The 40,849-nt window shown below is 61.5% G+C and carries 38 protein-coding genes (1 of these 38 running past the window's edge); 16 read left to right on the top strand and 22 right to left on the bottom strand.

Features of this window, described 5'->3' with window-relative positions:
- The 5 genes from GX181_06600 to GX181_06580 all read left to right on the top strand — a co-directional run.
- The coding region (locus tag GX181_06600; GenBank protein NLM71611.1) for a S9 family peptidase at window positions 1-911 on the top strand (911 nt) is incomplete at its 5' end.
- Between the two features lie 59 nt (window positions 912-970).
- Window positions 971-1,888 carry a glutaminase A gene (glsA, locus tag GX181_06595; GenBank protein ID NLM71610.1) on the top strand — a complete coding sequence of 306 codons (918 nt, stop codon included), beginning with the start codon at window positions 971-973 and terminating at the stop codon, window positions 1,886-1,888.
- 149 nt (window positions 1,889-2,037) lie between these two features.
- Entirely contained in the window at window positions 2,038-2,478 is a 441-nt protein-coding gene (locus GX181_06590; GenBank protein NLM71609.1) for a response regulator, read from the top strand.
- A 104-nt stretch (window positions 2,479-2,582) separates the two neighbouring features.
- Window positions 2,583-3,179: a hypothetical protein gene (locus GX181_06585; protein ID NLM71608.1), complete on the top strand. Its 597-nt coding sequence runs from the start codon at window positions 2,583-2,585 to the stop codon at window positions 3,177-3,179.
- 448 nt (window positions 3,180-3,627) lie between these two features.
- Window positions 3,628-3,849: a hypothetical protein gene (locus GX181_06580; GenBank protein ID NLM71607.1), complete on the top strand. Its 222-nt coding sequence runs from the start codon at window positions 3,628-3,630 to the stop codon at window positions 3,847-3,849.
- A gap of 115 nt (window positions 3,850-3,964) precedes the next feature.
- Here the strand turns inward: GX181_06580 and GX181_06575 are convergent, their stop codons facing one another.
- Entirely contained in the window at window positions 3,965-5,614 is a 1,650-nt protein-coding gene (locus GX181_06575; GenBank protein NLM71606.1) for an alpha-D-glucose phosphate-specific phosphoglucomutase, read from the bottom strand.
- Between the two features lie 177 nt (window positions 5,615-5,791).
- On the opposite strand from GX181_06575, the gene GX181_06570 reads away from it, so the two are divergent.
- Entirely contained in the window at window positions 5,792-7,015 is a 1,224-nt protein-coding gene (locus GX181_06570; protein NLM71605.1) for a 4Fe-4S binding protein, read from the top strand.
- A gap of 58 nt (window positions 7,016-7,073) precedes the next feature.
- Here GX181_06570 and xth read toward each other — a convergent pair whose 3' ends face one another.
- Window positions 7,074-7,859, bottom strand: coding sequence for an exodeoxyribonuclease III (gene xth, locus GX181_06565; protein NLM71604.1), 786 nt, complete (start codon window positions 7,857-7,859; stop codon window positions 7,074-7,076).
- 14 nt (window positions 7,860-7,873) lie between these two features.
- Window positions 7,874-8,881 (bottom strand): hydroxyacid dehydrogenase, encoded by a 1,008-nt coding sequence (locus tag GX181_06560; GenBank protein ID NLM71603.1) that lies wholly within the window; start codon window positions 8,879-8,881, stop codon window positions 7,874-7,876.
- A gap of 88 nt (window positions 8,882-8,969) precedes the next feature.
- Between GX181_06560 and GX181_06555 the strand changes: the two genes are divergently transcribed.
- Complete coding sequence (locus GX181_06555; protein ID NLM71602.1) at window positions 8,970-9,587, top strand: histidine phosphatase family protein; 618 nt, start codon at window positions 8,970-8,972, stop codon at window positions 9,585-9,587.
- 76 nt (window positions 9,588-9,663) lie between these two features.
- On the opposite strand, the gene GX181_06550 is transcribed toward GX181_06555, so the two are convergent.
- A complete protein-coding gene (locus tag GX181_06550) occupies window positions 9,664-10,821 on the bottom strand; it encodes an alanine--glyoxylate aminotransferase family protein (protein ID NLM71601.1) in 1,158 nt (385 codons plus the stop codon).
- A gap of 23 nt (window positions 10,822-10,844) precedes the next feature.
- Window positions 10,845-11,666 carry a QueT transporter family protein gene (locus tag GX181_06545; protein ID NLM71600.1) on the bottom strand — a complete coding sequence of 274 codons (822 nt, stop codon included), beginning with the start codon at window positions 11,664-11,666 and terminating at the stop codon, window positions 10,845-10,847.
- 226 nt (window positions 11,667-11,892) lie between these two features.
- On the opposite strand from GX181_06545, the gene GX181_06540 reads away from it, so the two are divergent.
- Together GX181_06540 and GX181_06535 are read left to right on the top strand one after the other, a co-directional pair.
- The gene (locus GX181_06540) at window positions 11,893-14,538 is read left to right on the top strand and encodes a response regulator (protein ID NLM71599.1); all 2,646 of its coding nucleotides are present in this window, start codon (window positions 11,893-11,895) and stop codon (window positions 14,536-14,538) included.
- Window positions 14,535-15,581, top strand: coding sequence for a response regulator (locus GX181_06535; protein NLM71598.1), 1,047 nt, complete (start codon window positions 14,535-14,537; stop codon window positions 15,579-15,581). The genes GX181_06540 and GX181_06535 overlap by 4 nt, the downstream gene beginning before the upstream one ends.
- Window positions 15,582-15,594: 13 nt before the next feature.
- Here the strand turns inward: GX181_06535 and GX181_06530 are convergent, their stop codons facing one another.
- Window positions 15,595-16,110 carry a cysteine hydrolase gene (locus GX181_06530; GenBank protein NLM71597.1) on the bottom strand — a complete coding sequence of 172 codons (516 nt, stop codon included), beginning with the start codon at window positions 16,108-16,110 and terminating at the stop codon, window positions 15,595-15,597.
- A 108-nt stretch (window positions 16,111-16,218) separates the two neighbouring features.
- On the opposite strand from GX181_06530, the gene GX181_06525 reads away from it, so the two are divergent.
- Both GX181_06525 and GX181_06520 read left to right on the top strand, forming a co-directional pair.
- Window positions 16,219-17,271: an SH3 domain-containing protein gene (locus GX181_06525; protein ID NLM71596.1), complete on the top strand. Its 1,053-nt coding sequence runs from the start codon at window positions 16,219-16,221 to the stop codon at window positions 17,269-17,271.
- Between the two features lie 13 nt (window positions 17,272-17,284).
- Window positions 17,285-18,004, top strand: coding sequence for an aspartate/glutamate racemase family protein (locus GX181_06520; protein ID NLM71595.1), 720 nt, complete (start codon window positions 17,285-17,287; stop codon window positions 18,002-18,004).
- Here the strand turns inward: GX181_06520 and GX181_06515 are convergent.
- From GX181_06515 to GX181_06480, 8 genes are all read right to left on the bottom strand, one after another.
- Complete coding sequence (locus GX181_06515; GenBank protein ID NLM71594.1) at window positions 17,994-19,163, bottom strand: metallophosphoesterase; 1,170 nt, start codon at window positions 19,161-19,163, stop codon at window positions 17,994-17,996. The genes GX181_06520 and GX181_06515 overlap by 11 nt on opposite strands.
- A 116-nt stretch (window positions 19,164-19,279) precedes the next feature.
- On the bottom strand, window positions 19,280-20,473 hold the full coding sequence (rpoD, locus tag GX181_06510; protein ID NLM71593.1) for an RNA polymerase sigma factor RpoD: 1,194 nt from the start codon (window positions 20,471-20,473) through the stop codon (window positions 19,280-19,282).
- A 156-nt stretch (window positions 20,474-20,629) separates the two neighbouring features.
- Window positions 20,630-21,298 carry a hypothetical protein gene (locus tag GX181_06505; protein NLM71592.1) on the bottom strand — a complete coding sequence of 223 codons (669 nt, stop codon included), beginning with the start codon at window positions 21,296-21,298 and terminating at the stop codon, window positions 20,630-20,632.
- Between the two features lie 16 nt (window positions 21,299-21,314).
- Window positions 21,315-22,223, bottom strand: coding sequence for a chemotaxis protein CheV (locus tag GX181_06500; GenBank protein ID NLM71591.1), 909 nt, complete (start codon window positions 22,221-22,223; stop codon window positions 21,315-21,317).
- Window positions 22,224-22,320: 97 nt separating this feature from the next.
- Window positions 22,321-24,144, bottom strand: a complete 1,824-nt coding sequence (locus GX181_06495) for a thioredoxin domain-containing protein (protein ID NLM71590.1) — start codon at window positions 24,142-24,144, stop codon at window positions 22,321-22,323.
- Entirely contained in the window at window positions 24,134-24,781 is a 648-nt protein-coding gene (locus GX181_06490; GenBank protein ID NLM71589.1) for an HAD family hydrolase, read from the bottom strand. Before GX181_06490 ends, GX181_06495 begins: the two co-directional genes overlap by 11 nt.
- A gap of 139 nt (window positions 24,782-24,920) precedes the next feature.
- Complete coding sequence (locus GX181_06485; GenBank protein ID NLM71588.1) at window positions 24,921-25,100, bottom strand: hypothetical protein; 180 nt, start codon at window positions 25,098-25,100, stop codon at window positions 24,921-24,923.
- Window positions 25,101-25,124: 24 nt separating this feature from the next.
- Entirely contained in the window at window positions 25,125-25,298 is a 174-nt protein-coding gene (locus tag GX181_06480; GenBank protein ID NLM71587.1) for a hypothetical protein, read from the bottom strand.
- Between the two features lie 281 nt (window positions 25,299-25,579).
- On the opposite strand from GX181_06480, the gene GX181_06475 reads away from it, so the two are divergent.
- The 3 genes from GX181_06475 to GX181_06465 all read left to right on the top strand — a co-directional run bounded on the left by GX181_06475 (window position 25,580) and on the right by GX181_06465 (window position 32,441).
- Window positions 25,580-28,354 (top strand): hypothetical protein, encoded by a 2,775-nt coding sequence (locus tag GX181_06475; protein ID NLM71586.1) that lies wholly within the window; start codon window positions 25,580-25,582, stop codon window positions 28,352-28,354.
- Entirely contained in the window at window positions 28,351-31,842 is a 3,492-nt protein-coding gene (locus tag GX181_06470) for a UvrD-helicase domain-containing protein (GenBank protein ID NLM71585.1), read from the top strand. Before GX181_06475 ends, GX181_06470 begins: the two co-directional genes overlap by 4 nt.
- 86 nt (window positions 31,843-31,928) lie before the next feature.
- Entirely contained in the window at window positions 31,929-32,441 is a 513-nt protein-coding gene (locus tag GX181_06465; GenBank protein NLM71584.1) for a hypothetical protein, read from the top strand.
- On the opposite strand, the gene GX181_06460 is transcribed toward GX181_06465, so the two are convergent.
- Entirely contained in the window at window positions 32,419-33,321 is a 903-nt protein-coding gene (locus GX181_06460; GenBank protein NLM71583.1) for a YitT family protein, read from the bottom strand. The two genes, GX181_06465 and GX181_06460, sit on opposite strands and share 23 nt — an antisense overlap.
- Before the next feature lie 368 nt (window positions 33,322-33,689).
- Between GX181_06460 and gyrB the strand changes: the two genes are divergently transcribed.
- On the top strand, window positions 33,690-35,597 hold the full coding sequence (gene gyrB / locus GX181_06455; protein NLM71582.1) for a DNA topoisomerase (ATP-hydrolyzing) subunit B: 1,908 nt from the start codon (window positions 33,690-33,692) through the stop codon (window positions 35,595-35,597).
- A 374-nt stretch (window positions 35,598-35,971) separates the two neighbouring features.
- On the opposite strand, the gene GX181_06450 is transcribed toward gyrB, so the two are convergent.
- The 4 genes from GX181_06450 to GX181_06435 form a co-directional block, all read right to left on the bottom strand.
- Window positions 35,972-37,228: a hypothetical protein gene (locus GX181_06450; protein NLM71581.1), complete on the bottom strand. Its 1,257-nt coding sequence runs from the start codon at window positions 37,226-37,228 to the stop codon at window positions 35,972-35,974.
- A 438-nt stretch (window positions 37,229-37,666) separates the two neighbouring features.
- Complete coding sequence (locus GX181_06445) at window positions 37,667-37,771, bottom strand: type II toxin-antitoxin system HicA family toxin (protein NLM71580.1); 105 nt, start codon at window positions 37,769-37,771, stop codon at window positions 37,667-37,669.
- Window positions 37,768-37,986, bottom strand: coding sequence for a type II toxin-antitoxin system HicB family antitoxin (locus GX181_06440; GenBank protein ID NLM71579.1), 219 nt, complete (start codon window positions 37,984-37,986; stop codon window positions 37,768-37,770). Before GX181_06440 ends, GX181_06445 begins: the two co-directional genes overlap by 4 nt.
- Window positions 37,987-38,350: 364 nt before the next feature.
- Window positions 38,351-38,674, bottom strand: a complete 324-nt coding sequence (locus tag GX181_06435) for a DUF4282 domain-containing protein (GenBank protein NLM71578.1) — start codon at window positions 38,672-38,674, stop codon at window positions 38,351-38,353.
- A gap of 210 nt (window positions 38,675-38,884) precedes the next feature.
- On the opposite strand from GX181_06435, the gene GX181_06430 reads away from it, so the two are divergent.
- Window positions 38,885-39,049 carry an SYNERG-CTERM sorting domain-containing protein gene (locus tag GX181_06430; protein ID NLM71577.1) on the top strand — a complete coding sequence of 55 codons (165 nt, stop codon included), beginning with the start codon at window positions 38,885-38,887 and terminating at the stop codon, window positions 39,047-39,049.
- Window positions 39,050-39,203: 154 nt separating this feature from the next.
- On the opposite strand, the gene GX181_06425 is transcribed toward GX181_06430, so the two are convergent.
- The 3 genes in view from GX181_06425 to GX181_06415 are tightly spaced (at most 11 nt apart) and all read right to left on the bottom strand, a layout consistent with a single transcriptional unit that may run on beyond the window.
- Complete coding sequence (locus tag GX181_06425; GenBank protein ID NLM71576.1) at window positions 39,204-40,001, bottom strand: putative hydro-lyase; 798 nt, start codon at window positions 39,999-40,001, stop codon at window positions 39,204-39,206.
- Window positions 39,998-40,771: a 5-oxoprolinase subunit PxpA gene (locus GX181_06420; protein NLM71575.1), complete on the bottom strand. Its 774-nt coding sequence runs from the start codon at window positions 40,769-40,771 to the stop codon at window positions 39,998-40,000. Before GX181_06420 ends, GX181_06425 begins: the two co-directional genes overlap by 4 nt.
- A gap of 11 nt (window positions 40,772-40,782) precedes the next feature.
- Window positions 40,783-40,849, bottom strand: the end of a protein-coding gene (locus GX181_06415) for a biotin-dependent carboxyltransferase family protein (GenBank protein NLM71574.1). It continues 1,010 nt past the right edge of the window; 67 of the gene's 1,077 nt are visible here — the last part of the coding sequence; its start codon lies beyond the right edge, outside the window — the gene reads right to left on this strand; it ends in the stop codon at window positions 40,783-40,785.

Genomic DNA, 40,849 nt, shown 5'->3' with positions numbered 1-40,849 from the left:
GGGCCCTTCTGATAGCGAACAGCGACAGGACCGCCGGGACGTACTACTTCTACGACATGGCGAACAGGGAGCTGAAAAAACTTGAGGACGTGACCCCGTGGCTCCCTGAGGAGAGGATGGCGCCGATGAAGGCGATATCCTACAGGGCTCGTGACGGGCTGACGATCCACGGGTACCTCACCCTTCCTCCCGGCTCTGACGGAAAGAACCTGCCGGTGGTGATACATCCGCACGGAGGCCCGTGGGTCCGCGATGTCTGGGGCTTCAACCCAGTGGTGCAGTTTTTGGCAAGTCGCGGCCTGGCGGTGCTGCAGATGAACTTCCGCGGCTCCACCGGGTATGGGCGCGCCTTCTGGGAGGCGAGCTTCAAGGAGTGGGGCCGGGCAATGCAGGACGACATAACCGACGGCGTCCAGTGGATGATCGACTCAGGCACAGCGGACCCGAAGAGGATAGGAATATTCGGAGGTTCCTACGGCGGCTACGTTGTGCTCGCCGGACTGGCCTTCACTCCCGATCTGTACTCATGCGGTGTGGATTACGTCGGGGTCTCCAACATATTCACTCTTCTGGAGACGATTCCCCCCTACTGGGAGCTGGGAAGGAAGATGCTTTACGAGCAGATAGGGGACCCGGAGACGGAGCAGGACCTATTGAGGGCCGCTTCCCCTGTATTCCACGCGGACAAGATCAAGGCACCCCTCCTCGTGGCTCAAGGGGCCAACGATCCGAGAGTGAAAAAGGCCGAGTCAGACCAGATAGTCGAGGCTTTGAGAAAGCGCGGCATCGACGTCGAGTACATGGTCAAGGAGAACGAGGGACACGGCTTCCAGAACGAAGAGAACAGATTCGACCTCTACCGGGCTATGGAGAGCTTCTTCGCCAAGCACCTTGGAAGCTACTCGGAGTGAGGCCCGCGCCTGCGGGCGTGCACGGTCTTTGGAGGCAAGAATTCGAAGGGGGGGACGAGATGCAGAAGCTGCTTGACTCGATTGTAAATGAGTGCGGAGACGCGTGGCGGGGCGGAAGGACCGCCACCTACATCCCCGAACTGGCAAAGGCAAGGCGAGATGCCGTCGGTGTGGCCCTGTTCGATCTTTCGTCGGGGCCTGCTGCCTCGGGAGACTTGGACTACAAGTTCACCATGCAGTCGGTCTCCAAGATCATATCGCTGGCCCTGGCCCTGTCCGTCTGCGGCGAGGAGGAGGTATTCTCGCGCGTTGGCATGGACCCGTTGGCCGACTCCTTCAACTCGATCATGAGGCTCGAGATGGACGCGCCCCACCGGCCTCACAACCCGCTGATAAACTCCGGCGCCATCGTCGTGCTCTCCATGCTCCCGTGGGAGAGAAGCGAGGCGCGCTTCGCGGCCGTGGCCGACATGGCCGCCAGGATGACCGGGAATCAATCCATATCGGTGAACGAGGCGGTGTTCTCATCGGAGCGCGACACGGCGGCCAGAAATCGCTCCCTTGCCTGGTTCCTAAAGAGCGTGGACAATCTCGAGGGCGACGTGAACGATATCCTGGACACCTACTTTCGCCAGTGCAGCCTGGAGGCCGACTGTCGAGACCTCGCCGTCCTGGGGGCGACCCTCGCGGCCGACGGGCTGAATCCTTTGACCGACGAGCAGGTCGTATCGCGGCGCGTCGCGGAGATAACCAGGGCCATAATGGCGACCTGCGGCATGTACAACGGCTCCGGCGAGTTCGCGGTGTCGGTCGGGATCCCCGCGAAGAGCGGTGTCGGCGGGGGCATTTCAGCGGCGGTCAGGGGTCGAATGGGCATCGGAACCTGCGGGCCCGCCCTGGACGAGAAGGGGAACTCCGTCGCAGGGATGAGGATGCTCAAGCGCTTGAGCGACGAGCTAGGTCTGAGGGCCTACTGACCTTCTACAAGGAGATGAACCTGCGGATTTAGGCGAAATAAAAAAATTTGCATTAATCGGGCCGATAGTGTAGCATTCATAGGATGGATAAGTGATATATACGCGCTCGTACAGCTCCTTTCTCTTCCAGACAGGGGGTGTTTTGGTAATTGTGCAGGGTTTTGGTCGTTGACGACAGCTCCGTAAGCTTGAAACTTGCCCTTTTCGTCTTAAAAAGCATTGGCTGCCAGGTCACCGGGGTATCCTCCGCTTCCTCCGCTTTCGATGAACTTCAGTGTAACCAGTACGACGCCGTGCTGATGGATATTTACATGCCGGAGATGAACGGCTACGAGGCGACCGCATTTATCAAAGAGGGCGGCGCGGGAGAGTCGAACAGCAAGATCCCGATAATAGCCATGTCCAGCGCCGATCAGCCCGAGGAGCACTCAAAAAGTCGCTTGGCCGGGATGGTCGACTTTATTCCTAAGCCCTTCACGGGCGATACTGTAAAAACGACACTGCTGAAGTTTTGCCCGGTTTTTCTTGATCGCAACAGCAAGTACGATGAAATAGCACAAGGGAGGAGGGACTACGCATGCCAGGAATAGCCGCAGTTGCGCCGGTCAGTGCGACCATGATGGTCACGCCCGTCAAGAACAGCGAAGGACGGAACAGTCTGCGCCGCGCCGAACAGGAGGTCATGCGCCAGGAGATGGCGATCAGGGCGCAGGGACAGGTTACCTCGACCGTCTACCACTACGAGATCGGCCCCGACGGCAGGCGCTACATCACCGGCGCCACCGTCACGTACAGGGAAGACGAGCGCGATAGTTCCGTCGGGCGTTCTCCCTCTCGAGACCGCGAACCCCGGGGCGAAACTGAATCGTTCTTTGAAGATGGCCGAATCGAGCTCACAGAGGAGAGCAAGGCCAGGCTGAAGGCCGTGGAGCGCGAGGTGATCGCTCACGAGGCAGCTCACAAGGCCGTCGGAGGTCAGTACGCCGGCCCCGTCTCTTACACTTACGCGACCGCACCCGACGGCACCAGGTATATAGTCGGAGGAGAGGTCTCCATCTCCGCTCCCGAGGGGAGAACCCCGGAGGAGACCATCCAGATAATGGAGCAGGTCAAGCGCGCGGCCCTGGCGCCCGGCGACCCCTCCCCCCAGGACCTGCAGGTCGCTGCAGCAGCCTCGGCCGCCCAGATGAGGGCGAGGGCGGAGCTGGCAAGGCAGAATACCATCGAGGCGTACGAGAGCAGCAACAAACTGGCCCCCTCTCAGGAACTAGGCTTCGCGATCACTGCCTGATACGTCCTTTTGCAACTCATACTCCCCTTCGAGGCAGAGCAGGTAGAAAAACATACCAGAACAGGGCCAAGAGTAAATCGTCCTCTTTGCTCATTATTACTTGAATATCGATGTAAATTATGTTAGCTTTAACTCGGTTGGAGCATAAGCGCTGGTTTGGGTAAACCTCGTTTTTCCGCGCGGATTCCCGGGGTTCTGTTGCAAAGTGAGGAGGTGTTGCTCATGAACACCGCCACAACGATATGGCTTGGGATCATGGCGGTAATAGCCGTGGTTTTCGTCGTTATCAAGCTGAAAAACCGATAGGCGGCCTTTGCAGAAATGAACTGTCTTAACCCTGCGTCCGGCGCGTGCAGTGTTACAGGAGCACGCGCCGGACGTTCTTCTCTTCCGAATCTAATATACATCTCCCCTGTTGCCGATACATAGGTACAAAGGGGGGAGCGCCATGCGTGACAAACGATTTGTAGAGGCGACTCCGAGCCTTTCGGTTCTCGCGGCCCAGGGAAGGCGGGTCACTGGAAAGACGGCGAAGGAGCGCCCAAGGAAAGACCGCGGAAGAAAGAGTTTCGAACACTACCTCCTCGGCGGCGGTGCCGGGTACGACCGGCCTGACCAGGCGGAGGAGAGTGGAATTTTCAAGTCGGGTGGCGTCGACACGCTGGCCTGAAGGCTTGATAGAGATCGGACGGCGACAGGTGTCTACGAACACGGGTCATGCCGGGGAGAACAATCGGAGGCCGCGCGGAAAGAGCGTGCGGCCTCCGATTTTTTCAAGGGCTCTACTACACCCCCGACGCCGCGAAGACTTCCTCCACCATCCTGCGGGCCTCGGCCTGGATCCTGGCAAGATGCTCCTCCCCGACAAAGCTCTCGGCGTAGATCTTGTAGACGTCCTCCGTCCCGGACGGCCTGGCGGCGAACCAGCCGTTTTCGGACATCACCTTCAGACCCCCTATCGGCGCGCCGTTCCCCGGCGCCTCGGTAAGCCTCGCCGTTATCGGCTCGCCGGCCAATGTCTCGGCCTTCACGTCATCCGGCGACAGGTTCTTGAGCAGGTCTCTCCGCTCGGCCGACGCAGGGGCGTCGATTCGGGCGTAGTACGGCTCCCCCAGGCGCGACGCGATCGCGTCGTACCTCTGGCCCGGATGCTCCCCGGTGACTGCAAGCATCTCCGCAGCCAACAGGTTTAGTATTATGCCATCCTTGTCCGTGCTCCACGCCATTCCGTCCCTTCGGAGGAAGGACGCGCCTGCGCTCTCCTCACCGCCGAACCCGAGCGAACCTTTCAGCAGCCCGTCGACGAACCACTTGAACCCCACCGGGACCTCGACGCACTCTCTCCCGACCTCGCGCGCGACCCGATCGATGAGCGAGCTGGAGACGAGCGTCTTGCCCACCGCCGCATCCTCTCTCCAGCCCGGCCTGTGAGTAAACAGGTACTCCACCGCGACCGACAGGTACCCGTTGGGGGGGAGAAGCCCCCTGTCCGGCACGACTATCCCGTGGCGGTCGAAATCCGAGTCGTTCCCCCAGGCTATGTCGTACCTGTCCTTGAGCTCCACCAGGCCCGCCATCGCGTAGGCGGACGAGCAGTCCATCCTTATCTTCCCATCCCAGTCCAGCGGCATGAAGGAGAATGTCGGGTCGACCACCGGGTTGACGACCTCGAGGTTCAGCCCGTACCGCTCCGCTATCGCCCCCCAGTAGGCCACCCCGGAGCCACCCATCGGGTCGGCCCCTATCGAGACGCCGGAGCGTGCTATCGCCTCCATGTCCACCACCGAGGCCAGGTCGTCCACGTATGGACAGACGAAGTCCTCGTGACTGACGCAGTCGGCCTTGAGGGCCCTCTCGAAGGGGATCCTTGCCACGGACTCTATCCCTTCGCGTAGCAGCTCGTTGGCCCGTCTCTGCACCGCGCCCGTGATCTCCACATCCGCGGGGCCGCCCGACGGCGGGTTGTACTTGAAGCCGCCGTCCTCGGGAGGGTTGTGCGACGGAGTTATGACAACCCCGTCCGCCCTGCTCCCCCCCCGTTCGTTCCACTGGAGTATGGCGCGGGAGACGACAGGGGTCGGGGTATATCCGAAGCCGCTCTGGATCACCGTATGCACCCCGGCGGCCGCAAACACCTCGACCGCGGTCCTGAACGCGGGCTCAGACAGGGCGTGGGTGTCCTTGCCGACGTAGAGCGGGCCCGAGATCCCGGCACCCCTCCTGTGCTCGACTATTGCAGCGCTGACCGCGACTATGTGATCCTCGTTGAAGGCGCCCCTGAGCGACGAGCCCCTGTGACCCGAGGTTCCGAAGGACACCAGCTGTCCCGGATCGTCCGGGTCGGGGTTCGTGGTGTAGTACGAGGCCACCAGCGCCGGTATGTCCGCCAACATCGTGTGATCGGCCCTCTTGCCGGCCATCGGCGATACGTCCATGGAAGGTCCCTCCTTCTTTGCGTTCCGCCGCGCCTTTTACGGCGCTGCGACAATAAAGATCATTATAATGGAAAACTCGGGGGAAGACCCGGGCGACATCGTAACGGCAATTCCCCTCACTATTTAAAAGCATACCCATCCGCCATTCGGCCTGCTTCTTCACTGGAACAAACGACAATGACACGCGCCTCCCTGCATGCTATTCTTTTGCCGGTAAATTCCAAAAAAGGGGATGATCGGGTGTTCTCATGGAAGCGCATCAGGTACGGCATCATGTTCGGTTTTCTGGCGTACATATCATGGGTAGGCTATCAGCACCAGGCGCTTGGCGGGGGGAAGGGCGGAGTGCCCACGGTAGACGCCCTCTGTCCCTTCGGCGGGCTGGAAACGATCCACAGCTGGCTGACGTCGGGCGAATGGCTAAGGCGAACCGCGCCCAGCTCGCTGGTGCTATTTGTCATAGTGGCTGTCGTCACTCTGCTGCTGGGCAGGGTCTTCTGCGGGACGATCTGCCCGCTGGGGAGCATCGGCGAGTTTTCAAACCTTGCCGCGCGAAGGCTTGGAATCCGTCGCATGGAGCTTCCTCCCGCCCTCGACCGGGGGATGAGGCTGCTGAAGTACTTTACCCTGTGCATGATCCTGTACGCGACCTGGACCACCGGCACTTTGGTCTGGCGCGACCGGGCCGACCCGTGGGCCGCGTGGATGCACCTGTCCTCCGGCTGGGAGGAGATCTCCTCTTCCCCGGGCGGCTACATCGTTCTCTTTTTCATCGTGATAGGAGCAGGACTCTTCATCGAGCGCTTCTGGTGCCGCTATCTCTGCCCCCTGGGCGCAGCGCTCGGTATTCTCCAGAAGATCAGCCCGACCAAGGTGGCCCGCGACAAGGAGACCTGCATCTCGTGCGGGAAGTGCGACCGATCCTGTCCGATGGGGCTTTCGCCCATGTCGGTCGAAAGGGTGACGAGCGCGGACTGCATCGCATGCGGCCGCTGTGTGGAGGAGTGCCCCGTGCCCGGGACCCTGCGCTTCTCGACGGTCGGCGGCAGGGCGATGTCCGCCCTGTCAGTGGGGCTGCTCGGCGTGACACTCTACTTCGCCGGCTACGGGGCATCGAGGCTGGCCGGTTACTGGCAGACGTTCGCTCCAGCTCCCGTTGGCTTAACTCAGTCCGGACTGCGGACGACCGAGGTACCTCAGAACCCGGACGAGCTCAAGGGAAGTTTTTCCCTGGCCGAGATAGCATCGGGATACGAACTCGAACTCTCCTCCATCCTCGAAAAGGCCGATTGGCCCGCCGACGTCGACGCTAGCGTAAAGTTGCGCGATGCGGCCGACTCGCTTGGGCGAGAACCCAGCGACATCCGAAATGCGGTGAAGGAGCTGCTGAAAGGGCGCTGAGGGCGCGATTCGAGATAGAAAGGGGGGCGTTGTTCGCCCCCCCCCGTTACCCCTTGACCTACAGATCGAAGATAGCCACTACGGGAGTGTGGTCGGACGGCTGCTCCCAGCCCCTAGGGGTTCGGTCGATGAAGCAGTCCACGGCCTTCTCCGCCAGCGCCGGGGTGGTCAGAATGTGGTCGATCCTCCAGCCTATGTTTCTCTCGAGCGAGTTCTTCACCCGGTAGTCGAAGTAGGAGAACTCCCCCTCTTCGGGGCGATACCTGCGGAAGAGGTCGATGAAGCCCCACTCCTTTACCTGCTCGAACTTCTCCTGTATGTCCGGCGCAAAGCAAGGATGCTTGCGCTTTCTCTCCGGGCTGGTGACGTCGATGTCTGTCGGGGCAACGTTGATGTCACCCACCCACGCCAGTTTCTCGGTCGTGTCGTACTCCCTGTCGATCAGGGCGAGGGTCCTGTCGAGGAAGCGGTGCTTGAAGATGTAATCGTCGTGGTCGATCGCCTTCCCCTGGGGCACGTAGGTGTTTATGAAGAAGAAGTCTCCGATGCGCCCCCTGATTATGCGAGTGTCGCACTCCGGCTCCTCTCCGTCTCCGAAGCCTATCGCGAATCCCTCCATCGTCTCCTTCGTCAGCAGCGCTACTCCGTTATAGGACTTTTCGCCCCTAAACACGGCACGATAGCCCATCTCTTCGAAGGGTTCCACGGGAAACAGGTCGTCCACGACTTTCGTCTCCTGTAGACACAACACGTCGACATCCCGCTCCGCTAGCCATCTTTGGAGGATCGGAAGCCGCGCGCGGACCGAGTTCACGTTGAAGGTGGCTATTGAAACCCTCGGCATCGCAACTCCCCCCCTCAGTCACCGACGTAGTCTTCTCTGTTGATTATCCCGCGGATCCTCTCTCCCCTGAAGAAGGCAGCTGCGTTGGCGGCGGCGACTTTGGATGCGTTCACGATGTCGTTCTCGCAGCGGTTGGAGTTGTGGGGAGAGCCGACCATGTTGGTAAGCTCCAGGAAGGGATGGTCGAGCGCGAACGGCCCTGTCCCCCAAGTGGGCTCCTTCCACCAGACGTCGAAGCCGGCCTGGAACTCCGGATTGTCCCTAAGGTGGTTGTAGAGGTCCTCCTCGACCACCAGCGCAGCCCTGGCCACGTTGAGCAGGATCGCGTCCGGCTTCATCAGGTCGAGCTCCTTCTTGCCGACTATGCCCCTGGTGTGTTTGGTCAGGGGGAGGGACATCAGCAGGACGTCGGTCGTGGGCAGTATCTCCGGCAGGTTCTTCAGGGTGCCCATGAACTGGACCGGGTCGTCCGTCCGTCCGCTGGTGTTCAGCGCGTAGATCTTCATGCCGAAGGCCCGAAGAAGCTCTGCGGTGTTCCTGCCGATTCCTCCGTAGCCCGCCACGGTCAGCACCTTTCCTCTAAGGCTCGCTGGCGAGTAGGCGTCCCTTCCGAATACCCCTCTGGCCAGGTCGTTGTGCAACGGCACCAGCCGCCTGGTCAGCGCCAGCAGGAGGGCCACCGTGTGTTCGGCGATCTGGAGCGCCCATCCTCCCGCGTTGCATGCGAGGATCATCTTGCTCGGCAACAGGTCGAAAGGCAGGAACTCGAGCCCCGTGGAGACGGACTGCATCAGCTCGACCTCCTCCAGCAGGCCGTACTCGCTCTCTTGCACCTCCTTGTTGAAGAAGAAGGGCATTATCGCATTGGCGGATCTCAAAGCCTCCGCTCTTTTTTCCTCCGGGACGTCGTCAAGGTAGACGGCGGCCGCGGCTCCGTCGAGACCATCCTCGATGGCCGCACGAATAGCCTCGGTGGCCTTGAGGGTTACCAGTACGACCTTGTCCTCGTTTTTTTCCTTCATCTCTACATGGCTCCTTTCGGGGAATCTCATACTCTGGTATTGTACCTTAAAGACGTCAAAATGAGACTTCGATGGAGGGAGATTTTGCATGGAATCCACGATATATCTTGTTCGCCACGGAAAACCCGAGCTTCCGGACGACCAGATGCGCTTTCTGGGCTGGAGTGATCTGCCCCTGTCCACGGAGGGGAGGCGTCAGGCCGAGAGAGCAGCTCGCTCCCTGTCGGGACTCTCGTTCGACAGGGTCGTTCACAGCGGCCTGAGGCGAGCGAGAGAGACGGCGGAGATAATCGCGGCGGGAAGGGATGTTCCGTTCGAGGAGCTGTCCCCGCTGCGCGAGATCTCGTTCGGCGACTGGGAGCTCCGCTCGATAAGGGAGTTCGCGAAGACCGAGCCGGAGCTGTTCGAGGCACGAGGCAAGGACTTCGCCGGGTTTCGCCCGCCCGGGGGAGAGAACTTCCTCGACCTGCGCGACAGGGTCATGCCCGCCTTTTACGGCCTCTTGGAGCAAGAGAGGGGGGATCTGCTGGTGGCGGCTCACGCAGGGGTCATCAAGACGATACTCTTCGCGCTGCTTGAGATACCCTTGCAGAGGCTCTTCTCCATCCGGGTGGACTACTGCGGAATCCAGGTGATCTCCCGAATGGACGGACACCTGGCGATCAAGCGGATCAATTGGACGGAGGGGCTGGAGGGCTGGGAGTAGCCGTGCCCCCGCCTAAAGAGGACGCCGCCCGCTGCGGATATGCGGGCGGCGTCCGTATGCTGCTCCTCTCGGAGGACTACTCCTTCACCAGCGCCTCCTGAAGGACCCCTACGGCCCTGCCGAGCTCGATCTTGTGCCCGCACTTGACGCAGGCCCTCTCGATCGCCGCGACGGCCGACACAAGGGTATGCTTGTCGATGTTGCCCATGTGCCCCATGCGGAAGCCCCTGCCGGCGAAGGCGCCGAGGCATCCCGCCGTCTGCGCTCCCTCCTCCGCCAGGATCTCGCGGAACTTGGCATCCTCTATCCCCGATCCCTCGGGGTAGAAGAAGACCGAGAGCGTGGAGGCACGGAAGGGCCTCTCGGCCGCCACTTTAAAGCCGATGGCCTCCATGGCGGAAGCCACCGCGGCCGCTATCCTTTCGTGCCTGGCGTACCTCTCCGCAAGCCCCTCCTCCTTCATTATCCTTATGGACTCCTTGAGGGCCCAGACCAGGTTGATCGCCGGCGTCCCCCAGTACTTCGACGGGTCGTGCATCACGGGAAGCCACTTGTCGAAGTCCACGTACGACTCGGGGATCGCTCCGAGGGCAGCGCGCCTCTCCATAGCCCTCCTGCTCGCCCAGAGCATCGTCAGACCGGGGGCGACGCCGAAGGCCTTCTGAGAGCAGGTGAGAAGCGCATCGATACCCATCGTGTCCATGTACTGCTCCGCGCCCCCCGAAGCGGCGACTCCGTCGACGATATAGAGCGCCTCCGGGTGTTTCTTCATCACCTCTCCGATGGCGGCGATCGGCGCCTCCACCCCGGTCGAGGTCTCCACGTGAGTCACTGTGACGGCGCTGAACGACTTGGACGAGAGCGCCTTCTCCACCATCTCCGGCGTGACGGAAGAACCCCACTCGGCCGACAGGACCTCGACCACCAGCCCCTTCCTCTCGCACATGTCGATAAACCTATCGCCAAAGTATCCGTTGGAGCATATCAGGATGCTGTCGCCGCGCTTGGTGATGTTCGCCAGCGCCATCTCCATCCCCATCGTTCCGGAGCCGGCCACGACGAACGTCTCCCCGTCGCACCTCCACATGGCCTTCAGATCCACCACGACCTCGGAGAAGTCCTTGACGAAGGCCGCGTCTCCGAACGCCACGGTCTCCCTCGCCATCTGATCCTGAATCGACCTCACCACGGGGGTGGGCCCGGGTATCATAACCAGCTTGTTCGTCTTCATCATTGGCATCCGCCTCCTTTGTTCTTTCAGTTATTATCCGGCATGGTCTGCAGGAAGGAGGACAAGACAAGACCGATGGATCCTAACCCGCCGATCGCGATGACCCAGGCCGAGCCCACGTCTCCTCCCGTTCCAAACCCCTCGTAGAGGAAGCCCTGTCCCGCCTTGAAGGCGGCGATGAAACCTCCGAACAGCCCCGCGACAATGCATATCGTCATCAGAAACGACCCGAGGCTGGTCCTGCCGCCGGGGACAGGGACATCCTCCGGGTCCATGATGTCGGTCCAGAGCAGGTCCCATTTTTTGATCCTGGGGTAGATGCCCATCACCAGGGGAATGCCCAGGACCACCGACGGAAGAGAGTTGTTAAGCGATATTATGCTGCCCAGGGCGGCGAACGGCACCAGCCTTAGGATCTCGAGCCCCCATGCTATGACCAGGGCGCACGCAAAGGATCCGAGGATGGCGACCACGCTGAATGCGATCACCTTTCTCCTGGACTTCAGGTCGGGCTCCATGTCTTCCCCGGGGACGAGCCCCAGCCCCAGCCATAGCTTGTAAGGGACGTAGGCGAACATGAAGTTACCGATGAAGCCGAACAGGCTTCCAACTCCCAACGATCCGAAGAAATCCCCGATCAGGTTGCCTATGGCGGCCCCCCACGCTCCCGCCGGACCGAACAGTAGCCCTAGGACGGGGGGAAGCACGCTCGCAGGGCGGATCTCGGTGATGCTCGGGATGAGCACGAACCCCTTGAAGGGTACGAGCAGCGTGGCGTATAGACCGGCGCTAAACGCGACGAGAACCACCATCCTCGTCTTCTTCCACATCGCAAAGACCTCGTTCAAAAGTGATCACTCCCTCTGTTAAAGAAATACCCGTCTCTATCCTCGGCTCCACCGTTGTCACCATATACGGATTATACCAAAGAGATCCAGCAAGCGATTAGGCGAGGGGGAATCGGCGTGCAATGAGACGGTATATCGGGGCTGCGCCCCTTCCATATTCCCTCCCATTGCTGTAACATATTGTATGTAGTTATAAATTTTAATAGGTTAAGGAGGAGAGTCTCGGATGCTGCGGAGCGAAACTCTCAGAAACGTGCTGTTCATGGGCCTGAGCCTGTTGTTCTTCGCCTCTGCCCTGGCCTTTCTGGCGCACACTGGACTTGAGGAGCTCTCCTTTTCAGTGGAGCAATCCATAGACAAGGTCTTCAAGGACAGCGCTCAGATCGACGCCATGAACCTGACAAAGCTCACGGATTCGCTTGGTCAGAACATGTCCGAGTTCCTGGCGAAAATGTCCCTCGAACACCTGCTCGAAGAGGATTACGCCCCCCTCTCCCCCCTTGTCAACGGAGTCCTGCAGTTCCCCGACATCCTCTCCATCGTGATAAAGAGGTCAGACGGCCTTATCGTCGCGGGAGAGGCGTGGCTGGGCTCGCTCGACGGCGCCGGCAGGATCAAGGGCTTCAGGTCTGCGGTACTGCACGAGGGCAAGATGGTAGGCTCCGTGGAGATAGTCACCACCACCGCGTACATGGACAGCATACACACCGGCGTCGAGGGAACTCAGAGGGCCCTCGTCTCCTCCTTCAAGTCGGGCGCCGAGACAGTCAAGACCAACGTGAGACAGAGGATGGCGATGCTCGCCGCTACTCTTCTTGTCTTCTTTTTGATAATCAACGCATCGGCGATACTCGGATTTTTCGCCCCGCTGCGCAGGATGACCGACATTATCAAGAGCTTTGCCTACGCCAGCCTGTCGGACAGTCCGGGAACACACCCATTCACGAATGCCGGCTCCGGTGGCCCCGCCCACATGCTTGGCGAGGCGCTGGAGAACTTCAAAACCGACATCGAGCAAGCCTCTCCCACCAACACCAGCGACGAGTTCGCCGTTCTCTCCTCTGCCCTCATCTCCATGGCCGACCTGCTGAAATCGCGGATCAAGATCCAGGAGGCCATAGCCTCCATCATGAACACGGCCGCCGTCTCCGCGACCAAGGAGGAGCTGGCGTGGAACCTCCTCGAGCTCGTCACAAAGGAGACAGGCTCCTGCATGGGCGCCTTCTACATCCGCGACGAGCTGGACCCGGACACGATGCTGCTGCTCGCCTCCGCGGGGCTGCCCTCTGGCACCCCGACTTCCATTGACGCATCCGCCCTTGAGGGGCAGTTCGGCACCCCCATCCTGGACAACGAGGTGCACATACTGGATATCCCCCCCGCCTCCTCCCCTCCTCTCACGACCATCGCCGGCGACATCCTTCCGGCGCAGGTGCTGACTCTGCCGATCACCGTGCGCGATAAACCCGCCGCCTTCCTGACAATGGCCTCTCTCAAGCCCTATCGGGAGGAGATGGGCACGGCCCTCTCCATAATCAAAAAAGGACTGAACGCCGTCATAGCCAATCTCCTGGCCGGAGAACGAGAGAGGACCCTGGTCCAGGATCTGCAGGCGGCCAACCAGGAGCTAGCCGCCCAGTCCGAGGAGCTTGAGTTCCAGGCCAGGGAGCTCGAGGCCCAGAACGTGGAACTATGCATACAGAGGAGCAACTCCGAGAAGGTCAGCCAGCTCAAGTCCGAGTTCATGTCGAACATGAGCCATGAGCTGAGGACCCCGCTCAACTCCATCCTCGCCCTGTCGAGGGTGCTAAGCTCCGAGGGCAAGGACAGGCTCACGGAGGAAGAGCAGGAATACCTGGCGATAATCGAGCGAAACGGAAAGGACCTGCTCTCCCTGATAAACGGGATCCTGGACCTCTCCCGCATAGAGGCCGGGCGAGAGGAGCTCCGGCTGAAAAAGACCCGGGTGGAGAACCTCCTGACCGAGACGATGGAGAGTGTCCGCCCCCTCGCCATGGAAAAGGGCATCTACATCGAGGGCGACATCGAACGGAACCTGCCGCCCGTCGTCACGGACGAGGAGAAGCTCAGACGCCTGATCCTCAACATCGTAGGGAACGCGATGAAGTTCACGGACGAGGGAGGCGTGCGCCTGAGCGCCTCGGCCGAGGGATCCTCCGTGAGGGTCGTCATCGAGGACACGGGAATCGGAATAGAGGAGAGCGAACTTCCCTTCATATTCGACGAGTTCCGCCAGAGCGACGGCTCGGCGGCCCGGAAGTTCGAGGGCACGGGGCTGGGGCTGGCCATAGCGAAGAAGCTCTCGGAGATACTTGACATAGACATGTCCGTCAAAAGCGTGGTGAACGAGGGGACCGCCTTCACCCTCCTGATCAACGAGAGGCCGGGTGCAGAGGACAGAATCCCCTCGGAGGCATACGTCGAAGGCCCGAGGCGCCGAGCCCGGCCGGAGACCGCCCCGCATATTCATGTGATCGACGACAACCCGGTCGAGGCGATGCAACTTCGCAGCACGCTGGAGCATAACGGCATCAGGGTGTCCGTCTTCCATGGGGTTGATCAATCTCTCCGCGCCATGGCCGAGGAGACGCCCGACGGATTGATAGTTGACCTGTTCGCACAGGATATGGACGGAATGTCCTTCCTGAACGAGCTTCGGCGGAAAGACTGTGGAGTTCCCATCCTCCTGCTCACCAGCAGGGTGCTCAAGCCGGGCGACACCGGGGCTCTGCGGGAATACGGGGTGCGATTCCTGGCACTGAGGGGAGAGGTCGGCCCGGAGGAGCTTATCACCAAGGTTCGCATGATGATCTCCGAAGGCCGCGGCCGCGGGGAGGTAATCGGGACATGAGCAAGATACTCGCCGTAGACGACAGGCACGACAACTTGGTGGTCCTGAGGGCCATGCTCAGGATGCTCTTTCCTGACTGCGTCTTTCTGGAGGCGCACTCGGGAGAGGAGGGCATCAGGATAGCGAGAGAGATCAACCCGGACACCATCCTGATGGACATCCTGATGCCGGGCATGGACGGATTCGAGGCGACCAGGCGACTGAAGTCCGACCCGTCCACGGCGTCGATACCGGTCATACTGCTGACCGCGGTGGAGAACACGGCGGAGAACAGGACTCTCGGTCTCAAGGCGGGGGCCGACGCCTTCTTGTCCAAGCCCATCGAGGAGGCCGAGCTGGCGGCCCAGATCAGGGCCATGCTGCGCGCGAGGGCATCCGACACGAAGCGCAAGGTGAGGATGGGCGAGCTGGAGGAGCTGGTGGCCCTTCGGACAAAGGAGCTCAAGGAGAGCGCCGACCGTTTGGCGGTCACCCTGGACCAGACCATCTCAGTGCTGGCGAACACCGTGGAGACTAAGGACCCCTACACGGCCGGGCACCAGATTCGGTGCGCAGCCCTGACGCTCAGGATATGCGAGGAGATGCGGCTGCCCGAGGAGCAGACTATGGGCATTCACACCGCTGCGCGGATTCACGACATAGGCAAGATAAAAATCCCCTCGGAGATCCTGAGCAAACCCGGCAAGATCACTAGCCTCGAGTTCTCTCTGATCAAGGAACACCCAGCGGTGGGAAAGGGCATAGTCTCTCCCATAGATTTTCCCTGGCCCGTGGCCAGCATCATCGCTCAGCACCACGAGCGCCTCGACGGCACCGGTTATCCCAACGGGCTGACCGGGGACGCCATAATGCTGGAAGCGAGGATACTGGCGGTTGCCGACGTAGTGGAGGCGATCTCCTCCTACAGGCCGTACCGCCCTGCGCTCGGGATAGACGTTGCCCTGGACGAGATTGAGAGGAACATCGGCGTCAAGTACGACCCCGAGGTCGTCAAGGCCTGCGCGGCCCTCTTCAGGGAGGACCGCTTCCGCTTCGACGACTGACCGGTGGGCAGGGCTAAATTATGGCGCAGCCCAGAGTGTTCTTGGCCTCCTTGAGGGCGAACGAGTGTGCCTCCGGGTCGAACGAGGCGACGCCCCGCTCGAATATGTTCACCTTGTAGCCCAGGTTTCGCGCGTCGGCGGCGGTGTAGAGCACGCAGATGTTCGTGCAGACGCCCGCCAGGAACAGTTCGTCGACCTTCTTCTCCCTCAGATGGAGATCCAGGTCTGTGCCGAAGAACGCGCTGTACCGCCTCTTCTTTATGACCTTGTCCCCCTTGCGAACCTCCAGCTCGGGGATTATCTCGCAACCTCCTGTGCCTGCGACACAGTGTGGGGGAAACATGTCGAACTCCTTGTCGTCCTCTTCGTGGTTGTCGCAGATGTAGATCACGGGATATCCGCTCTCCCTGAACTCGTCCGTCCTCTGTTTAATGAAATCCACTATGCCGCGACCGGCCTCCCCGGTGGTCAGGAGGCCGTCCTTGTCTATGAAATCCTTGAGCATGTCTATCACCAAAAGAGCTTTCATCATTCGTCCTCCATCTCAAATTATCGTTCGACGCGGGGAAACCGCCCCCGCATGGACATCCGCCGAGCCGTATTGTACACTAACGGCAGGAGAAAGGGGATAGACAGCATGAGAATCACCGCAAGATATTCAAGGACACCGTGCGTCCTCCTGGCCCTGTTAGTGCTGTTCTGCGCGAGGGCCGCAGGAGGCGAGGCCTTTTTTGGCTACGTGGACGCGACCAGGGTCAACATGCGCACCGGCCCATCCACCTCGTCGTCCGTGGAGATGCGATTCGAGGGGGGAGAGCTCGTCGAGATACTGGAGGAGTCCGATCTGAAACCGGGCGAGAGTCACGCCTGGTTCCGTGTCTCCACGACGGGCGGAACGGAGGGGTGGGTGTTCGGCAAGTACCTTGCGAGGGGAGTCCTGCCACCGAGGTTCGCCCTGGCGGAACCGGAGGGAGAGAGAGTGATCCTGCTGCACTGCGGCGAGAGGAGCCGCCTGATCGAGGAGGCCTTGCCTCGCTACTCCACCTGCGTGATGAACGGCGTCCATCCGATCGCGTGCGAGGGCATGAGGGAGCAAAGCCCCGAATGGAACCACAGGGAGACCGCGATGCAGTTCGAGAGAATCGGCGGCCTCGTCTTCCGAGTGGAGGACGACCCTATCTCCGAGCCCTTGGACGACATCGTCGGCGACGACGTGCTCCTCGTGGACGAATCGTACATGAAAGGGGCGGAGGTCATCCCTCTGACCAGGCTGAAGAGCCGCAAGGTCGGGGACGACGTGAAAAAGACTTTCGAGCGCCTCTACGACCGCAAGCTCAAATCGATAGTGCGCATCGCAAACGCCGGTGGACTCTCCATATACGCGATGGAGTTCAGGCCGAAGGGACGGGATGCGCTAGGGGTCGTCGCCCTTGCGACCCCGGAGGGAGTGCTCCGCCTGGACTTTCCCGCCGAGTGGGACGAGGGATCTACCTGGCACGTGGACGACGGAGGCGACTTCCACCCGGACCTCTACTCTGCCGGATCCCTGGTGCGTCGCGAAGAGGACTACTTGTTCACCCTGCACAACTCGGCGGCGGAGAGCTTCACGTCCCGCCTGGTCTTCTCCGGGGAGGGCAGGCTCGTCGCTCCGGCGGGCTATATCTCGTCCAGGTATATATCCCCCGAATAGGGAGGTGTGAAATTTGCAGGCTCTGCGCAGGCCCGAAAAGGTGCTGGGAGTGCTCGGAGGCATGGGACCCGCCGCGACGGCGGAGTTCCTGCGGCTTTTGGCGGAGAGGGCCCCTGCTGCGCGCGACCAGGAGCACGGCATAGTCTACGTCCTCTCGGACCCGCAGATCCCGGACAGGAGCAGCGCGATCCTCGGCGAGGGGGAGGACCCGACCGATCGACTTAGGAGGGGCCTTATGGCCCTGGCCGACTGGGGAGCCGACCTGCTGGCCGTCCCCTGCAACACGGCTCATTACTTCATCGACCGGTTTCGCGACGAACTTCCGGTGCCGCTGGTGCACATAGTGGAGGAGACGGTGAGAGAGGCCGGCGAGATAGGGCCGCGGGGCTCATGGCTCCTGTCCACCCTGGGAACCATGCAGAGCGGCCTGTTCCAGTCGGAGGCCGAGAGGAGCGGGTACTCCCTGCTCGCCCCTCCGAAGGAGGATCAGCTCGCGGTGCAGAGGTGCATCCAACTGGTCAAGGAAGGCAGGACCGGGGACGCGGGGGTCATTCTGAAAGAAGTCGTGGAAAGGCTCTGGAACGAGCGGGACATCCCCGTGTGCGTGGCTTGCACGGAGCTTCCGCTGGCGTACGAAGCGTCCGGTCTCCCGGCCGAGAGGGCCGTGTCCAGCCTCAAGGCCCTGTGCGACGCGTGCCTTCGCTCCGTCTACGACCAGGGCTCTATCTCCTGACCAGGTCGACTATCACCACCTCGGGCGGCGCCAGGAAGCGTATCGGCGGCCCCCAGGTACCGGCACCGTTGCTTACTATGACCAGCCCCTCCCTCGCCTCGCCGGACGCGTGAGCCTCGCCTCCGTGCGGCTCGGACAGGGCCCGCAGGCCGGGACGGTAGTCGTAGGCGGCTCGGGTCGCCCAGTAGAACGGCCAGATCTGCCCCCTGTGGGTATGCCCAGAGAGTTGCAGGTCGAACAGACCCTGCGAATCCCGGTCCACTACTGGCTGATGCTTGAGCAGCAGTACGAAGCGGTTCGACGGCAGAGGACGCAGCACGCTCGCCTCCGGCTCCGGCCTCTCCCCGTAGCGCACGGCGGATGAGTCGTCCACACCGGCGACGACTATTCCACCGGCAAGCACCGCCTCGTTCCTGAGCACCCTCATGCCGGCCCTCCTCATGAAGTCGACTGCCTGGTCGACCCCGGCGTGGTACTCGTGGTTTCCGGTTACCGCCAGCATCCCGAACGGAAGGTCCATCTCCCTGAACAGGGATATCTCCGCCTCCCGCCGCTCCATGTTTCCATCCACCAGGTCCCCGGTGCAGACGAGCATGTCCGGCGCCGCATCCCTCACCACTCTCAGAATGCGCTCAAGCCGCTCCTCCTGGACGATGCATCCCAGGTGAACATCCGTGATATGGGCAATCCTCAGGCGATCGACTCCGCGAACGAGCTTGTCCGTGCCTATGGTGACGTAGACGGGACGCACTGAAAGCGCCTCCATCCAGCCGTAGCTGCAGGCGGCCAGGGCGAAGAGAGTGGCCAGCACGGCCCTTGTGCGAGGTGACGGGAGGATGACCGCAAAACGGGTGGAAAGAATCAGGTCGAGGACGAAGACGGCCAACCGTACCAGGTCAAGCGCCAGAAAGGCCGTGAACATGAGGAAGAAGAAGGCTATTCCCATGTAGACGACGTAAGACAGGACTCTTCTTGCACGGGGGATGGCCTCGAGGTCCGCCGTCCACAGAAAGCTTGATCCCCATATCAGAAAGGCCGCCAGCAGAAAGTACGAGAGGGTCCATAAAAGCCCCGGCCCCACGGCGGCCCTGAGCTTAAAATACATATACAACGAAATGATGATCGGGGACAGGCCCAAGACCAAGTGCAGAAGCCTCATCGCGGGGACCCCCTTCCGTGTACGGCGCTCTGCGAACCGGATTATTATACCAGCAAAGGGAGGGCTTGAAAAAAACCGGGCCCCGTAGTCGGCGCCCGGTCTGGTCCTCCGAATCCTCAGTCGAGGAAGTCCTTGAGCTTCTTCCCCCTGCTCGGGTGGCGAAGCTTTCTCAGCGCCTTCGCCTCTATCTGCCTTATGCGCTCGCGGGTGACGCCGAAGCGTCTTCCCACCTCCTCGAGCGTGTAGGAGTGTCCGTCCTCCAGGCCGAAGCGGTAGTGCAGCACTTCGCGCTCACGCTCCGAGAGGGCGCTCAGCATCTCCTCTATCTGCTCGTGCAGGAGGTGCCCCGCGGCGGCCTCCTCCGGGCTGGGCATCTCCCTGTCCTCGATGAAGTCACCGAGCTGGCTGTCCTCCTCCTCGCCAATGGGGGTCTCAAGCGAGACAGGAAGCTGGGCGATACGGCGTATCTCCTCCACCTTCAACGGCTCTATCCCCATCTCGGCGGCGATCTCCTCGTCCGTCGGCTCCCTGCCGAGGCGCTGAACGAGCTGGCGCGAGATGCGCACCATCTTGTTGATCGTCTCGACCATGTGAACCGGGACGCGGATCGTGCGCGCCTGGTCGGCTATCGCCCTTGTGATGGCCTGTCTTATCCACCAGGTGGCATAGGTGCTGAACTTGAAGCCCTTCCGGTAGTCGAACTTCTCCACCGCCCTGATCAGCCCGAGGTTGCCCTCCTGTATCAGGTCCAGAAAGAGCATCCCGCGGCCTATGTACTTCTTCGCTATGCTGACTACAAGGCGCAGGTTCGCGTCCACGATCTTCTTTTTGGCAGTCTCGTCCCCCGCCTCGACGAGCTTTGCCAGCGCCACCTCCTCCGCCGCGTCCAGGAGAGGCACCTTGCCGATCTCCCGAAGGTACATTCGCACCGGATCGGTCAAAGGGATGTCATCCAGCTTTCCGAGCTCCATGTCGGACGACTGGGCGGAGGGGTCCTCCGGGATGGTCGCCCCTTTCCCGTCCGAATCTGAATCTGAATCAGAATCTTGTTCATCTGCTTGCTCCTTCACCTCGTCGAGGACCTCTATGCCCAGCTCCATCAAGTGCGACACCAGGTTGTCGAGGATCTCCGAGTTCCAGTTCTCCAGCGGAACATGGCCCTCAATATCCTTCTGGGTGACGAATCCCTTCGCGTGCCCTTTCAAGATGAGCTCGCGCATTCCGCTCAGGTGATCGCTCAGATCGTCGCCGACATGGCCTTCCTTGTCGGAGGAGTCCTTCCCCTCTATGACGACCTTGCCCTCGAGCATGTCCTTTTTATCCAGAATTTCGCTCTGCATAGAACAACCAGTCCCCTCTTCAATGCAACATGGACGTACCCATGTACTCTCGCGATTTTTTCTCGCGAATGGGCCCGGGCTCGTCCGGAAAACCATATTCTCTTTTGCCGGAATGATATTGTACCACTAGAAATGCAGTTCTATGCCGAAAAACGGCGGGAAAGGCACCTCCGGAGATGGTCCGACCCATTTCCTGGTCTCCTCGAACTCCATCTCGAACAGAAGGCGGCTGATCTCCAGATGCGTCAGATCATCCGTTTCGTACGGGATGAAGAAGCGCCTGTACCCGAACTTCTCTGCGAAGAAAGGCAGGCTGGCCTGAGTCGATGCCTTCGCCTCCAGGGCCGAGCCCAGCCTGTCCAGAAACGTATCCTCGTCGAACAGCGGATTCCCGCTGACGAGCACGATGGTCTTTATGCTCTCGATCATTATGTCCCTGTCCCACAGGCAGCAGAGAGACACCCCGGCCTCGATGTCCTGCTCTTCGTCGAGCATGGACGAGACCAGCTCCTCCATCGGAGCCGAGTACCCGAAGAGCATCGCAAAGCCCAAGCCGATGCGGACGGGACGACCCGGCACTATCATGCTGTCGCGCAGAAGCGTGCCGATGTAACCGCTCCTGAGGCTTGTGAGGCAGAAAAACTCGCTGTTCATCCTCAGAGACAGAGCCGCGATCCTGCTCAGCAACACGCTGTGGTGCGCGTTGATGGACACAGGTTCATAGTCCATCCTCAGAGGGAACCACGACGCCACCTCCATGTCGACGTTGGAGTCCCAGTACGGAAGAGGAGGCATTCGGGATTGTCCCGGGTTATTTGCCGGCCGGCAGAAGTCGGATGATGTGCTCCAGCATATCCGGTATTTCCGGCTTTGTGATCTGGGCCTCGGCGCCGACGCTCGCGGCCTTCACCTTGATGTCCTGCGCCATGATCGACGAGAACACCACTATCGGGACCTTTTTCAGGTCCGGGTGCTCCTTGACGCGCCTGGTGAGGGCGAGCCCGTCCATCATCGGCATCTCCACGTCGGTTATCAGCAGGTCGAAGTGCTCCCCCGGGGTGTTCAACTGATCCCAGGCCTCTTTGCCGTCGCCGGTGAGCACCAGGTTGTGGAAGCCGCCCTGCTCCAGCACGTCGGATATCTGCTTGCGAATCAGGGGCGAGTCCTCGGCGACCAGTATCCTGAATCTGTTCAGGTCGCCCAGGTGAGCGGTCATCTCCATGGTCTTCTCGACGTCGATCTGGTAGCGCTGCGACAGAACCGGGTTGACCATCTGAACTATGGCCTCGTAATCCAGCAACAGGACGTTGCGTTCGTCGCGCTTGATGACGTAGAGCACGTGCTCTCCTAAGAAGGTGCCGGTCAGGGTCGAGTCCAGCTCCTCGGAGTTGATCCGGTAGATCCTCTCCACGGCGTCCACCACGAACCCGAGCTTTATCTCGTTGAACTCGGCTATCACCACGTTGCTGGACTCGAGCTCTGACTTCGGCTCGATCCCGAGGTGCAGCCTCAGGTCCAGCAGGGGTAGCACCTCTCCCCTTACGGAGGTTATGCCGATCATTGACGGATGAGACTCGGGGATTGTTCGGCAGCCCGGCCAGCGAAGAATCTCGCGCGTTTTATCCACGTTGATAGCGAACGTCTGATCCCCCAGAAAGAAGACCACAACCTGCCACTCGTTGGTTCCCACCTCGGTGATCACTTTTTTAACTTCCTGCATTGACGCTCCCTCCTCCGTATGAACGGGTTCTCTAGGAAGTTACTATATCCTATGCCGACCGTGACAACAAGCCCCGCGCCTCGATTATGCGCTACTGTTAAAGCATTGTCGCCGCGGCCAGCAGCCAAGTGTGCGCCAAGGGATACTTCGCAGCCCTGCCGGAGAATGCCGACGCCGTACGCCTGGCCATCGAGAGAAGCTCCCTCCGCCCGGTCAAAGCCGACAGACGGATATACACATCCGTCATCACCGAGTTGCCCGACGGAGAGGCCCCGTCGTAGGCCTCCTTCCTCCTGAGAAAGAGGAAGGGGTCGTCGCCCGACGAGGTGAAGAATCCCCCTCTTTTCTCGTCGGCGAACGCCTTGTCCGCCGCATCGAGAAGCTTCAGCGCCTCGTCCGCGTAAGAGTTCCTCCCCGTTGCGACAGCGAGTTCAGTCAGACCCCACGAGAAGAAGGCGTAGTCGTCGAGCAGCCCCGAAACGGCGCTCTCTCCATCCCTGTAACGGTGCAGCAGCCCGCCCGTCCTGTCGCGCAGCCTCTGATCGATGAACCTGGCCGCCTTCTCAGCTGCGTTCAGCCACTCGGGCCTCTTGAAGACCTCCGATGCCCTCGCGAGGGACGCGATCATCAGGCCGTTCCAGTCGGTCAGTATCTTGTCGTCCTTCAGGGGAGGAACGCGTCCCTTCCTCTCGGCGAGGAGCTTCCCCCTGCACCTGGCAAGCAGCGCGTCCAGCTCCGCGGCCGACAGGCCGAACCTCGGGGCCGTCTTTTTCGCCGGTTCGGCGATGTGCAGCACGTTGTCCCCGAGGATCCGCCCGGTTCGCTCGTTCTTCACGTTGCCCCCCTTGCGGATTCCGTAGGCGCAGATGAACACCCCCGCCTCCTCGGGCGAGAGAACCGAGCGAATCTCCTCCTCGGTCCACAGGTAGTACTTGCCCTCTTCGCCGTCGCTCTCGGCCCCTATCGCCGAGTAGAAGCCCCCCTCTGGGGAGGTCATCTCCCCCAGGACGAACCCCGTGATATCGTCGGCGAAGGCGCCGAACAGGGCACTGTCGCTCTCGCCGGCGCACTCCGACAGCACGTAGAGCATGAGGGCCTGGTCGTTCAGCATCTTCTCGAAGTGAGGAAGCAGCCAGCGCCGGTCCGTCGAATACCGGGCGATGCCGCCCGCGAGGTGATCGTGAATACCGCCCTGCCAAATTCTCTCGATCGTCCGTTCGACCATCGACCAGGCGCTCTTCACGCCGAACTTCCTCCAGTAGCGTATCAAAAAAACGAGGTGCGATGGCATGGAAAACTTCGGTGCCTTTGAGAACCCGCCCCACTCCCTGTCGAAGACGCCAGCCAGCTCGTCAAACGTCCTCTTGAACGCTGCCGTGCCGGGGAGGGATCCGGAACGAGCGGCTTCCTCCTCGGCAACGAGGGATTCTCGGATGCTCCTCGCCGAGCTCTCCACCTGCGACCTCTGCGTGGCGAAGAGCCACTTCATCCTCGGCACCACGTCCACCATTCCCGGTATCGCGCCGCCGCTCCTCTTCGGAAGGTACGTGGCAGCGAAGAAGGGCAGCCCGTCCGGCGTCAGGAAGACGTTCAGAGGCCAGCCTCCGCTGCCGTTCAACATCTCGCAGACAGCCATGAAGGCACCATCTATGTCGGGACGCTCCTCCCGATCGACCTTCACCGGAATGCACGCTCCGTTCAGCAGGTTCGCAACCTCTTCGTCGCAGAAGGACTCCCTCTCCATCACCCGGCACCAGTGGCACGCAGCATAACCTATCGACAGGAAGATCGGCTTGTCCTGCCTCTTCGCCTTTTCAAACGCATCGCTCCCCCAGGGGTGCCAGTCGACGGGGTTGTCCGCGTGCAGCAGAAGATAGGGCGATTTCTCCCCCGAGAGAAGATTTACTCCTCTACTCGTCAAAGCCCCTGTCCTCTCCGAACAAGGATAGAACCTCATCCACCGAATCGAAGACCCTCCAAGCTCCGGCGCCGTAGAGGGCATCCGGGGTGAAGAAGCCGGTAGTCATACCCACGGGGCGAACCCCCGCATCCCTTGCCGCGGACATGTCGTCCGCCGTATCGCCAACGTAAAGAGTCGACTCGGGCGCCCCTCCCAGGTTCGCCATGCTTTTCAGGATCATGTCCGGCGCCGGCTTTCCCCTCTCCACGTCGTCCATGCCCACCACCGACGAGAAGTAGCCTGCGAGCCCCACGGCCTTCAGCGGCGGCCCGGGCTTCTGGCGATTGGAGGCTAGTCCCAGTGAGACGCCTCGGGCGGACAGGACCTCGAGCACCCGCCTTGTTCCCGGGTAGGGATTGATCTCGGCGTACTCGCCCTCCGAGAAGGAGGCCCTGAAATCAGTCAGCCAGTCCTCCTCGAAACGTCCCCAGATCTTAAGCCAAGACTCTCTTATGGGAATGCCTATAACGGAGAGAAGGTCCTCCCTCTTCACCCTGGGCAGACCCACTTTTTCGGCCAGCTTGTTCATCGAATTCACTATCGCGTAGCTGCTGTCCGCGAGTGTCATGTCAAAGTCGAAAATCACGCAGGAAAACATCAAATCCGCTCCTTTTCTCGATTCACTCGACGATATGGTACACCAAGAGACGGGAAACACAAAGGCCGCCCCCTGTCCCGAAGGGCCGAGACGGGGGGACGGCCGCCAATATCGCCTGTGAGCCGATGCGCCCTTCGCGTCAATCGCCCTCGTACACCGCGGACCTGCAGATAAAGATCACCTTTCCGCGATAGGTGATGCGCTCCACTGTCGCCTTGCCGTCCGCGAACTTCATGTCGCTCGGCACAAGAATCGTAAACTGTCCGGTTTCGTCCGTCACCGGGACGAGCTCCACCGGGTCGAGGGGTTCGCCGCTCACAACGAGAGCGGAGGGCCTCTCCCCTCAGGTGTTTTTATACAAACCCCACTCGATGCGCAGCGGGCCTTCAAGGGCCGACAGCCCCTCCAGCGCCTCCTCGTCGATAGTCAGGCTCGGCGCCTCGGCGGCGGCGCACACCGACATCGCCGACACCAGCAGGACGGACGCGCAAAACAGCAGAAACAGCTTTCTTCCCATGGGCCTAACACTTCCCTCCTTGTTTTCATGACTACTTTTATATTTTATCACACTACACCTCCCGTCGGCGCAAAGGATCGGCAAAATACCGATGCTTATAGCCTCTCCTCCTTGTGCTAAACTGAGACTATCACGACCTTGAAGCCATCCCTTTCGAGGAGGGGTTTAGACTGAAGCTGCACACCTATCGCACACCGGGGAGCCTTGCCGCGCCCCTTCGGGAGGAGTCCGGGAGGGAGGGAGTCGTCTTCCTGGTTCCGTCCAACAGGGACAGGCCCGCGTTGCTTGAGATGCTCCTGCACCGGGAGAAGAGCCCCGCCGTCTTCTTTCCCGAGGTCAGGCCGTTGGTTTGGATCTGGGACGACCTGTATCGAGCAGCCGCAGAGGCGGTCGGCGTGGCCGCTCGTCCGCAGATAGACCCGCCCGACCACTGGCTGCTGATCAGGCGAGTCATCGGTCGCCTGCGTGAAGGACGCTCCGACAAACTGCCCGAGGGCCTTTCATCTTCCGGCTTCGTCGAGCTGGCGGGAAGCTCGATCAGGGAGCTGCTGGCGGAGGCCGTGCCCGCGGACGAGCTGGCCTCCGCGCTCACCTGCCCGGGATGCCCCCCGGATGGCGATTGTTCCAGGCTCGACGAGGAGAGCGGCATCCTGTGCAGGCTGTACAGGGACTACATAGCCCTGCTGGCGGAACTTGGCCTGGCCGACAGTTCGCAGATACCATCGCTCGGCGCGGCGCTGCTGAAGGAGAACCCGGAGGCGGCCAGGAGATGGGCAAAAGGCCTTGCGATACGGGCCGCCGGGTTCCTCAGCTTCGCATCCGGCCAGATGGCCTTTCTGCGAGCCCTGCGCGACTCGGGCGCCGACCTCGAGCTGTGGGTCCCCGAGTGTGGCGAGGGCGACTTCTACACGGCGATCCAGCAGTTCCCCGAGGCGGAGAGGATGCCGCGGATCGACTCGGATGACGCCCCGCCGTGCGTGTCGATCGCGGCGGGAGACCTGCGCCTGTCCACCGACACGTTGGCGCGCGAGCTCTTCTTCTGGGCCTCGGACGAGAAAGAGAGCCATATCCGAACATCGAGCGGACTCCCCTTCCCCGGCTGGGACGCGATCGCCCTATGTGCGGAGGGAGATGACCTGGACTCGATCGTCGAGAGTTTGGTGCGCTACGGGCTCCCCTTCTCCATCCGCGAGGGTTCGCCGATATCGGAGACCGCTCTATGGAAAAGCGCCCGCCGTTCGCTCGACCTGGCCGCGGACTCCTGGCCCTCGTCGGAGACGGCGGACTTTCTCTCGTCCCTGCCGATGGCCCCGTTCGGCTTTCCGAGGAGGGAGTTCGCCGGGGCGATCCCTTCGGGGGAGGAGGGCTGGACTGACTTTCTGAGCCGCTTCCCGAAGGAGGCGGGGGGAGATGCCTTCGCTCGGGCGACGGGCTTCGCGCGAGCCATGAGGCGGGGAGGGCGTCCGGACGAGCTGCTGCTGACGTTCGCCAAGTTCGCCCCCTCTCGCCAGGAGATGAAGCAGCTGGTGGCAAAGGCCGAGGAGGCCCCCCGCATCGACTGGGCGATCCGCGAAATGGCCCTGGTGGTGCGGGAGGCGGAGGAGAAGGCGAGGTCCCTCGCGGACCTGCGACGAGACCTCGGCCAAGCCGGGTCCTCCCCCCTGCCCTACGAGGAGGGAGTCGCCTTCCTCGGCCAGTGGGCCGAGACTGCCTCGGTCTGGATGCCCCCCCGATCATCGCCCGCCATCTCGCTCTTCCCCGGATCGCCGCCCGCGCTGGCCTGGTCCGATGTGTGGATACTGCCGGGAGCGACGGCGAACCGCTGGCCCGGCCAGATTCGCGAGTCGCCCCTGCTGAGCGACGAGCGCAAAGAGTTTCTGCACGACAGCCTCGACCTCGGACGAAGCCACCTCCCCCTCCTCCCGGAGAAGCGCAGCCAGAGGGAGGCTCTCTTCAGGAGGCTGACGGCCTGCGCGAGGAGCCTGTGCGTGCTTCTGCGCCCGACCGCGGACGGAAAGGGCCGCCCGATCGCGGCCTCCCCCTTCGCGGAGAACGCCATGAACTCCTCGAAGCTCTGGCTACGCCCGGTCGGAGCTCCCCTGGAGCGTCCCTTGGGCGACATCCTGCCGGAGGGGACACCGGTCGCAGGCGGCGTGGAGCCCCTCTGGCGCAAATGGCCCGTCTTCGGCAGAGGCGCGGATTGGGCGGATTTCACCCTGTGGACGCCGGAGGAGCATGTCTTCTCGCTCAGCGACCTGGACACCTTCGTCTCCTGTCCCTTCAGGTACTACTGCATCCGCATAGCCTCGCTGGAGGCACCGCCCGAGACCGCCTACAGGCCCGACCTGGCGGGCAGCGCGATGCACCGCCTGTGGCAGATGGCATGGGAGGGTCATCTGTCCGGGGAGGAGTCGCTTCCGCTCCTTGTGCAAAGGCTCTTCGACCAGGCCATGGCTGAAAAATACCCTCGGATGGTTGATGACGTCGGGCTCGGGCGATTCAAACGCGAGCTGCTGCGAAAGGCGATCCGCCTCGCCGAGGTGCAGGAGACGATGGAGAAGGATGGACTCCGCGACGGACGGCGGGATCAGAAACGGGAGTACAGGCTTCCGCAGATCGAGAGGGGCGCAGTGACATTCAGGGGCAGGTGCGACAGGTTGGACCTGCTCGACGACGGCACAGCCGCCCTCTTCGACTACAAGGGAGGGTCGTCCAAGTACCTCGGGGGCAGTCTGCAGCTGGCCGCCTACTCCCTCGCGCTCGCCGAGGAGGGGACGACCGTCTGCGCGACCGCCTTCCTCTGCCTGAAGGACGGGAAGCTCGTCGGGGCCGGGGCCGATGGCGCCCCTTCGGTCTTCTCGAGACTGAAGGGCGACCTGAAAGGTCTCGAGGACGCAGCCTCGACCGAGCTGGACAACGTCGCGAGGGCCTTCTCCACCGGAGTCTTCCAGCCGAAATACGAATCGCAGGACTGCGGCTGGTGCGCCTTTCATTCGCTCTGCAGAAAGCGCGACCACCGAGAGGACAGGGCGGAGAAGGAGGATAGAGCTCCATGACCGACGACACATTGCTCCGGCGACTGAAAGAGCATATCTCATCGAACGGACTTCTCCTCCCCGCGCAGGAGAGAGCCGTCTTCTCCGACGCGCCCGTGACGCTGGTGGGAGCGGGTGCGGGCACTGGCAAGACCCACACTCTCTCCTGGCGCTTCATCAGGGCCCTTATTCGAGCGGACGTGCGACCACGCGACATACTGGCCCTGACCTTCACGGAGAAGGCTGCGGAGGAGATGCGCGCGAGAATAGAGGCACTCTTCTCGGAGCTCCGCCCGATCCTGGACCCGAACGGGGAGAGGCTCTCCGGAGTCGCGTCGGAGCTCCAGGAGGCGCGGATCTCCACCATTCACTCCTTCGCCCTGGGCATCGTCAGGGAGCAGGCCCTCTTCCTGCCGTCCGGGCTGGGCGCTCGCCCCGTCACTCCACCCGAGGAGGAGCTCTTCGTCGCACGGGCAACCAGGGCGCTGGACTCCCTGGATACCGCCTGGTTCGATCGAGCCCTTCCTCCCGGCCGTGGAGCGGCTCGCTGGCTTGGCGGCGACCTTGACGTCCTCGCCGACGTGGTAAACGAGTACGGCCCGGGAGTCATCGTCTCCTTCTCCCTGGCCCTCTCCGACCTTCTCGAGAGCCGGGGCGAGTCCCCCGACTCGCTTTCGGCCCGTGCGGAGGACGGCGGCTATTTTGACGAGGTCGCGAGACGAATCAGGTCGATCTGCCTGAAGGAGGCCAGGGAGGTCGCTTCTGTCTGGACGGGGCTTCTTGCCTCTCTTCCCGCGAAACTGGAGGGGAAATCCGGCTTCAACGAACGTGTCGACGTACTGAGAAGCAGGTGGGCGGGGGCCCTTCCACCCGCGACGGACGACGGCTCCTTGGACTTCGCGCTCGAGATCTTCAACGAGGTCCTCGGGGATTTAACCGGCGCGTCCGGCTCGAAGACCGGCAAGAGGATGCAGGAACACCTGTGCAGGACTCTCAAGGACTTCCGCGACTCCTACCCGTCCCTTAAGAAAGGGCTGGGCTTCCTGGCATCGCCTCCATCGGAAACGGAGATGCGCCTTCGCTCCCTGCTGCTTCGGACCGCCGCGATGATCTGGGAGGCGGGCAGGGAGTACCGGGCCAGGAGAGGACTGCTCTCCTACGACGACATGATACGCCTGGCCGCGGAGCTCTCCTCCCGCGACGACAGGGTTCGATCCTTCAAGGAGATAATGGTGGACGAGTACCAGGACACCAATCCCCTGCAGGACAAACTCATCGAGTCCGCGGCTGCGGAGGGATGCAGACGATTCCTCGTGGGGGACCCGAAGCAGTCGATATACCGGTTTCGCCACGCGGACCCGGCCATCTTCGGCGCGAAGACGGCGAATCCCTCGGAGGGCGCGGTCTACATCCCGCTTCAGACGAGCTTCCGCGCCCGCCCCTCCCTCCTGGACGAGGTGAACCGGCTGTTCGGCCGCCTCTGGAAGGAGAGGATAGCCGAGGACATGCCGACACCGTACGAGCCGCTGCTCTTCCCCGACGATCCGGAGGCGGGGCGAGTTCGCGAGGCGGACGCCCTCCCCCCTGTGAATCATATCTTCCTGCGCATGAGGGGGGGGGAGAGGATATCGGAGGCCAGGATCAGGGTGGCGACCGCCCTGGGGGAAAAACTTCTAGAACTGCACGGAGGGCTCGTGTGGGACAAGGGCAGAGAGGAGATGCGCCCGGCGGAGTGGCGCGACATGACGATCTTGGTCCCGACACGCGCCTCTTTCGCCGCGCTGGAGGAGACTCTGCACCCCCTCTTCGGCATACCGACGGCGTTCGAGAGGGGAAAGCAGTTCTTCGACAGGGGAGAGACGGGCGACCTGGCGAACGCGATGCGAGCGCTCGTCTTCCCGGAGGACCGGGCCGCGACCCTCGGCTTTCTGCTCTCCCCCTTCTCCGGCCTTGGTGCTAACGAGGCGGCGAGGCTGCTCGCCCCGGGTGCGCCGAGCCTAGAGGAGTCACATCCCGAGATCGCCTCTCGCCTGGAAGAGCTCCGGACGGTCGCCCGCTACGAGGGGCTCTTCGGGGCCCTGGTCGTCCTGCTTAGGGACCAGTCCTTCCTCGCCCGCTACCCCCTCTGGCGGCGCAAGAGCGCGCTGGCTAACCTGTGGAGGGGGCTGGACCTTGTCAGGGAGTACGAGACCGTGTTCGGGAACGACCCGGGAGGCTGCTGCTCGTACCTCGCCCGCATGGCGGGGGGAGGGGGCTCGGTCGAGGAGACTCCTCCCCTGGGCGATGAGGAGGACGTCGTCAGGGTGATGACGGTCCACAGCGCGAAGGGACTGGAGTTTCCGATAACGGTGGTAATGGACCTGGACAACAGACCGGGCGGCGGAGGGGGCCGGACGTCGCTCGTTCCGTCGGCCGTCGTCGGGGCGGGTTTCTCCTCTCTGCCCGAGGCCTGGGAGGCCGGAGACAAGTCCAACACCGCCGGGGTCGCACGATTTCTCGAGGAGGCCTCGGAGCAGGAGGAGTGGCAGAGGCTCTTCTACGTGGCCTTCACCAGGGCGAGGGACTGCCTCGTCCTCTGCTCCACGTGCGGTGAGGAGGAGGGCGAGCCCACCCCCAAACCTGGCTCGTGGCTCTTCTTGATTGAACCGACCGTACCGGAGGACTCGACGGACATCCGCCCGGAGAGAAAGCGAGCCAAGCCTCCGGAGGACGAGGCGGCCGGACGACTAGTCGTCCCTCCGCCGATGGACCCCGCCCTGGTGGAGATGATGAGCGCCACTTCCTACTCCCTCTTCCGCTACTGTCCGGCTGCCTGGCGGATGAAGCACAGGCAGGGAATGGAGCTGACATGGGAGATGCCATCCGACGAAGAGCCGGGAGGCGCGGACCTCGGTTCGCTGGCCCACTGGATTCTTTCTCGCTGGGACCTCCGATCGTCCTCCCTGGCACGCCTGCTGGACGACCCGGGGGCGCTCCTGCCGCAGAGGCTTCGACCGGCCTGGAACAGCAAACGAGAGAGAGAGGCGCTCGGCGGTTGGCTTGAGAGATTTGCGGAGAGCCGGGTCGGAAGGAGCATGGCGCTTGCGTGCGAGCGGGGGATTCTTCGCCGGGAGATTCCTTTCAGGATAAACGCCTCCGGAGTCAGGCTCGTGGGAAGCATAGACGCCCTCTGGCACGAGGGTAACACGGTTCACATCAGGGACTACAAGATCACCGCCGGCCCGATGGACGGCACCGCCGAGTGGGAATCGCTGTACAGGGAGCAGCTGCTGTTCTACGGCCACGCGGCTTCTCTGGCCTTCCCCGGATCGAACCACGACATCAGGCTTGTCTACCTGCGCGAGGGGCGCGAGGGAGAGCCGATCGCCCCGGATCGCCCGTGGGCGGAGGTAGGGCGGATGATCCGCGAGGCGGCGTCCTCGTGCGCGACCGGACCTTATCCCCCCAGGACCGAGCGCTGCCCGAGATGCTTTTACAGGAGGGACTGCCCCTACAGGCGTGTTACATAGGGCAAATAATTGACCAAACCGGCGGTTGAGCTTACTATAGTCGCGGCTAAGCCGTCGATTCTTTCAGGAGAAAGGGATGAGATTGCATGACTCTTGACGCGACCGATAAGAGCCCGGCCGAGTGGGACAACCTGGCGGAGAAACATCTCGACCTGGCCGACGACGAGATGCGTGCAGCAGGTGTTCTGCTGAACGCAGACCCGCCGCTGCCAGTTCCCTCCATCCCTCACTCCCTGATGGGAGTCGAGTTACTGCTGATCCTGGCACTGCAGCTCCTGGACGCCCAGGTCACTAGCTACGAGACCGTTGCGGAATACGTCCAGGCAATTGCAGCCACTGCCCCGGATCTGCGCAGATCCCTCGGTCCTCTGACCGCGCTGAAGAAGGCCGAGGGGGCGGGGACGACGGACAAGGAGCTGCTCAAGACCGCAAGGGCTGCTTACAGGGCCGCAGAGAAGGCCAGGAAGACCCTCGGAGGCTTCATCGATGAGAGGATCGCCTCGATGACCCCCGAACTGCAGCAGACGCAGGCGAAGCCGAAGAAGGCAAAAAAGAAAGAGGCGCCCGCGAAGGCGGCTAAAGGCTCTTCCAGCTCTTGAACCCCTTTCCGAGAACCTCGGACGCCACCGATACCGACATGAATGCCTTCGGATCGTTCTCCGCGAGGTACTTTTTCAGCGTGACTACCTGGCGCGGCTCCAGCAGGGTCATAAGCGCCGGCCGAGGCTGCCCCGAGTAGCCCCCCACTCCCTCGAATCGCGTCGTCCCGCGGCCAAGCGAGAGGTTTATGAACTCACTGACCCTCTCCGGGACGTTCGTTATGATTAAGACCTGCTTCCTTCGGTCGAAGGACCTGATGGAGTTGTCCACTACTATCCCGTAGACGTACAGGGCCACGGCGCCGTAGATGGCGGCCTCCAGCCCCACCACGAAGAACGACAGCCCGAGAAGCCCCGTGTTGATGAAGATGGCGAACTGCCCTATCTCGATTCCGTACCGCCGTCGGAGGGCCACGCCCGGTATGTCGAGCCCGCCCGTCGAGCCTCCCACCCTGAAGATGAGCCCGGCGCCCAGGCCCCTGACGACTCCCGAGAGCACGGCCGCCATGAACCTGTCGCCGATAGCAGGCACCGGAAAGTACTCGAAGGTCTTCAGCAGTGTCGAGAAGAGAAGCACCGCCCACATCGTCCACACCACGAAGCGGGGGGAAAGCTCCCTCCAGGCCCATATCATCAGCAGGGAGTTGACCCCCAGTATCACATACGCCGGAGAGATCCCGAACACGTAGTTCGACAGCACGGCCATGCCCGACACTCCCAGATCCGGGAAGCGGTTAGGCAGCACGAACAGAGTGACCGCGACCGCCTGCACTGTCACTCCTGTCGAAATGGCGACGAAGGCCTTCCACTCGCTGCGGATCTCTCCCAAAACTCTAGACGCGACGCCGCGCGCCTTCGCTCTAAAATTCCCAAAACTCACTTGCAACACTCCTGTTCTATCAATTTAGACGACTCTCCCGTGCGGGGAGGGATAAGCCTTTCTCGGGCGCATAAAGCCCCGTATCCGGCGGCTTTCTGGTATAATATACAGTAGTTAAAGCAGCGTGAAACGGAGTGAGTAAGCATGTTCATCCCCCTGGAGGGAGGGAACCTTGTCTCCTTGAGCCAAACTATCGCCTTGGTTCGTCAAGGAAAGGAGACGACCATATATCTGCGCGACGGCTCTGTCTTGAAATCGGGGTTCAAACCCGAGACCCTCGCAAGAAGATACAACTCTTTCATGAAAGAGGCAAGGGCGAACACGCTGGAGGCCAACCGGCCACGAAACGGAGGAAGCATCTGATGACAATGAGCCCTCTGGCTCTTCAGTACACCGCCAAGGACATCCAGGTCCTGGAGGGACTGCAGGCGGTTCGAAAGCGGCCCGGGATGTACATAGGCGACACGTCCGTCCGCGGGCTTCACCACCTGGTCCAGGAGGTGGTGGACAACTCGGTCGATGAGGCCATAGGCGGTTTCTGCACAAAAATCCGCATCACCATACACGAGGACGAGAGTTTGTCGGTAAAGGACAACGGCCGCGGCATACCCACGGACCCCCACCCGTCAAACGGACGCCCCGCATCGGAGGTCGTGCTGACGACCCTGCACGCGGGAGGCAAGTTCGACGGCGCGGTCTACAAGGTCAGCGGAGGCCTTCACGGCGTGGGAGTATCCGTCGTCAACGCCCTTTCGGAGTGGCTCGAGATCACCATCTGCCGAAACGGAGAGAGCAGGACACAGCGCTTCGAGAGGGGCATTCCCGTGTCGGAACTGTCCGCCGGGGTCAAGACCGATCTCTCCGGGACTAAGATCCACTTCATGCCCGACCGTACAGTCTTCGAGGAGGTCCGCTTCTCCTTCGACATACTCGGCGCGCGATTCCGGGAGATGGCCTTCCTGAACCCGGGGCTGTCCATAACGCTCGAGGACCTGCGCGAGGACGGGCGCATCAAGGAATTCTGCTACGAGGGCGGGATCAAGTCCTTCATAGAGTACCTGAACAGGGGCAAGACTCCTCTCTTCGCCGACCCCATAGTGATATCGGGTGAGAGGGAGGGAGTCGGAGCGGACATAGGCATCCAGTACAACGACGGCTACCAGGAGAGGGTCTTCGGCTTCGCCAACCTAATACACACAATCGAGGGCGGCACACACGTGTCCGGCTTCCGCACCGCGCTCACGCGAGCGGTCAACGAGGCTGCGAGAAGGGCAAAACTCCTGAAGGAGAAGGACGAGAACCTGTCCGGAGACGACCTCAAGGAGGGGTTGACCTCCGTCATATCGGTCAAGCTGGCCAACCCCCAGTTCGAGGGACAGACCAAGACAAAGCTCGGCAACAGCGACGTAAAGGGCATTGTCGACTCCATCCTCTACGAGGAGCTGACCGCCTGGTTCGACGACCACCCGCAGATAATCAAAACCGTGGTCGAGAAGGCGATAAAGGCCAGGCAGGCACGCGAGGCGGCAAAACGCGCGAGGGAGCTGGTCCGCAAGTCGGCGATGACCGGCCTGACTTTGCCGGGGAAGCTGGCCGACTGCTCCGACAGGAACCCTGAGAACACCGAGGTCTATATAGTCGAGGGGAACAGCGCCGGAGGAAGCGCCAAGCAGGGGCGCGACAGGAGCTTCCAGGCGATACTCCCCCTTCGCGGAAAGATACTCAACGTAGAGAAGGCCCGTCTGGACAGGGCGCTCTCCAACGCGGAGATCCGCACCATGATCCAGACCCTGGGCGCAGGAGTAGGCGACGACTTCGACACGTCCAAGCTCCGCTACCACAAAGTAATAATCATGACCGACGCCGACGTGGACGGCGCGCACATCGGCACGCTGCTGCTGACCTTCTTCTACCGCTACATGCCTTCCCTCATCGAGGAGGGCTACCTCTACATGGCCCAGCCTCCGCTGTACAGGGTGCAGAGAGGAAAGACAGTAGCCTACTGCTACAACGAGAAGGAGCTGAGGGACTTCCTGGATGACGCGGGCGAGTCCGCCAAGGTCATGGTCCAGCGCTACAAGGGACTCGGCGAGATGAACCCCGATCAGCTGTGGGAGACCACCATGGACCCGAAGAGTCGAGTCCTCAAGAGGATACAGGTGGACGACGCGGTCGAGGCCGACGAGTACTTCAGCATCCTGATGGGCGACAAGGTCGAGCCGCGCAGAGAGTTCATCAACGCCCACGCCCGCGAGGTCAAAAACCTGGACATCTGACGCGGCGCAGGGCTGCCGGGGGGACAAAGATGCAGAACAACCGCTGATCGGATCCCTCCTCTCTGCGCTCGTTAGGGACGGCTCTTTCCTGTCGTCCCGACAGAGCGAAGCGACGAGGGACCTCGAGAGCCACCCCGAGATCCCTCACATTCGTTCGGGATGACAGGAAGCCATGCGTTCGGGAGGACAGAGAGCACGTTCGGGAAGACAGGAAGCCATGCATTCGGGATGACAGAAAACCCGTCCACCCTGTCGTCCCGACAGAGCGAAGCGACGAGGGACCTCGAGAGCCAAACCCCGGATTTGACGGATGTCGTGAAATCCGGGGTCGTTTGTTCTTGTGAAACGAAGTTTCGCAGCCCGGCTCGCCCTTTCTACTCTTCAAATATCTCCGGGTCGACGTTGAGGATCATGCACGCCGCATCCCACACGCTCAAATCCTTCCGCCAGTCGTAGAAATTGTTCATCGCCTGCGCGAAACTGTTCTCGTCCCAGTCGTCCGTGTCTACTCCGATGTTGCTGAAGATTCTGATCAGCTCTCCACCCAGCTCCACACGCTCGGAGTCCGTCGTGGTGCCGTACCAGTGCATCTCCCACGCGGCTTTGAACTCCCCTATCCTCTCCCCGTGAGCTGCCATGGCTTTCGCCGCTCTCGCCGTGTCGAGATCGACCTCCTCGAAGACCCCTTCGTTCTCCGCCTGTACCATGAACCACTCGAAGGCAAGGTCGACATCAGGCTCCTCTATCTGCTCGACCCTGATGGACGACGCCCAGCGGCCTCGCTCGCTGAGGTCTCCCTCGCTCTCCTCGTACTCAGCCGACTCGCCGTCGAACTGCGAGTGTTCGTAGAGAGCGACCCTGTACCCCGGGCATACGGCCAAGGAGCGCACACTGTCGTTGGGCATGTCGAACCCTTCGAACAGATCGTACTCTCCTGGCTCGGCAATCTGCCACGCAATGCCCCGGAATCCTGGCAGGGAGTAGACGACGGCCACGAAATCCACTGCTTTCTCGTCTTCCTCGTCGATTTCGTCGTCCTCATCGTCGAACAGATCGCCCCTGCCCTCTTCGCGATCGAATATTTCCATGTTCTCCAACCATTCTTTCAGCGCATCCGCATCGTAGTCATCCATGTGGTCGACGGCGAGCGAAATATGAACGCGGAAAATCCACTCCTCTGTGAATATGAAAATGTCCTGGTTGCCTCTCATATCCTCGTCTTCGCCCGTCGTATACAGAGCCGCCGAGACTGGATAGGAATAAACCTCCTCCAGCTCCTCGACGAATTCCGTGACGTCGATATCATCCGAATCCATTTCAATGAACTCGCGTAGGCTTTGCAGCATGACGACCAGACTGCCGGTATCGCTCGGGGTCAGCGCTTCGCCATCCCTGTCCTCGGAGTATATCCTGTCTATGGAAATTTTCAGTATGCCGCCGTCGAAATTCCGCTCGAAGTACGCCTCTCCCTCGCCGCCCGACTGGACGTTGAACGACGTGGAGCATGCCTCCGGGAGACCGGGTATCTCGATCCACAACCCCTTCACCCTGCCGTCGTCTGCCTGGACAGGCGCTGCGAGCAGAGCGAACGCCAGTGCAAAAACAAAAAACGCAACTATACTCCTCTTCATGAAAGCTCCTCCGTTCTCTTGGCAGATCCATCCTTCAGAAGAGTACACCGGTTTCACCGTTTATGGAATCACCCGTTCGGGTGGTATTCGCACTGAAAACGGCCGTGCAAAAGTCCCCTTTTCAGGGTAATATTGGCCCGAGTCATAAGCTCGCCTAGTCCACGAGGTTGATGTCGGTCGACCAGCCACATCATAACCGGGGATAGTGACTCAATCCGGGAGAGGAGCTGCTTCCATGTCCGCAGCAAAAAGCCAACCCCGAAAGCTGAACTTGCGGCTTTTGATCAGCTGTTTCATTGCAATGACCTGCCTGCTGGGCGCCTTCCCGCAGGCCTCGGCGGCGGGATGTCTATCCCGGACAACAGCAGTCCAACGGTGACGAACTGCACCTTCTCGGTGAACAGGGCGGACAACGACGGCGACAAGATATACATCTACTCAGGCAATCCCAATCGGATTAATCCACAGAGCATGCGACGCGCCCTCGCGTTTCAAGTAGCAGCCAGCCATACGGAGCATTCGCTCCAAATCCCTCCGCTTCATCCTACCAATACAGTTTCCAGGATGACATCATCCGGCAGACCGCGAAGAATATCCTCTTTGCGATCCAGCAGAATCAACTCTATGGCTTCTCGTAAGCTGTCCTTCGCCTCTTCCGGCGTCTCACCTTGTCCGTTGGCACCGGGAATCTCCGGGCAGATCGCCCAGTAGCCCCCCTCGGGTGCAGCTTCGATAATGGCAGTGAATTCGGCTTTCATGCTCTTCCCTCTTTCTCCGTCGGTATGCATAATTCCACATCCTTTTGAATTATAGCATCGCTGACAGAGGCTTTCAGCAAACTCCTGGTTCAGGCCGCTCCTGGGATATCTCCGAGGAACTCGCCGAGACGGCGGTCCCGTGCATTGAGAGTTCTAACTCCAAACCGCTCGCTAAGCGCCTCCTAAAGCCAGATCGAGGACGAGATACGCCTCACCCGCAGGGGAGCGTCTTCCTGACGATGCCCCTGCGTCTGGTCATAGACACGAATGTTTTAGTCTCTGCTCTGCTTTCTCTTTCGGGCCATCACCTGTCGTCCCGACAGAGCGAAGTGACGAGGAACCTCGAGAGTAAACCCGAGATCTCTCACATACCGATGAGCATCATCAGCGCCTCCCGCATCTGAAGAAAGGCCATCAGAAACTCAAAGATCACTCGCCAAGCTATCTCCATAAATACAAACATGAGGAAAAAGAGTCCGTAAATATGGCTGGTGCTCTGGTTTCCGTCAAGGGCCTGCCTCCGGGGGCGGATCACCCCGGAAAGAGATTCTTCCAACCACGATTGAAGCCGCTGTGAAAGTCGCCATGTCAGAAAAGGAATGCCGGCGGCGCCAAGAAAGTAAATGATGTGAAGGACGTTATGGCTTATAAAATATCTGAAAGTTAAAAAGTCATAGAGGACATCCATAATCAATCACTCTCCTGCTCCGTGCGGACCGTCCCCTTCCGGCGCGCCTTTTTCTCTTCGCGGATAAACGCAACCAGGTCCAGATCGCTTGAGGTTTTTGCTGTGAGCTTTACCCGTGATCCGAACGCACAAACGGCGGTAGCCGAATCAATATTACACTGGAAACGGAACTTTTGCACAGCCTTTCCACAAACCCAAATCCACGACGGTGTGGAGAACGGCTTCCTGGTCGATCCCGCCTTTATAGTGGCCGGGGAAAGAAAGAGCGAACCCGAACCGCCCAAAGGCGGCGGCGGTGGCTGCAATTCTCTGGGCTTCGCCCCCGCTCTGCTGATCCTGCTGTCCCCGCTGTCGCTGCTGACGAGAAGAAAGTAATATCCTACTAACATCGCTTTCTTTTGTCATCCCGAACGGAGCGTAGCGACGGAGGGATCCAAGCTGTTCAGCCTATCTTGCTAGATGCCATAAAAAAAGGGGGCCTCTTCCAGGCCCCCTTTTCTGTAGCCGCAAACCGCAACACCTCGTCGGTCTAGAAAACCGCGTAGTCGGCGTCCTTCGGGTCCGCGATGAACATGTGGCCGGGCATGTGCGTGATGCAGAAAGGTGGTTTCACCGCCATGATGGCGGCCTGAGGGGTGCATCCGCACGCCCAGAAGAGGGGGACCTCCCCGGGGTTGATGTCCACTGCGTCGCCCAGGTCGGGCTTGTTTATGTCATTTATCCCTATCTGCGACGGGTCCCCTATGTGGATGGGAGCGCCGTGCACCGCCGGGAAACGGCCGGTGCAAAGCACGGCCTTCGGGACCATCGCCGCCGGGATCGGCCTCATGCTGACGACGACCGGCCCCCTCAGAGCTCCGGCGGGCGTGCACTGTATGTTGGTGACGTACATCGGCACGTTCCTGTTCTGCTCTATGTGCCGCACCGGTATCCCCGCCTCCAGCAGGGCTCCCTCGAAGGAGAAGGAGCATCCTAGCAGAAACCCTACCAGGTCGTCCCGCCAGTACTTCTTGACGTCCGTGGGCTCGTCCACGCACTCCCCGTCCTTCCAGACCCGGTATCTCGGTATGTCGGTCGAGATATCCGCCCCCGGCGCCACGAGCTTCGGCTCGGGGTCGCCAGGCTCGGTTACGTCCAGGATCGGGCAGGGCTTGGGGTTTCTCTGGGCGAAGACCAGGAAGTCGTAGGCCAGGTCGCGCGGCAGCACGACCAGGTTTCCCTGCACGTGCCCCTTGCACATCCCGGGGGTCGGCAGGGTCCACTTGCCCTCCCTGATGAGCTGCCTCACTTCGCGAGGCGAGCTGTCCGCGTAGTCCGCAGCCCTCATATCTCAAGCACCTCCCTGATATTGCAGATCTCCACACCGTTGGTCAACAGAGCGCTTTTAATCCTGCGGGCGAAGTCCACCGCGGACGGGTTGTCTCCGTGCAGGCAGATGGAGTGAGCCTTCAGCTTTATGTCCACCCCGTCGGCGGAGCGAACCACTCCCTCCTTCACCAGGCGCACGATCCTCTCGGCGGCCTCCTCCGGGTCGTGTATGAAGGCGCCGGGCTTGTTCCTCGGCACTAGGGAGCCGTCGTTCATGTAGCCCCTGTCGGCGAACGCCTCGGCCGCGTAGGGTACGCCCTCCTCCGCCGCCGCCTGCTCGAAGAGGGAGTTGGCCAGCCCCATGAGGACCAGCTTTCCTCCTGCGTCGCGGGTCGCGCTCGCTATCGCCTTGGCCATGGCGAGGTCCTTCGCGGCCTGATTGTACATAGACCCGTGCGCCTTCACATGCTGCAGGCGCACGTCGTGGGCGGCGCACACAGCCTGCATGGCTCCTATCTGGTACAGGACAAACGCATAGACCTCGTCGGGCGAGCAGCCCATGGTCCTTCGGCCGAAGCCCTGCAGGTCCGGGAAGCCCGGATGGGCCCCCACCGCGACCGAAGCCTCCTTGGCCGCCTGCACCGTCTTCAGCATCACTTGAGCGTCGCCCGCGTGAAATCCGCAGGCCACGTTCGCGGAGCTTACGTGTTCCATGACCTCTCGGTCCATGCCCATGCACCACGGTCCGAAGCTCTCCCCCAGATCGCTGTTAAGGTCGATCCTGAACATCACTTCACCTCCTAGATCTCCTCCCAGGAGACCGAGTGCTCCTCTCCATCGACGCGCAGTATCGCCTCCCCGCTTGTG

This window comes from Synergistaceae bacterium, from assembly GCA_012521675.1.
Lineage (GTDB): Bacteria > Synergistota > Synergistia > Synergistales > Aminobacteriaceae > JAAYLU01.
The sequence above is the reverse complement of the archived record's forward strand: the minus strand, read 5'-3'. Positions and strand labels throughout refer to the sequence as shown.

Coding starts and splice junctions, on each gene's coding strand:
- GX181_06560 (NLM71603.1), bottom strand. CDS start 8,881: ATGAAGGAAAAAAACGAGGACAAGGTCGTACTGGTAACCCTCAAGGCC.
- GX181_06440 (NLM71579.1), bottom strand. CDS start 37,986: ATGAAAGCCGAATTCACTGCCATTATCGAAGCTGCACCCGAGGGGGGC.
- GX181_06580 (NLM71607.1), top strand. CDS start 3,628: ATGCGTGACAAACGATTTGTAGAGGCGACTCCGAGCCTTTCGGTTCTC.
- GX181_06550 (NLM71601.1), bottom strand. CDS start 10,821: ATGATGAAGACGAACAAGCTGGTTATGATACCCGGGCCCACCCCCGTG.
- GX181_06570 (NLM71605.1), top strand. CDS start 5,792: ATGACACGCGCCTCCCTGCATGCTATTCTTTTGCCGGTAAATTCCAAA.
- GX181_06470 (NLM71585.1), top strand. CDS start 28,351: ATGACCGACGACACATTGCTCCGGCGACTGAAAGAGCATATCTCATCG.
- gyrB (NLM71582.1), top strand. CDS start 33,690: ATGAGCCCTCTGGCTCTTCAGTACACCGCCAAGGACATCCAGGTCCTG.
- GX181_06465 (NLM71584.1), top strand. CDS start 31,929: ATGACTCTTGACGCGACCGATAAGAGCCCGGCCGAGTGGGACAACCTG.
- GX181_06420 (NLM71575.1), bottom strand. CDS start 40,771: ATGTTCAGGATCGACCTTAACAGCGATCTGGGGGAGAGCTTCGGACCG.
- GX181_06585 (NLM71608.1), top strand. CDS start 2,583: ATGGCGATCAGGGCGCAGGGACAGGTTACCTCGACCGTCTACCACTAC.
- glsA (NLM71610.1), top strand. CDS start 971: ATGCAGAAGCTGCTTGACTCGATTGTAAATGAGTGCGGAGACGCGTGG.
- GX181_06575 (NLM71606.1), bottom strand. CDS start 5,614: ATGGACGTATCGCCGATGGCCGGCAAGAGGGCCGATCACACGATGTTG.
- rpoD (NLM71593.1), bottom strand. CDS start 20,473: ATGCTCGAGGGCAAGGTCGTCATAGAGGGGAAGGACTCCTCCGACAAG.
- xth (NLM71604.1), bottom strand. CDS start 7,859: ATGCCGAGGGTTTCAATAGCCACCTTCAACGTGAACTCGGTCCGCGCG.
- GX181_06535 (NLM71598.1), top strand. CDS start 14,535: ATGAGCAAGATACTCGCCGTAGACGACAGGCACGACAACTTGGTGGTC.
- GX181_06515 (NLM71594.1), bottom strand. CDS start 19,163: ATGAGGCTTCTGCACTTGGTCTTGGGCCTGTCCCCGATCATCATTTCG.
- GX181_06500 (NLM71591.1), bottom strand. CDS start 22,223: ATGCAGGAAGTTAAAAAAGTGATCACCGAGGTGGGAACCAACGAGTGG.
- GX181_06445 (NLM71580.1), bottom strand. CDS start 37,771: ATGAAGCGGAGGGATTTGGAGCGAATGCTCCGTATGGCTGGCTGCTAC.
- GX181_06555 (NLM71602.1), top strand. CDS start 8,970: ATGGAATCCACGATATATCTTGTTCGCCACGGAAAACCCGAGCTTCCG.
- GX181_06490 (NLM71589.1), bottom strand. CDS start 24,781: ATGTTTTCCTGCGTGATTTTCGACTTTGACATGACACTCGCGGACAGC.
- GX181_06530 (NLM71597.1), bottom strand. CDS start 16,110: ATGAAAGCTCTTTTGGTGATAGACATGCTCAAGGATTTCATAGACAAG.
- GX181_06505 (NLM71592.1), bottom strand. CDS start 21,298: ATGCCTCCTCTTCCGTACTGGGACTCCAACGTCGACATGGAGGTGGCG.
- GX181_06525 (NLM71596.1), top strand. CDS start 16,219: ATGAGAATCACCGCAAGATATTCAAGGACACCGTGCGTCCTCCTGGCC.
- GX181_06450 (NLM71581.1), bottom strand. CDS start 37,228: ATGAAGAGGAGTATAGTTGCGTTTTTTGTTTTTGCACTGGCGTTCGCT.
- GX181_06540 (NLM71599.1), top strand. CDS start 11,893: ATGCTGCGGAGCGAAACTCTCAGAAACGTGCTGTTCATGGGCCTGAGC.
- GX181_06425 (NLM71576.1), bottom strand. CDS start 40,001: ATGAGGGCTGCGGACTACGCGGACAGCTCGCCTCGCGAAGTGAGGCAG.
- GX181_06435 (NLM71578.1), bottom strand. CDS start 38,674: ATGGATGTCCTCTATGACTTTTTAACTTTCAGATATTTTATAAGCCAT.
- GX181_06480 (NLM71587.1), bottom strand. CDS start 25,298: ATGGGAAGAAAGCTGTTTCTGCTGTTTTGCGCGTCCGTCCTGCTGGTG.